At 50.5% G+C, this 57,671-nt stretch carries 55 protein-coding genes and 2 other annotated features (2 of these 57 running past the window's edge); of the genes, 53 read left to right on the top strand and 2 right to left on the bottom strand.

Annotation, left to right across the window (positions count from 1 at the left end; genetic code table 11):
- The 9 genes from JOD01_RS08170 to JOD01_RS08130 all read left to right on the top strand — a co-directional run.
- On the top strand, window positions 1–103 hold the 3' portion of the coding sequence (locus JOD01_RS08170; protein ID WP_204517766.1) for an XTP/dITP diphosphatase. 497 nt of this gene lie to the left of the window's left edge; the window shows 103 of its 600 coding nt (coding positions 498–600); its start codon lies off the left edge, out of view; it ends in the stop codon at window positions 101–103.
- Window positions 104–109: 6 nt separating this feature from the next.
- Complete coding sequence (locus JOD01_RS08165) at window positions 110–640, top strand: YfcE family phosphodiesterase (RefSeq protein ID WP_204517765.1); 531 nt, start codon at window positions 110–112, stop codon at window positions 638–640.
- A gap of 122 nt (window positions 641–762) precedes the next feature.
- A complete protein-coding gene (gene tig, locus JOD01_RS08160) occupies window positions 763–2,055 on the top strand; it encodes a trigger factor (RefSeq protein ID WP_204517764.1) in 1,293 nt (430 codons plus the stop codon).
- 145 nt (window positions 2,056–2,200) lie between these two features.
- Complete coding sequence (clpP, locus tag JOD01_RS08155) at window positions 2,201–2,782, top strand: ATP-dependent Clp endopeptidase proteolytic subunit ClpP (RefSeq protein ID WP_204517763.1); 582 nt, start codon at window positions 2,201–2,203, stop codon at window positions 2,780–2,782.
- 20 nt (window positions 2,783–2,802) lie between these two features.
- Window positions 2,803–4,062: an ATP-dependent protease ATP-binding subunit ClpX gene (clpX, locus tag JOD01_RS08150; protein ID WP_204517762.1), complete on the top strand. Its 1,260-nt coding sequence runs from the start codon at window positions 2,803–2,805 to the stop codon at window positions 4,060–4,062.
- 181 nt (window positions 4,063–4,243) lie between these two features.
- The gene (gene lonB, locus JOD01_RS08145; RefSeq protein ID WP_204517761.1) at window positions 4,244–5,944 is read left to right on the top strand and encodes an ATP-dependent protease LonB; all 1,701 of its coding nucleotides are present in this window, start codon (window positions 4,244–4,246) and stop codon (window positions 5,942–5,944) included.
- Between the two features lie 158 nt (window positions 5,945–6,102).
- The gene (gene lon / locus JOD01_RS08140) at window positions 6,103–8,439 is read left to right on the top strand and encodes an endopeptidase La (RefSeq protein ID WP_204517760.1); all 2,337 of its coding nucleotides are present in this window, start codon (window positions 6,103–6,105) and stop codon (window positions 8,437–8,439) included.
- A complete protein-coding gene (yihA, locus tag JOD01_RS08135; protein ID WP_204517759.1) occupies window positions 8,436–9,062 on the top strand; it encodes a ribosome biogenesis GTP-binding protein YihA/YsxC in 627 nt (208 codons plus the stop codon). The genes lon and yihA overlap by 4 nt, the downstream gene beginning before the upstream one ends.
- A gap of 30 nt (window positions 9,063–9,092) precedes the next feature.
- The gene (locus JOD01_RS08130) at window positions 9,093–10,445 is read left to right on the top strand and encodes a protein O-GlcNAcase (RefSeq protein ID WP_204517758.1); all 1,353 of its coding nucleotides are present in this window, start codon (window positions 9,093–9,095) and stop codon (window positions 10,443–10,445) included.
- A 48-nt stretch (window positions 10,446–10,493) separates the two neighbouring features.
- On the opposite strand, the gene JOD01_RS08125 is transcribed toward JOD01_RS08130, so the two are convergent.
- The gene (locus tag JOD01_RS08125; protein WP_239565305.1) at window positions 10,494–11,417 is read right to left on the bottom strand and encodes a DMT family transporter; all 924 of its coding nucleotides are present in this window, start codon (window positions 11,415–11,417) and stop codon (window positions 10,494–10,496) included.
- A gap of 237 nt (window positions 11,418–11,654) precedes the next feature.
- Between JOD01_RS08125 and hemA the strand changes: the two genes are divergently transcribed.
- The 18 genes from hemA (at window position 11,655) to JOD01_RS08035 (ending at window position 31,107) form a co-directional block, all read left to right on the top strand.
- Window positions 11,655–13,013, top strand: a complete 1,359-nt coding sequence (gene hemA, locus JOD01_RS08120; protein WP_204517756.1) for a glutamyl-tRNA reductase — start codon at window positions 11,655–11,657, stop codon at window positions 13,011–13,013.
- Window positions 13,014–13,042: 29 nt separating this feature from the next.
- Window positions 13,043–13,861: a cytochrome C assembly family protein gene (locus JOD01_RS08115; RefSeq protein ID WP_204517755.1), complete on the top strand. Its 819-nt coding sequence runs from the start codon at window positions 13,043–13,045 to the stop codon at window positions 13,859–13,861.
- A gap of 15 nt (window positions 13,862–13,876) precedes the next feature.
- The gene (locus JOD01_RS08110) at window positions 13,877–14,596 is read left to right on the top strand and encodes a precorrin-2 dehydrogenase/sirohydrochlorin ferrochelatase family protein (RefSeq protein ID WP_204517754.1); all 720 of its coding nucleotides are present in this window, start codon (window positions 13,877–13,879) and stop codon (window positions 14,594–14,596) included.
- Complete coding sequence (hemC, locus tag JOD01_RS08105; RefSeq protein ID WP_204517753.1) at window positions 14,529–15,467, top strand: hydroxymethylbilane synthase; 939 nt, start codon at window positions 14,529–14,531, stop codon at window positions 15,465–15,467. The genes JOD01_RS08110 and hemC overlap by 68 nt, the downstream gene beginning before the upstream one ends.
- 2 nt (window positions 15,468–15,469) lie before the next feature.
- Entirely contained in the window at window positions 15,470–16,966 is a 1,497-nt protein-coding gene (gene cobA / locus JOD01_RS08100) for a uroporphyrinogen-III C-methyltransferase (RefSeq protein WP_204517752.1), read from the top strand.
- Between the two features lie 22 nt (window positions 16,967–16,988).
- Window positions 16,989–17,972 carry a porphobilinogen synthase gene (gene hemB, locus JOD01_RS08095; RefSeq protein WP_204517751.1) on the top strand — a complete coding sequence of 328 codons (984 nt, stop codon included), beginning with the start codon at window positions 16,989–16,991 and terminating at the stop codon, window positions 17,970–17,972.
- Window position 17,973: 1 nt separating this feature from the next.
- The gene (gene ahbA / locus JOD01_RS08090; protein WP_204517750.1) at window positions 17,974–19,026 is read left to right on the top strand and encodes a siroheme decarboxylase subunit alpha; all 1,053 of its coding nucleotides are present in this window, start codon (window positions 17,974–17,976) and stop codon (window positions 19,024–19,026) included.
- A gap of 93 nt (window positions 19,027–19,119) precedes the next feature.
- A complete protein-coding gene (hemL, locus tag JOD01_RS08085; RefSeq protein WP_204517749.1) occupies window positions 19,120–20,403 on the top strand; it encodes a glutamate-1-semialdehyde 2,1-aminomutase in 1,284 nt (427 codons plus the stop codon).
- Window positions 20,404–20,469: 66 nt separating this feature from the next.
- Window positions 20,470–21,285 carry a serine hydrolase gene (locus tag JOD01_RS08080; protein WP_239565304.1) on the top strand — a complete coding sequence of 272 codons (816 nt, stop codon included), beginning with the start codon at window positions 20,470–20,472 and terminating at the stop codon, window positions 21,283–21,285.
- Window positions 21,282–22,070 carry an alpha/beta fold hydrolase gene (locus JOD01_RS08075; RefSeq protein WP_204517748.1) on the top strand — a complete coding sequence of 263 codons (789 nt, stop codon included), beginning with the start codon at window positions 21,282–21,284 and terminating at the stop codon, window positions 22,068–22,070. The genes JOD01_RS08080 and JOD01_RS08075 overlap by 4 nt, the downstream gene beginning before the upstream one ends.
- 204 nt (window positions 22,071–22,274) lie before the next feature.
- Entirely contained in the window at window positions 22,275–22,871 is a 597-nt protein-coding gene (locus tag JOD01_RS08070; protein WP_204517747.1) for an ECF transporter S component, read from the top strand.
- Between the two features lie 25 nt (window positions 22,872–22,896).
- Window positions 22,897–23,667 (top strand): energy-coupling factor transporter transmembrane component T family protein, encoded by a 771-nt coding sequence (locus JOD01_RS08065; RefSeq protein WP_204517746.1) that lies wholly within the window; start codon window positions 22,897–22,899, stop codon window positions 23,665–23,667.
- Window positions 23,664–24,512, top strand: a complete 849-nt coding sequence (locus JOD01_RS08060) for an energy-coupling factor ABC transporter ATP-binding protein (protein ID WP_204517745.1) — start codon at window positions 23,664–23,666, stop codon at window positions 24,510–24,512. The genes JOD01_RS08065 and JOD01_RS08060 overlap by 4 nt, the downstream gene beginning before the upstream one ends.
- A complete protein-coding gene (locus tag JOD01_RS08055) occupies window positions 24,490–25,308 on the top strand; it encodes an energy-coupling factor ABC transporter ATP-binding protein (RefSeq protein ID WP_204517744.1) in 819 nt (272 codons plus the stop codon). Before JOD01_RS08060 ends, JOD01_RS08055 begins: the two co-directional genes overlap by 23 nt.
- A 115-nt stretch (window positions 25,309–25,423) precedes the next feature.
- Complete coding sequence (locus tag JOD01_RS08050; RefSeq protein ID WP_204517855.1) at window positions 25,424–27,286, top strand: bifunctional metallophosphatase/5'-nucleotidase; 1,863 nt, start codon at window positions 25,424–25,426, stop codon at window positions 27,284–27,286.
- A gap of 132 nt (window positions 27,287–27,418) precedes the next feature.
- Window positions 27,419–29,113: a LysM peptidoglycan-binding domain-containing protein gene (locus tag JOD01_RS19980; protein ID WP_204517743.1), complete on the top strand. Its 1,695-nt coding sequence runs from the start codon at window positions 27,419–27,421 to the stop codon at window positions 29,111–29,113.
- Window positions 29,114–29,132: 19 nt separating this feature from the next.
- On the top strand, window positions 29,133–30,137 hold the full coding sequence (locus JOD01_RS08040; RefSeq protein WP_204517742.1) for a protein kinase family protein: 1,005 nt from the start codon (window positions 29,133–29,135) through the stop codon (window positions 30,135–30,137).
- A complete protein-coding gene (locus tag JOD01_RS08035; protein WP_204517741.1) occupies window positions 30,124–31,107 on the top strand; it encodes a phosphotransferase in 984 nt (327 codons plus the stop codon). Before JOD01_RS08040 ends, JOD01_RS08035 begins: the two co-directional genes overlap by 14 nt.
- A 63-nt stretch (window positions 31,108–31,170) precedes the next feature.
- On the opposite strand, the gene JOD01_RS08030 is transcribed toward JOD01_RS08035, so the two are convergent.
- Entirely contained in the window at window positions 31,171–31,353 is a 183-nt protein-coding gene (locus tag JOD01_RS08030; protein WP_204517740.1) for a hypothetical protein, read from the bottom strand.
- 137 nt (window positions 31,354–31,490) lie between these two features.
- On the opposite strand from JOD01_RS08030, the gene JOD01_RS08025 reads away from it, so the two are divergent.
- From JOD01_RS08025 to obgE, 26 genes are all read left to right on the top strand, one after another.
- Window positions 31,491–32,678: a PP2C family protein-serine/threonine phosphatase gene (locus JOD01_RS08025; protein WP_204517739.1), complete on the top strand. Its 1,188-nt coding sequence runs from the start codon at window positions 31,491–31,493 to the stop codon at window positions 32,676–32,678.
- A gap of 94 nt (window positions 32,679–32,772) precedes the next feature.
- On the top strand, window positions 32,773–33,957 hold the full coding sequence (locus JOD01_RS08020; protein ID WP_204517738.1) for an ATP-binding protein: 1,185 nt from the start codon (window positions 32,773–32,775) through the stop codon (window positions 33,955–33,957).
- A gap of 78 nt (window positions 33,958–34,035) precedes the next feature.
- A complete protein-coding gene (locus JOD01_RS08015; protein WP_204517737.1) occupies window positions 34,036–34,350 on the top strand; it encodes an STAS domain-containing protein in 315 nt (104 codons plus the stop codon).
- A gap of 72 nt (window positions 34,351–34,422) precedes the next feature.
- Window positions 34,423–34,697: a binding site (T-box leader), on the top strand.
- Window positions 34,698–34,765: 68 nt separating this feature from the next.
- A complete protein-coding gene (locus JOD01_RS08010; protein WP_204517736.1) occupies window positions 34,766–37,438 on the top strand; it encodes a valine--tRNA ligase in 2,673 nt (890 codons plus the stop codon).
- 39 nt (window positions 37,439–37,477) lie between these two features.
- Window positions 37,478–38,845, top strand: coding sequence for a bifunctional folylpolyglutamate synthase/dihydrofolate synthase (locus JOD01_RS08005; protein ID WP_204517735.1), 1,368 nt, complete (start codon window positions 37,478–37,480; stop codon window positions 38,843–38,845).
- A gap of 1 nt (window position 38,846) precedes the next feature.
- Complete coding sequence (gene murC / locus JOD01_RS08000; protein ID WP_204517734.1) at window positions 38,847–40,229, top strand: UDP-N-acetylmuramate--L-alanine ligase; 1,383 nt, start codon at window positions 38,847–38,849, stop codon at window positions 40,227–40,229.
- 240 nt (window positions 40,230–40,469) lie between these two features.
- Entirely contained in the window at window positions 40,470–41,702 is a 1,233-nt protein-coding gene (locus JOD01_RS07995; protein WP_204517733.1) for a hypothetical protein, read from the top strand.
- Between the two features lie 170 nt (window positions 41,703–41,872).
- Window positions 41,873–42,127, top strand: a complete 255-nt coding sequence (locus tag JOD01_RS07990) for a DUF4321 domain-containing protein (protein ID WP_338028540.1) — start codon at window positions 41,873–41,875, stop codon at window positions 42,125–42,127.
- Window positions 42,128–42,139: 12 nt separating this feature from the next.
- Entirely contained in the window at window positions 42,140–42,724 is a 585-nt protein-coding gene (locus tag JOD01_RS07985; RefSeq protein WP_204517732.1) for a Maf family protein, read from the top strand.
- Window positions 42,725–42,802: 78 nt separating this feature from the next.
- Window positions 42,803–43,507 (top strand): RadC family protein, encoded by a 705-nt coding sequence (gene radC / locus JOD01_RS07980; RefSeq protein ID WP_275581936.1) that lies wholly within the window; start codon window positions 42,803–42,805, stop codon window positions 43,505–43,507.
- Window positions 43,508–43,563: 56 nt separating this feature from the next.
- Window positions 43,564–44,607, top strand: a complete 1,044-nt coding sequence (locus JOD01_RS07975) for a rod shape-determining protein (protein ID WP_204517731.1) — start codon at window positions 43,564–43,566, stop codon at window positions 44,605–44,607.
- Window positions 44,608–44,621: 14 nt separating this feature from the next.
- A complete protein-coding gene (gene mreC, locus JOD01_RS07970) occupies window positions 44,622–45,605 on the top strand; it encodes a rod shape-determining protein MreC (RefSeq protein WP_204517730.1) in 984 nt (327 codons plus the stop codon).
- The gene (mreD, locus tag JOD01_RS07965) at window positions 45,605–46,126 is read left to right on the top strand and encodes a rod shape-determining protein MreD (protein WP_204517729.1); all 522 of its coding nucleotides are present in this window, start codon (window positions 45,605–45,607) and stop codon (window positions 46,124–46,126) included. Before mreC ends, mreD begins: the two co-directional genes overlap by 1 nt.
- Window positions 46,127–46,157: 31 nt before the next feature.
- The gene (locus tag JOD01_RS07960) at window positions 46,158–48,596 is read left to right on the top strand and encodes a peptidoglycan D,D-transpeptidase FtsI family protein (protein WP_204517728.1); all 2,439 of its coding nucleotides are present in this window, start codon (window positions 46,158–46,160) and stop codon (window positions 48,594–48,596) included.
- Window positions 48,597–48,682: 86 nt separating this feature from the next.
- Window positions 48,683–49,354, top strand: coding sequence for a septum site-determining protein MinC (gene minC / locus JOD01_RS07955; protein ID WP_204517727.1), 672 nt, complete (start codon window positions 48,683–48,685; stop codon window positions 49,352–49,354).
- A gap of 26 nt (window positions 49,355–49,380) precedes the next feature.
- The gene (gene minD / locus JOD01_RS07950) at window positions 49,381–50,175 is read left to right on the top strand and encodes a septum site-determining protein MinD (RefSeq protein WP_204517726.1); all 795 of its coding nucleotides are present in this window, start codon (window positions 49,381–49,383) and stop codon (window positions 50,173–50,175) included.
- Window positions 50,176–50,275: 100 nt separating this feature from the next.
- Window positions 50,276–51,406, top strand: coding sequence for a rod shape-determining protein RodA (rodA, locus tag JOD01_RS07945; RefSeq protein WP_204517725.1), 1,131 nt, complete (start codon window positions 50,276–50,278; stop codon window positions 51,404–51,406).
- Window positions 51,407–51,676: 270 nt separating this feature from the next.
- On the top strand, window positions 51,677–51,877 hold the full coding sequence (locus JOD01_RS07940) for a cold-shock protein (RefSeq protein WP_204517724.1): 201 nt from the start codon (window positions 51,677–51,679) through the stop codon (window positions 51,875–51,877).
- A gap of 178 nt (window positions 51,878–52,055) precedes the next feature.
- Window positions 52,056–52,847 carry a M23 family metallopeptidase gene (locus tag JOD01_RS07935; protein ID WP_204517723.1) on the top strand — a complete coding sequence of 264 codons (792 nt, stop codon included), beginning with the start codon at window positions 52,056–52,058 and terminating at the stop codon, window positions 52,845–52,847.
- On the top strand, window positions 52,828–53,682 hold the full coding sequence (locus tag JOD01_RS07930) for a M50 family metallopeptidase (protein WP_204517722.1): 855 nt from the start codon (window positions 52,828–52,830) through the stop codon (window positions 53,680–53,682). The genes JOD01_RS07935 and JOD01_RS07930 overlap by 20 nt, the downstream gene beginning before the upstream one ends.
- Window positions 53,683–53,755: 73 nt before the next feature.
- Window positions 53,756–55,258 carry an Rne/Rng family ribonuclease gene (locus JOD01_RS07925; protein ID WP_204517721.1) on the top strand — a complete coding sequence of 501 codons (1,503 nt, stop codon included), beginning with the start codon at window positions 53,756–53,758 and terminating at the stop codon, window positions 55,256–55,258.
- A 122-nt stretch (window positions 55,259–55,380) separates the two neighbouring features.
- Window positions 55,381–55,461, top strand: a sequence feature (ribosomal protein L21 leader region).
- Between the two features lie 12 nt (window positions 55,462–55,473).
- Entirely contained in the window at window positions 55,474–55,785 is a 312-nt protein-coding gene (rplU, locus tag JOD01_RS07920; RefSeq protein WP_204517720.1) for a 50S ribosomal protein L21, read from the top strand.
- 12 nt (window positions 55,786–55,797) lie between these two features.
- Window positions 55,798–56,154: a ribosomal-processing cysteine protease Prp gene (locus JOD01_RS07915; RefSeq protein WP_204517719.1), complete on the top strand. Its 357-nt coding sequence runs from the start codon at window positions 55,798–55,800 to the stop codon at window positions 56,152–56,154.
- Window positions 56,151–56,450, top strand: a complete 300-nt coding sequence (gene rpmA / locus JOD01_RS07910) for a 50S ribosomal protein L27 (protein ID WP_275581935.1) — start codon at window positions 56,151–56,153, stop codon at window positions 56,448–56,450. The genes JOD01_RS07915 and rpmA overlap by 4 nt, the downstream gene beginning before the upstream one ends.
- Window positions 56,451–56,585: 135 nt before the next feature.
- A complete protein-coding gene (locus tag JOD01_RS07905) occupies window positions 56,586–57,179 on the top strand; it encodes a Spo0B domain-containing protein (RefSeq protein ID WP_204517718.1) in 594 nt (197 codons plus the stop codon).
- A gap of 4 nt (window positions 57,180–57,183) precedes the next feature.
- Window positions 57,184–57,671 carry the beginning of a GTPase ObgE gene (gene obgE / locus JOD01_RS07900; RefSeq protein WP_204517717.1) on the top strand. It continues 790 nt past the right edge of the window, so the window shows 488 of its 1,278 coding nt (coding positions 1–488); its start codon is at window positions 57,184–57,186; its stop codon lies beyond the right edge, outside the window.

Here is a 57,671-nt window from a genome sequence, read left to right as displayed (position 1 = left end):
GCGTCTCTGCACGATGGCGCAATTGCCGCCGGAAGAAAAAAATCGGATCAGTCACCGGGCGATGGCGCTGCATAACCTGTTAGAAAAAATCAGAGAGGTGTGATCGACCGTGAGCATTTTGATCATGAGCGATACGCACGGACTGGTGCGGGAAGTGCAGGAAACCGTCAATCGCCATTCGGTCGAACGGCTTTATCATTGCGGCGATTTTTGTGTGGACCATGCTCGCCAGCCTTTTTCCGAGATGCTGTTGGTTCATGGCAATTGCGACAGCGCGCCGGACGTTCCCAACGAGCGGATGACCAACTGGCGCGACTTGCAAATTTTGCAGACGCACGGCCATCTTTACGGAGTGAAAAACTCGCTGATGCGCCTGCACTATCGCGCTGAAGAGACGGGAGCGAATCTCGTCCTGTTCGGCCATTCCCACTATCCGCTTTGTGCGGTCGAACGGGGGATTTTGTTCCTGAATCCGGGCAGCCTGCAACTTCCGCGTGGTTTTGCCGTCCCTACATATGCTATATTGGAACAGACGGAGGCAACTTCCGAACAGGTTGTGGTCGAAGTCACATATTTTGATCACCATGGCAAACCAATCTCTGAACGCGGCGGACAATTTACTTTGCGGCGGCCAGGTTGAAATTCCAAATGAATATGCTATACTAGAATGGTTATATTTGCAGTTAATTGCTCTCGTTACGGCTATATTTTGTTAGGGTATGGGGCAATGTCTCTGGATTTAATCTAGGAGGGGAAGTTTAAGTGGCAACAAAATGGGAAAAGTTAGAGAATAACCAAGGTGTGCTCACCGTTGAAGTGAGTGCGGAGCAAGTGGATGACGCCTTGGATCAAGCATTTAAAAAAGTCGTAAAAAAAGTGAATGTTCCCGGCTTCCGTAAAGGTAAAATTCCGCGCAAGATGTTTGAAGCGCGCTTTGGTGTAGAGTCCTTGTATCAAGATGCTCTCGATATTTTGCTGCCGGTGGCATACGGACAAGCTGTTCGCGAAGCGGGCATCGAACCGGTGGACCGCCCTGAAGTGGATGTCGAAAAGATCGGCAAAGGCGAACCGCTGGTCTTTAAGGCAACCGTAACCGTCAAACCGGAAGTGAAGCTGGGCGACTACAAAAATCTTGTTGTCGAGCCGAAAGAATTCGCTGTCACCGATGAAGATGTGGACGCTGAATTGAAACGCATGCAAGAACGCCATGCTGAACTCGTGACGATCGAAGAAGGCGCAGCGCAAAACGGCGATATCGTCAACATTGATTTTGAAGGATTCCTCGAAGGCGTTCCGTTTGAAGGCGGGAAAGCTGAAGATTACAGCCTTGAGCTTGGTTCCGGCACTTTTATCGCCGGTTTCGAGGAGCAAGTGGTAGGTTTGGCTATCGGCGAAGAAAAAGAAGTAAAAGTAACCTTCCCGGAAGAGTACCATTCTCCTAACCTTGCCGGCAAGGAAGCGGTCTTCCAAGTGAAATTGAACGGCATCAAGCGCAAAAATCTTCCGGCACTGGATGATGAATTCGCGAAAGATGTAAGCGAATTTGATACACTGGAAGAGCTCAAAGCCGACACCAAAAAGAAACTGGAAGAAAGAGCAGCGAAAGACAAAGATACTTACATCCGTGAACAATTGGTGATCAAAGCCAGCGAAAACGCGGAAATCGACATTCCAAACGTGATGATCGAGCAAGAAATCGATCAAATGGTCAACGAGTTTGCCCAACGTTTGCAAATGCAAGGAATGAACATGGAGCTTTACTATCAGTTCTCCGGCATGGATGAGAGCGCATTGCGCGATCAGCTCCGCAGCGATGCAACCACTCGCGTTCGCACCGCATTGACGCTGGAAGCGATCTCCAAAGCGGAAAACATCGAAGCAACGGAAGAAGATGTAAACGAAGAACTGGATAAACTGGCTAGCATGTACGGCCGTCCTGCTGACGAACTTCGCAAGATTTTTGCTGCGCAAGATGGTTTGGCTGGCTTGTACCGCGATATTCAAACTCGCAAAACAGTCGATTTTTTGGTTGCAGAAAATAAAGCTACAGCATAACTTAGTACAAAAGGATAAGCGTACAAGGCACGAGCAAACGAGTCGTGCCTTGTTTTTCCAACATCATCTGTTTTTGCCGGACAGCCTGGAGCAAAGCAAGCGAATGGCGGAAATTCCATAAACATTGCAGAGGAGGGTGGATCACATGTTAATTCCTATGGTTATTGAACAAACCAATCGCGGAGAACGTGCCTATGACATATACTCACGCTTGTTAAAAGACCGCATTATTTTTCTGGGCAGCGAAATTGATGATGAAGTTGCAAATGCGGTGGTGGCCCAACTTTTGTTTTTGGCTGCTGAAGACCCAGAGAAAGACATAAGTTTATACATAAACTCTCCAGGTGGTTCAGTTACAGCGGGAATGGCCATCTACGACACGATGCAATTTATCAAACCGGATGTTTCGACAATTTGCATTGGCATGGCGGCCAGCATGGGAGCAGTTTTGCTGACGGCTGGTGCCAAAGGGAAACGTTACGCCTTGCCCAACAGCGAAGTGATGATTCATCAGCCATTAGGCGGAGTTCGCGGGCAAGCAGAAGACATTCGGATTCATACCGAGTGGATTCTGAAAACCAAAAAACAGTTGAATGAAATCTTGGCGGAACGCACTGGACAGCCGTATGATCGGATTGAACGGGATACGGACCGCGATAATTTCATGAGCGCAGAAGAAGCCAAAGCATACGGGTTGATTGACGCGATCTTTCACCCAAACAAATGACCTGATAAGAGGTGAAATGAATGTTTAAATTCAACGATGATAAAGGTCAGTTGAAATGCTCGTTTTGCGGCAAATCGCAGGAACAGGTTCGTAAATTGGTAGCAGGTCCAGGCGTCTACATCTGCGACGAATGTATCGAACTTTGCAATGAGATTGTCCAAGAAGAGCTCGGCTCTGACGAAGATATCGATATGAAAGAGATTCCGAAGCCGATGGAGATCCGCCAAATCCTCGATGAGTATGTCATCGGGCAGGACATGGCGAAAAAATCTTTGGCAGTGGCCGTATACAATCACTACAAGCGGATTAACTCCGGCGCCAAAATTGAAGATGTGGAGTTGCAAAAATCCAACATCGTGCTGATTGGACCGACCGGGAGCGGGAAAACTTTGCTGGCGCAGACGCTGGCGCGCATCTTGAACGTGCCGTTTGCGATTGCCGATGCGACCTCGCTGACAGAAGCCGGTTATGTCGGTGAAGATGTGGAAAACATCTTGCTGAAATTGATCCAGGCAGCTGACTATGATGTGGAAAAAGCCGAAAAAGGCATCATTTATATTGACGAGATCGATAAAGTGGCCCGCAAATCGGAAAACCCTTCCATCACTCGCGATGTATCCGGCGAAGGCGTGCAACAGGCATTGCTGAAAATCCTGGAAGGAACCGTCGCAAGTGTACCTCCACAAGGTGGCCGTAAACATCCGCACCAGGAATTTATCCAGATCGACACCTCCAACATTTTGTTTATTTGCGGCGGTGCGTTTGATGGAATCGAACAGATTATCAAACGGCGCATCGGCAAGAAAGTGATCGGCTTCAGCACGGATGCCGATGGGGTAAAAGGCGATCTGAAAGCAGGCGAATACTTGAAATACGTTCTGCCGGAAGACATGTTGAAATTCGGCTTGATTCCGGAATTCGTCGGCCGTCTGCCTGTGCTGGCGACATTGGAGCCGCTGGACGAGGATGCGCTGGTGCGCATTTTGACCGAACCGAAAAACGCTCTGGTGAAGCAGTATCAAAAACTGCTCAGTCTGGACGGAGTGGAACTCGATTTCACCCCGGAAGCACTGTCGCAAATCGCCAAGGAAGCGATCAAGCGCAACACCGGCGCCCGCGGACTGCGCGCCATTATCGAACAAATTATGCTGGATATGATGTATGAACTTCCTTCCCGCGAAGACATCGGCAAGTGCCTGATTACCGAAGAAACGGTTCGGGATAAGGTAAAGCCTCGTCTTGTCAACAAAGAAGGAAACGAAATCGGTGAAACGGCATAACGAGCAACAGCAAAGAGAGTGTACTGGCTCAGTACGCTCTCTTTTTTTATGGCAAAAAAAAGCGCCAATGGCGTCGCCGTCCGGAAAAGTAATTGAAAGATTTTCTTGTCGTTTACTGGTTGGCTGGAAAGGCAATACTACTCTATATAGTTCAAGAGAGCTCAGGTGGGAGGGAATAACGATGGACTATACGACGCTAGTCATTGCCTGTATTGAGGTAGTTGTCGGTATCATCATTGGTACCTATTTCTGGAATTTACTACGGACGCAACGGACAGCCAAGACCTCGAGCGATAAGGAATCCCGAAAAGATATGGATCAATTGCGGAAAATGCGGATGATTGCCTTGACCGAACCATTGTCGGAAAAAACCCGGCCAAGTTCATTGGAGGAAATTGTCGGGCAAGAAGACGGCTTGCGCGCATTGCGGGCCGCTTTATGCGGACCGAATCCGCAACACGTGCTGATTTACGGACCACCCGGCGTTGGCAAAACGGCGGCGGCCCGGGTCGTGTTGGAAGAAGCCAAACGGAATCCGCAATCTCCGTTCAAGCAAGATGCCAAATTTGTGGAAATCGACGCGACGATTGCCCGCTTTGACGAACGGGGCATTGCCGATCCGCTGATCGGTTCCGTTCACGACCCGATTTATCAGGGGGCCGGCGCGTTGGGACAGCAAGGAATTCCGCAGCCAAAGCCGGGAGCAGTGACAAAGGCTCATGGGGGCGTGCTGTTCCTGGATGAAATTGGCGAATTGCACCCGGTACAGATGAACAAATTGCTAAAAGTGCTGGAAGATCGGAAAGTTATGTTGGAAAGTGCTTATTATAGTGAAGAGAATAACCAGATTCCTTCCCACATCCACGATATTTTTCAGTATGGATTGCCAGCGGATTTTCGCCTGGTTGGCGCGACGACTCGTACCCCTGAGGAAATTCCTCCGGCGCTGCGGTCGCGTTGTCTGGAAATTTTTTTCCGTCCGTTAAAACCGGCGGAAATCGGCAGTATCGTCAAGACAGCGGTTGGCAAAATGGACATGGATTTGCTCCCGGAAGCCGCTGCTGTGATCGAGCGTTATGCGACGAATGGACGGGAAGCGATCAACACCTTGCAAATTGCCGCAGGGATCGCTTTGACCGAAGGCCGCAAGCAAATCGAGGCCGCTGATGTGGAATGGGTCGTGCACAGCAGCCAGAAATCGCCGCGGTTGGAAAAACAGGTGCATGATACGCCGCAAGTGGGTCTGGTCAATGGGCTGGCCATCTATGGCCCCAACATGGGGAGCGTCATGGAACTGGAAGTGACCGCATCCTTGGCAGCAGTTGCTGGAAGCGGACGGGTAACGATGACGGGGATGGTCGAGGAAGAAGAGCTGGGAACGCAAAGCCGGACGATTCGCCGAAAATCAATGGCCAAAGGGTCCATCGAGAATGTGTTGACCGTATTGCAACGGCTTGGCGTAAAGCCGTACGATTACGATCTGCATATCAATTTTCCGGGCGGTGTACCCGTCGATGGTCCGTCGGCTGGTGTAGCGATCGCGATCGCCATTTATTCCGCGATTAAAGGAAAGCCGGTCGATAATTTGCTCGCTGTTACCGGGGAGGTCAGCATTCATGGCAAGGTGAAGCCGATTGGCGGTGTCGTGGCCAAAGTGGAAGCGGCGCGTCAAGCAGGGGCCAAACGCGTGCTGATTCCGAAAGAGAACTGGCAGTCAATATTTGCCGAGATGAGCGACATCGAGGTTATTCCGCTGTCTACCGTCCAGGAAGCATTAGACTTGGCGTTCATCGAACCGGTTCAAGCCGAGGAGGTTGTTTTGTCTCCGATCAGCTTGACAGTGCAAACCGACGAACTGGCACCCTCCAGCCTTACGCTATAATAGAGAATCGCTCGTGAAGTGTATCGGAAATTAGACATCGGCCTTCGTTTACGCTAAAATGATCTGATAATGGGCCTAATCGCCAATTATGGATTTGTTTTGTGCGTGCTTTTATTCAAACATGCAATTGACAGTAAGATATCGGGAGGTGCCGGGCCATGGGTGAATTGAGCGGGAAAAGAGAGATTCCGCTTTTGCCCTTGCGTGGATTGCTCGTCTATCCAAGCATGGTGCTACACTTGGACGTAGGTCGTGAAAAATCTATTAAAGCCTTGGAAAAAGCCATGGTTGACGATAACAAAATTTTGTTGGCCACACAGGAAGAGGTTCAAATAGAAGAGCCGGTTGCGGGTCAAATCTATGAGGTAGGGACTGTTGCCCGTGTAAAACAAATGCTGAAGCTGCCAAACGGAACGATTCGCGTATTGGTGGAAGGGCTGAAACGGGCCAAAATTGAAGAGTACCTGAAAGAAGACGAATACTTTGAGGTCTCCATTACATATTTGGAAGAAACCAAAGCGGAGGACAACGAGGTTGAGGCACTGATGCGTGCCGTATTGAATCATTTTGAACAATACATCAAGTTATCCAAAAAAGTATCGCCGGAGACGCTTACTTCCGTTAGCGATATCGAAGAACCGGGCCGCCTGGCCGACATCGTCGCTTCGCATTTGCCGCTGAAAATGAAGGACAAACAGGAGATTTTGGAGACAGTCGACATTCAGCAGCGTCTCGAAATCTTGCTGACGATCTTGAACAATGAGCGGGAAGTTCTCGAGCTGGAGCGGAAGATCAATACGCGTGTCAAGAAACAGATGGAAAAAACGCAGAAAGAGTACTATCTGCGTGAACAGATGAAAGCGATCCAAAAGGAACTCGGCGACAAAGAAGGACGTGCCGGCGAAATTGAGGAATTGCGCAGTCAACTGGATAAATCGGACGTTCCGGAACGGATTCGGACCAAAATAGAAAAAGAGCTGGATCGGTTGGAAAAAATGCCGACTACTTCAGCGGAAGGCGCCGTTATCCGCACGTATATCGATACGTTGCTCGCTTTGCCGTGGACGCGTAAAACGGTTGACAATCTGGACATCAAGCATGCCGAAGATGTGCTGAATGAAGATCATTACGGATTGGAGAAACCGAAAGAACGCGTGCTTGAGTATTTGGCGGTGCAAAAACTGGTCAACCAGATGCGCGGCCCGATTCTCTGCCTGGTTGGGCCGCCGGGGGTAGGAAAAACCTCGCTGGCCAAATCGATTGCCCGTTCACTGGAGCGGGAATTTGTGCGCATTTCCCTTGGCGGTGTCAGGGATGAAGCGGAAATCCGCGGCCATCGCCGTACCTATGTAGGCGCTTTGCCGGGCCGGATTATTCAAGGGATGAAAACGGCTGGTACAATCAATCCGGTCTTCCTGCTGGATGAAATCGACAAATTGGCCTCCGATTTTCGCGGCGATCCGTCGGCAGCTTTGTTGGAAGTGTTGGACCCGAACCAAAACGACAAGTTTAGCGATCATTACGTGGAAGAAACGTATGATTTGAGCAACGTAATGTTTATCACCACCGCCAACACGCTGGATACGATCCCGCGTCCGCTGTTGGACCGGATGGAAGTGATCCATATTGCCGGTTACACGGAACTGGAAAAGCTGCACATCTTCCAGGACTATTTGCTGCCGAAGCAAATCGAGGAACACGGGTTGTCCAAGGATAAGCTGAAAGTAAATGAAGACGCGATGATGAAGATCATCCGCCAGTACACAAGGGAAGCCGGTGTCCGCAATTTAAACCGCGAGGCAGCCAACCTCTGCCGGAAAGCGGCAAAGTTGATCGTCAGCGGTGAAAAAAAGCGCGTCGTAGTTACCGCCAAAACGTTGGAGAGCTTGCTGGGAAAACCGCGCTTCCGCTTTGGATTGGCCGAGAAGGAAGATCAAGTGGGCAGCGTAACCGGTCTGGCTTGGACACAAGCCGGCGGCGATACGCTGAATGTGGAGGTCAGCATGTTCCCGGGAAAAGGAAAACTGACTTTGACGGGGCAACTTGGCGATGTTATGAAGGAATCGGCGCAAGCGGCTTTCAGCTATATACGTTCACGTGCAACAGAGTGGGACATCGATCCCGAGTTCCACGAGAAGTATGATATCCACATTCATGTGCCTGAAGGAGCCATTCCGAAAGATGGGCCTTCCGCGGGAATTACGATGGCGACCGCGTTGGTTTCTTCCTTGACCGGCATACCTGTCAGGAAAGAGGTAGGGATGACAGGCGAGATTACATTGCGCGGCAGGGTTTTGCCGATCGGCGGATTGAAAGAAAAAGTTTTGTCCGCACACCGCGCAGGATTGACAACCGTCTTGTTCCCGAAAGAAAACGAAAAAGATCTTGATGACATCCCGGAAAGTGTACGCAAAGAAATGAAAATGGTTCCAGTCGAACATCTCGATGAAGTACTGGAATACGCCTTAACGAAAAAATTGGTGAAGAAATCATGAAAGTAACATCGGCCGAATTTGTTATTAGCGCAGTTGGACCTAAACAATATCCGACCGACGGCCTACCGGAAATCGCTCTGGTAGGTCGTTCCAATGTCGGAAAATCATCGTTGATCAACAAGATGTTGAATCGGAAAGCGTTGGCGCGGACGAGTTCCCGTCCGGGGAAAACGCAAACGCTCAACTATTTTCGCATTAATCATCGCTTGTATTTTGTCGATTTTCCCGGCTACGGTTATGCCAAGGTGGCCAAATCGGTCAAACAACAGTGGGGAAAAATGATCGAAAGCTATTTGACTGACCGAAAAGAGTTGCGCTTGGTCGTTCAGCTGGTGGATATTCGCCACGCTCCCAGCAAAGATGATATTGCCATGTACGACTGGTGCAAGCAAATCGGATTAACGACAGTGGTCGTAGCCACAAAAGGAGACAAAATCGCAAGGGGAAGATGGCAGCAACACTTGAAAGTAATCCGCGAACAGTTGCAGCTCCGTGAAACGGATTCCATGCTGGTCTTTTCTTCGGAAACGGGACAAGGTCGCGACGAATTGTGGGGAACCATTCTCAAGTATATAAATACCGGGACCGAGACCGAGGCAGAAACGGAAGAAGCAGAGAGTTAAAGCAGGAAGAATTGCTGGAGGGGAACATCTTTGAGTCGGACCGAGTATTTTTCCATAAGAGGCGTCATTGAAGGCTTTTATGGCACACCGTGGTCGCATGCGGATCGGCTCAGCATGCTGGCGTTTATGGGCGAGCAGGGATTCAACAGCTACTTTTATTCGCCGAAGGACGATCCTTATCTGCGCGAACGCTGGTACGAGCCCCATCCAGACGATCAGGTGACCCATGTGGCGGAATTGATTGCGCAAGCCAAGCGGAAGCAAATGGCTTTTTACTACTGTCTCAGCCCTGGTTTAAGCATGGAATATTCCAGCGATTCCCATCTGGAAAAAGTGATGGAAAAATATCAGCAAATGTTTCGTCTCGGTGTTCGTCATTTTGGGCTGTTATTTGACGACATCCCGATGAAACTGCTGCACGGAATGGATCAAGAGTCGTTCCCCAGCCTGGCTGACGCCCATGCCTATGTAATCGGTCGGGTCTGGGAAAAGATGCGCAGTTGGCCGGAGCAGTGCTGGTTGGTCGTTTGCCCGACGCGTTATCACGGGTTGGGCAATGAAGCCTACATCGTTAGTCTGGGCCGAAAGTTGCCCGCGGAGATTCACCTGTTTTGGACCGGTCGCTTTATCTGCTCGCCATCGATCACCGAAGGAGACGCCCAACGGTTTTGGGAGCATACCGGCCATCCGCCTCTTTATTGGGACAATTATCCGGTCAATGATTTGGCGATGGCCAATGAGTTGCATATTGGTCCGCTGCTGCATCGCGATCCGCAGCTGTATCGGTATGCTGCCGGCTATGTGGCCAATGCGATGGAATATGTGGAGAGCTCCAAAATACCGTTGATCACCATTGCCGATTACCTTCGCCAACCGGAACAGTATGAACCATTCCGCTCCTGGCAGGAGGCGATCCGGCAAGTTGTGGGAGATGACGATTCAGCGGAGTTTCTGGATTTTGCCGACAATGTCCAAGGGTCGTTTCTGAATGATCAGGAAGCGGTTCAGCTTACAGCCGCCCTGCACCAGTTTCGCTTTGAACTGTTGCACGGCGATCCGATGGTTGCCGTTGCCGGGCTGAAAGATTTGTTTTTCAAGATGGAACGGACAGCCGCTTATCTGCAACATGAGTTGAAGAACCGCCGGCTGGCGCAAGAAATCGGACAGTGGGTGAACAAATACTGGCACTGGTCCAAGGTCGGACAGGCTGCAGCTGCTCTCATCGAGGAAGGATTGCGCGGTCGGACCCCGCAGGCGCTGTTAGGATTGCTTCGGCTTAAGCAATCTCTGCGGCGGGCGGAACGTTTGCCGCAAAAAGTATGCGGCAATGTGATGAAGATTTTTACGGATATTGTTTTGCAAGAAATCAAACGAAGAGTGTAGACCCGTCGTCAGCGGGCCGCACTCTTTGTTTTCGTCGGCAAGATGTGTTCAGGAATGCTTCTTGCTCTCGACCGGCTGTTTTTTCAGCCAATTTGGCACAGGCAGTTCAGCCAGCAGCATTCCGCCGAGAATCAAGGCGCATCCCCATAATTGCGGTACGGCGAGCCGTTCATTGATCCACACATATGCGGTCAAGGCCGCAAAGACCGGCTCCATCGTAAAGATTAAGGCAACTCTGGTGGAGGTGGTGAATTTTTGCAGCGCGGTTTGCCCGAGAAAGGCCAGCGCCGTTCCCGGGATCGCCGTGATCAAGAGCCCCCATGCCACCTGTGGTTGCAACATCGTCTTGGCGGCAAAAGCTGACTGCCACTGTTCAAAACAGCAGGCATACAGCCAGCTGAGCAGCGCAACCGTACCCAATTGGACGATCGCCAACGGCAAGGCCGGCAGCTGTTTGGCAAATTTCCCGGTAAAGACAATCTGCAGACCAAAGCAAATCGCGCAGCCGAACACCAGCAGGTCTCCGCTGTTGAGCACAAGCGACTGCTGAGCGGTGAGCAAGTAGAGCCCGCCAGCAGCAGCCAATGCTCCGAGCAGGGCGACGCTTTTTAATTTCTCCCGCAAGAACAGGTAGCTGAACAGAGGAACGAGCACAACAGAGAGGCCGGTGATAAAGCCAGCTTTGGAAGAACTGGTATACAGCAAGCCGACGGTCTGCAGGCCGTATGACAGGCACAACAGGAACCCGAGGATAAATCCGGCACTCCAGACGGAGCGGGAAAACCGGCGGAGTTGCTCCCGCGAGAAAATCAGGACAACGGCCAGCAAAACCAAGGTAGCCAGTGAAAACCGGACGGCGTTAAAAGTGTTGGGGGGAAGGTGTGCGATCGCATTTTGCACGACCAAAAAGGTAGCGCCCCAGACGAAGGCGATCAGTAGCAGAGTGGTATCAGCCAAAAACCGTTTGCTCAACGCATATTCCTCGCTTTTCATTCAAATGGTAAACCGCAATTTGTTTTTTGCTATTTTACCATGAACCGGCGTAAAATAGAGGAGCGCAACCTGTCGAACCGATTCTATTATTGTCGCCTTCCCTCGCAAGGAAGCTTAAAAAACTTTTCACATTTAAAACTGGTTCTCGAGGGGTATAATGTTATAATAATAACGATTCTTTTTTTAGACTAAGCATCGTAACACTGGGAGGAAGCTATGGAAATCCTATTGGTGGGACTTAATTATAAAACGGCTCCTGTCGAAATCCGCGAGAAATTTTCGTTTACTGACGACAGCACGCCGCGCGCTCTTAATCTCCTCTCCCAGACGAAGAGTATCATCGAGAGCGTCATTCTCGGTACATGTAACCGGACAGAGATCTATGTCGTCTGCGATCAGTTACATACCGGACGTTTTTACACGCGTAATTTCCTCGCCGACTGGTTCGGGGTTGACAAGGAAGTTTTTCAGGATCACCTGTATGTCAAAGAGAATGCAGAGGCAATCGATCACCTCTTTCATGTTGCGTGCGGCCTCGATTCAATGGTCGTGGGAGAAACGCAAATCCTTGGACAAGTTCGCGATGCCTTTTTGCTTGCGCAACAGCAAAAAACAACGGGAACGGTATTCAATACTTTGTTTAAACAGGCGATCACGTTTGCCAAACGGGCACATACCGAAACTGCGATCGGGCAAAATGCGGTTTCCGTCAGCTATGCCGCTGTTGAATTGGGCAAAAAAATCTTCGGTTCTTTTTCCGGCAAAGAAGTATTGGTCATCGGCGCCGGGGAAATGAGCGAGCTGACGGCCAAACACTTGCATGCCAATGGCGCGACCGAAGTGCGGGTGGCGAACCGGACGCTGGAGCGTGCCCAGCAGCTTGCGGAAAAGTTTAACGGGCAAGCTTGCACGATGGAGCAGCTTTCGACCGCCCTGTTGACCGCCGACATCGTGATCAGCTCGACCGGGGCAACCGATTTCGTGGTGACGAAAGAACAATTGAAACCGATTGTCAAACAGCGGAAAAACCGCCCGCTGTTCATGATCGACATTGCCGTTCCGCGCGATTTGGACCCGAGCATTCACGAACTTGATAATGTATATTTATATGATATTGACGATCTGGAGGGAATTGTCGCCAGCAACCTCGCTGAACGCAGCAAGGAAGCAGTCCGCTTGGAGGAAATGATCGCAGAGGAGATCGTTGCGTTCACCAACTGGTACGATACGCTTGGCGTCGTTCCGTTGATTGCCGCATTGCGTGAAAAAGCGTTTGCCATTCATGGCGAAGCGATGCGGAAGATTGAAAACAAACTGCCTGATCTGTCGGAAAAAGAATTGCATATTATTCGCAAGCATACCAAAGGAATCATTAATCAATTATTGCATGACCCGGTCGTCCGCTTGAAAGAATTGGCGGCGGAAAAACGCGGCGATGAAGTGTTGGATATTTTTGCGGCGATCTTCGCTCTCGAAGAGCAGATGGAACGAGACAGACAGGAAGCTGTTTGGGCGAAAGAGAAAAAGCAACCGGCCGCTCGTGAGCAACGTCTGGCTGCTCAATGGCAAGAGTAGGATGTTATAGGAAAGAGAGGAGAGAGAACATGGCTGATGTGAGGTGGATCTACGATTTGGCGATCTTTCTCTATGCTGCAAGTGTTCTCTTTTATTTCAATGATTTTGTGCAAAGCAACCGAAAAGTCAATCGCTTGGCTTTTGGGTTGCTTGCTGTCGTTTGGGCGTTGCAAACCGTTTTTTTTGTTTCACAAATGTCCGAAAAATCCTATTTTCCCGTATTGACCTTGTTTGAGACACTCTTTTTCTATTCCTGGATTTTGGTAACCCTTTCCTTGCTGGTGAATTACTTCTTTCGCATTGATTTGCTCATCTTTTTTACCAATGTGATCGGGTTTGTTGTGCTGACGTTGTCCATGTTTTTGCCGGAAACCCCGCAGCAAACCATTCCGCAAAGGCTCACGTCCGAGTTGCTGTTCATCCATATTGTCCTTGCGCTGTTCAGTTATGGCGCCTTGTCGCTGTCGATGATTTTCTCGGCGATGTATATGCTGCAGCACAAAATGTTGAAGCAAAAGCGCTGGACCCCGTTGCTTCAGCGTCTGCCGAGTCTGGAGCGGCTGGAAGTGTACGCGTACCGGATGAATATGATCGGCGTTCCCGTCTTGTTGTTGGCGATCATTCTGGGAACGATCTGGGGACAGCTGGTCTTGCCTGGGAAGATGTGGAACGACGCAAAAGTTTGGACTTCGTTATTGGTGCTGGTAGCCTATTCGTATTTGCTTTACAAACGGTTTCGCACCGGATGGCTGGCCCGCAAGCTGGCTGTTGGCAATTTGATCGCCTTTGCCGTGCTTTTGTTTAATTTCCTGCTTACCGATGCCTCCCGTTTTCATCGGTGGTTATGAGGGAGAAATGACTTGATGAGACAACAGTATCCTTTAATGATCGATTTAAGCGGGCGAAGCTGTCTGGTTGTCGGCGGCGGGGAGGTGGCGGAGCGCAAAGTACTGTCGCTCATGCAGGCCGGTGCGGATGTAACCGTTCTGTCGCCAGAGCTTTCGCCCGGTCTGCACGCTTTGTGGCAGGAGCAACGGAAGTTCCGTTGGATCGCTGAAGAGTTTCGGCAACAGCAGGTGGCCGGCTATACACTGGTGATCGCGGCGACGAACCGGGCGGAAGTGAATTTGGCAGTCTATCGTGCTGTCAAATTGACTGATGGTTGGATCAATATCGTCGATCGACCGGATCTCTGCAATTTTATCGTGCCGTCTGTCATACAGCGCGGCAAATTAATGGTCGCGGTATCGACGTCAGGCGCTTCGCCCAGTTTGGCCAAAAAACTGAAAACTGAACTGGAGCGATTGATCGGACCGGAGTACGAGGAATATCTTGATTTTTTGGCGGAGACCAGGCAACAAGTACTGGCGCAAGTAGACGATGCAAAAGTCCGCAAACGGATTTTTCAACAACTGCTTGATGATGCTTATCTCTTCGCCAGTGGAGAAGAACGAAAAAACATGGCCGCGTCCCTGATTGGCGAGTGGAGTCGAGAGGGAGGTCAAGGAGGCAAACATGAAAACGTGGAAAGTAGGAACCCGCCGCAGCATGCTGGCGTTAACACAGACCGGATGGGTCATTGAACAACTGCAGCAATTGGCGCCGGAAGCCCGATTCGAAACGAGCGAGATCGTGACCAAAGGGGATAAGATCCTCGATGTGACGCTCGCCAAAGTAGGTGGCAAAGGCTTGTTTGTCAAAGAGATTGAGCAATCGCTGCTTGATCAGCAAACCGATTTTGCCGTCCACAGCATGAAGGATATGCCTGCTGAGCTTCCGGAGGGATTGATGATCGGCGCGGTTCCCCGTCGTGTTGATCCGCGCGATGTGCTGCTTTCCAAAGAGGGAAAAGGGCTGGATGAGTTGCCGGAAAACGCGGTGGTAGGCACCAGCAGTTTGCGGCGGGCAGCGCAATTGCTGAACTATCGTCCTGATTTGAAAATAGAATCGATTCGCGGAAATATCGACACACGCATCCGCAAAATGAACGAAGGAAATTACGATGCGATTATACTTGCTGCGGCCGGATTGGAAAGGGTAAAGTGGAATGGGACGATCACGCAATTTCTTCCGGTCGAGATCAGTGTCCCGGCCGTCGGGCAAGGCGCACTGGCGATCGAATGCCGTACGGATGATGCCGAGACGCGGGCATTGCTGGCGAAACTCGATCATCTGCCAACCCGTTTGGCGGTAACGGCGGAACGCGCCTTTTTAAACCGGTTGCAAGGCGGCTGCCAGGTGCCGATCGGCGGATATGCCACCATCGATGAAGCATCTGGTGAACAAGCGCCGCGGATTACACTGACCGGATTGATTGCCGATCCAGATGGAACGCAAATCTTTACACATACAGAAACCGGTGTCGATCCTGAGGCATTGGGACGAAAAGTAGCGGAACACCTGTTGGCTGGAGGTGCCGGAGAGGTACTGGCCAAAGTATTGGAGGAGAACTAAGCATGGGCAAAGGGAAAGTCTATCTTGTCGGAGCAGGACCTGGTGATCCAAAACTGATCACGGTTCGTGGTCTGGAAACAATCAAACGGGCGGACTGCATCGTATATGACCGGCTGGCCAGTCCCCGACTGCTCTCCCACGCAAAACCGGACGTCGAATTGATCTATTGCGGGAAATTGCCGGACCGGCATACGTTGACCCAGGAAGAGATTAATCAAGTATTGGTGGAAAAAGCTCTCGAAGGCAAAGTGGTCACTCGCTTGAAAGGGGGCGATCCTTCCATCTTTGGACGTGTCGGCGAAGAAGCGGAAGAACTGGTCAAGCATGGCATTCCGTTTGAAATTGTTCCCGGCATTACTTCCGGCATCGCTGCCCCAGCCTATGCGGGGATTCCGGTCACTCACCGCGATTTTAATTCCTCGCTGGCGATCGTGACAGGGCATGAACGACCGGAAAAAACAGAATCAAGCATCAATTGGCCACACCTTGCCACCGGAGTGGAAACGATCATTTTCTACATGGGCGTTGGCAATCTGCCGTTCATTTGCCAGCAGTTGATTCGTTACGGCCGATCCCCGCAAACACCGGTTGCGCTGATTCGCTGGGGGACGACGATCGAACAGCAGACCGTGGTCGGTACGCTTGAAAATATCGTGCAGAAGCGGGAAGAGGCAGGATTGAGCAATCCGGCGATCATCATTGTCGGGGAAGTCGTAAAACTGCGCGAAAAACTGCAATGGTTCGAACAGAAACCGCTGTTTGGCAAGCGTGTCCTGGTCACCCGTGCCCGCAGTCAGGCCAGCGAACTTTCCGAGCAAATCGCCGAACTCGGCGGAGAACCGATCGAATTTCCGCTAATCAAGATGGTTCCGCCCAAACGGCAGGAGGAGTTGGATCAAGCGCTGCGCAATTTGTCGCAGTTTGACTGGGTGATGTTTACCAGCACGAATGGCGTAGCTTTTTTCTTCAAGCGGTTGCGTGAATTAAAACTGGATATTCGCCAGCTGCGGGCCAAAATTGCTGCGGTTGGTCCGAAGACAGCCGCTGCCTTGGAGGAAAAGGGGCTGGTCGTGGAAGTGCTGCCTGGTCAATTCCGGGCAGAAGGTTTGCTGGACAGCCTGCGGGACCAGTTGCATGCCGGAGAAAAAGTGTTGCTGCCGCGGGCTGATATCGCACGCGAGACGCTGCCGCGCGAATTGACCCGACTCGGTCTGGAAGTGACGGAAGTGGATACGTATGATACGGAGATTGATGCGGAGAACGCCGAGGAAACGCTGGAATTGCTTCGTCAAGGGGCGATTCAGATCATTACCTTTACCAGTTCGTCCACGGTAAAAAATTTCGTGCAGGCGCTTGGCGAGCAAAACCTGGAATTGCTGAAGGGCGTTAAAATCGCCTGCATCGGGCCGATTACGGCGGAAACCGCCAACGCACTAGGTTTAACTGTCGATGCAGTGGCCAAGGATTATACCATACAAGGTTTGATCGATATTTTGTAAAAGGGAAGCTGGAGGAGAAAACATGACACTCAAATTTGCCAGACACCGTCGTCTTCGCACAACTGCCGCTTTGCGCAGTATGGTTCGGGAAAATCACGTACATGTGAATGATCTGATTTATCCGCTGTTTTTTGTAGAGGGAACCAATAAAAAAAATGAGATTCCGTCCATGCCGGGCGTTTATCAATTCTCGCTCGACCGATTGGGAGAAGAACTGGATGAAATCGTCAGCCTGGGCATCAAATCCGTGCTTGTCTTCGGGATTCCGGAGCACAAGGACGATTGCGGCTCGGAAGCTTACGCAGATACCGGGATTGTGCAAAAAGGGATTCGCGTAATCAAGGAGCGCTATCCGGAACTGGTCGTGATCGCTGATACATGTCTGTGCGAGTATACCGATCACGGGCATTGCGGAGTCGTCCATGACGGTTATGTCGACAACGACGAATCGTTGGAACTGCTGATCAAAACAGCCGTCTCCCAGGCGAAGGCAGGAGCGGATATTATCGCTCCGTCCAATATGATGGACGGTTTTGTCGCTGCTATCCGCGCTGGTCTCGATGAAGCAGGGTTCCAAAATATTCCGGTGATGTCTTACGCGGTGAAATATTCGTCTGCCTATTATGGCCCGTTCCGCGATGCGGCCAACTCTGCGCCGCAATTTGGCGACCGGAAAACGTATCAAATGGACCCGGCCAATGCCCGCGAAGGATTGCGGGAAGCAGCGTCCGACGTGGAGGAGGGCGCCGATTTTCTTATCGTCAAACCGGGCATCGCTTTTATGGATATGCTGTACCGTCTGCGGGAAACGTTCCATTTGCCGATGGTTGCCTATAACGTCAGTGCGGAATATTCGATGGTCAAAGCGGCTTCTGCTAACGGCTGGATTAACGAGCGGGAAATCGTCATGGAAACGATGCTTGGATTCAAACGGGCCGGCGCTGATTTGATTATTACCTATCACGCCAAGGATATCGCAAAATGGTTGCGAGAAGGAGGGTATTAAGATGTCAGTTGACTTGATGGATGCGCTCGACAAAGAGATATTGGACGCCGTACAGAAAGATATTCCGTTGGTGGCCGAACCTTACAAGGCGTTGGCTGAAAAAATCGGCACGACCGAAGAGACATTGCTGGAGCGCCTGCGCGGGATGAAAGGCGATGTCATCCGCCAGATGTCGGCGATTTTCGATACCAAGGCGCTCGGATACAAATCAAGCCTGGTCGCTGCCCGGATCGCTCCGGAGAAACTCGATGAGATGGCGCGAATCTTTAATCAACATCCCGGGATTACACATAATTACAAACGCAACCATGACTTCAACCTCTGGTTTACCATTGCGGTTCCGCCGAACAGCCGCTTTGGGCTGGAAAAAACCGTGGAAATTCTCGGCGAGATGGCGCAAGTCGAGTCCATTCGGATTTTGCCGACCTTGAAGTTGTTCAAAATCGGCGTACAGCTCGACGTGAAAAAAGAAAGTGAAGCAAACGACAAAGCAGCGCCCAATTACACCGAAGAGATGCGTCAGGCGGCAATGCAAATCCCGTTGACTGAGACGGACATCAAGGTGATTCTGCAGTTGCAGAAAGATTTGCCGTTTGTCTCCCGTCCGTTTGACGATTGGGCGAAAGAAATCGGCATCAGTACGGAAGAATTGCTGGAACATGCGAACACACTGGTCAGCAGAGGTCAGATGCGCCGCTTCTCCGCGGTGCTGAACCATCGCAAGGCCGGTTTCCGCGCCAATGGCATGGGGGTTTGGAATGTACCGGCTGATCAGGCTGACGAGATCGGCCTGAAAATGGGCAGCTTCCGCGCCGTCAGCCATTGCTACTTGCGTCCGACCTATCCCGATTGGAAATACAACATTTTTACGATGGTGCATGGCCGGGATATGGAAGAATGCGAAGCGATCCTGCAAGCGATTGAGGACGAAACAGGCATTACCGATCGCATTGTGCTATACTCAACCAAGGAATACAAGAAAACGCGTGTGTCCTACTTCACGCCCGAAATCTATGAATGGGAAGAGAAAGTGGCTGAGCAGTTAGGGCTCTAAGCCGTTGTTTACAAATGAAAAGCGCTTGTTTGCGGGAAGACAAACAGGCGCTTTTTTTAAAAAATGTTTCGATATGTGATGAGGTGATTGTGAATGCAACACGATAGATCAAACAAGCTGTTCGCAGAAGCGCAACACTATATTCCCGGCGGTGTGAACAGTCCGGTTCGGGCATTCAAAAGCGTAGGCGGCGACCCGGTTTATATTGAAAAAGGAGCAGGTTCGCGCATCTATGATGTCGATGGCAATACATATATCGATTATATTGGTTCCTGGGGCCCGTTAATTTTGGGTCATGCCCATCCGCAGGTGATTGAAGCGGTTCGCGAGGTCGCCTTGTTGGGAACCAGTTTCGGAGCGCCAACGGAGAGGGAAACCGAGATGGCCAAACTGGTGGCAGAAATCGTTCCTTCGGTGGAAGTGGTTCGTATGGTCAACTCCGGTACAGAAGCGACGATGAGCGCGCTGCGGTTGGCTCGCGGCTATACGAAACGCGACAAGATTCTCAAATTTGAAGGGTGTTATCATGGGCATGCCGACAGTTTGCTGATCAAGGCCGGTTCCGGCGTCGCCACGCTCGGCTTGCCGGATAGCCCGGGTGTGCCGGAAACGATCGCCGTGAATACCATCACGATCCCGTATAACGATCTGGACAGTTTGCGGTTGGTCTTTGAAAAATTCGGCAGGGAACTGGCTGCAGTCATCGTTGAACCGGTCGCCGGCAACATGGGCGTCGTGCCGCCGCAACCGGGATTTTTGCAAGCGTTGCGCGAAATTACCGAGCAGCATGGCACGCTGTTGATTTTTGATGAAGTGATGACCGGTTTCCGCGTCGCTCGCGGCGGTGCCCAGGATTTATACGGCATCACGCCGGATCTGACAACAATGGGCAAAGTGATCGGCGGCGGACTGCCGGTGGGGGCCTACGGCGGCAAACGGGAGATCATGCAGCAAATTGCCCCGGCCGGACCGATCTATCAAGCGGGAACGCTTTCCGGAAACCCGCTGGCAATGGCTGCCGGCCTGGTTACCTTGCAGCTGTTGGGCGAGCCTGGCGTCTATGAACAGCTGGAGCAGCGTTCCCGCCGATTGGCGGAAGGATTGGCCGAAAATGCCCGCAAATTCGGCTTGCCGCACACGATTAACCGAGTAGGTTCGATGGTATGCATGTTCTTTACCGAAACGCCGGTAATCAACTATGATACAGCGAAAACCGCCGATGTAGAGCTTTTCTCGCGCTATTTCCGCAACTTGCTGGAAGAAGGCGTCATGATTCCGCCGTCCCAGTTTGAAGGAATGTTCGTTTCGTTGGCGCACAGCGAGGATGATATTGAGCAGACGATCGAAGCCAGCTATCGGGCGATGAAAGCATTATAAACGCAGCGATGTCAAGCACCCTGGAATGATTCCCGGGGTGCTTTTTTCGCAAAAGGAGGGAGAACCTTGCAGACTCTGGTCAACGAAGTGATCGAATTGACCAGCCAAGCTGGCGGCACCTGGGGCATCGTCCTGGAAAATGCAGACACGGGCTGCCGGTGGGGCACGAATGAACAGCTGCCGTTCATCGCGGAAAGCGTCATGAAATTGCCGATCATGGTCGCTGTTTATGCTCTTGCTGAACAGGGCCGGCTTGCTCTGGATGAACAACTCGCGATCAGGCGGGAGGATCGGGTAGGCGGTTCCGGCGTTTTGCAGCATTTGTCGGCTGGGTTGGCCTTACCTGTTCGCGATTTGCTGACATTGATGATCATTCAAAGCGACAATACAGCAACCAATCTGCTGATCGAACGGATCGGTCCAACCGCCATTCAGGAGACGATGAAGCAGTTGGGAATGACGCGGAGTCGTTTTTACCGGAAAATGATGATCTATCCGCAGGATGTGCCGCAAGTCAATTTGTTGACGGCCAGCGACGTCGCCGGTTTGCTGTCCCGGTTGGCCAACAGGACGATATTAGCAGAGAAAAGCTGTACGGAAATGGTTGAGCTGTTAAAAAAGCAACAAGTTTGCAATGGCTTGCCGTCTCTTTTGCCGCAAGACGAAGACTGGCAGCTGGCGCATAAAAGCGGCTGGGACACCGGCAGAATGCATGAAGCCGGTATCCTGTATGTTCGCGGACGGACAATCATCATCTCTGTTTTCTCCGAGGGAGTGGAACACCCGCAAGCGCTAAACACGCTGGGGAGGATTGGAGCGGCCGTCTATCGCTGGGCAAAACATATCGCCAATAAGCAAAACGGAAAGGATGATGGAAATTGAAAAAACAAATGATCGCAAATGGCATCAAGCTGGCCTACCAGGAAGCTGGAAGCGGAGCCCCTGTGTTGTTGCTGCATGGGTTTTGCGGCAGTTCAGCCTATTGGGAGGAAGTGATTCCTTTGCTGGGCCAACATTATCGAGTGATCGCGCCGGATTTGCGCGGTCATGGCGACAGCGATGCCCCTGACGGGGAGTTTTACGGCATGGAACAATTTGCGGAAGATCTGCTGGCGTTGCTCGATCAGCTGAAACTCGATCAGGTGAGCTTGTTTGGCCACTCATTAGGCGGCTACATTACGCTGGCCTTCGCGGAAAAATACCCCAAACGGCTCCGTGCTTTCGGCCTGATTCATTCCACAGCCTATCCCGATGATGAACAGGGAAAGGCGGGCCGCGACAAGGCGGTGCAAACGATTGAACAGCAGGGCATGGAACCGTTCATTGACGGACTCATTCCGCGGCTGTTTGCCCCTGAGCATGTTCAAACGATGCCGGACGCGGTTGAACAGGCAAAACAAATTGGCTTCGCCACTCCCGCTGAAGGGGCGATTCGCACCGCAAAAGGCATGAAACACCGCATTGACCGCAATCATGTATTGCGCTCAGCGCATACACCGGTGTTGTTGCTGGCTGGAGAACAAGACCAAATTATCAGCCGGCAAAAAAGCTTTTCCGTCGCCAGTCCTCATATTCGGCAAGTGTTGCTGACGGCTGTTGGCCATATGAGCATGTATGAAGCGCCGGAAAAACTGACGGAGGAACTTGCAACGTTTTTGGCTGAATAGTCCGTAGGCTCATTCGCCGTTCTCCCAGTCTCGAGGCCGCTTTTTGCCCGCGAAAAAACGAGCTGTCCGTCCATATTTTTTAGTTCTGTTTTTTCCTCTGTTGGAAAAATCTTGTTTACGCTACGCGGTCTCTCTCGCTATAATGGGCGTAATCAGGAAGGAAATGGGGAGAATTTACTACGGGCAAAAGGGGGAAATGGGGAAATGGCAAAAGGAGCGTTTCGTTTGACGACATTGGGGATTGTCATGATTCCGGTTGCGGTAGGAATCAATTTTATCGGAAAGCAGCTCGCGAATACCTTGAACTTGCCGATTTGGCTTGACTCGATTGGAACGATTCTCAGCGCGGTGATTGCCGGTCCATGGATTGGCGCGATCAGCGGCTTTGTCAACAATCTCTTTTTCGGCTTGACAATGGATGGCGGACTCTCGATCTGGTATGGCATCAGCAGCATCGCGATTGCCATGGCCGCCGGCGTGCTCGCTGCGCTTGGATGGTTTCGCTCCTTGCCCAAGGCGATTGTTGCCGGGATCATTGTCGCCATCGTTTCTGCCATTGTCAGTACGCCGATCAACGTGTTGCTTTGGGGCGGGCAAACCGGAAAGGCCTGGGGCGATCTCTTGTTTGGAATGCTGATCGGAAACGGGGTCAATATTTGGCTCGCCTCATTTATTGACGAACTGCTGCTCGATCTGTTCGATAAGGTGGTGGTGGCCGCGCTCGTTTATTTTATAGCGCTAGGCTTGCCGAAACGCCTGACGCAAGGGATTCGCTCCGCCGAGACCGCGGTTCGCAAATAAGCTGACAGGGAAGCAGAGGAAAAGCATGAATACGCCAAGCCTGTATCGCGAACAAAACACGTTTTTTCACAAGCGAATGGACCCGCTCAGCAAACTGTTGCTCGTTTGCTGTCTGTTCATCGATGCTTTTGTCGTCCCGACATTGCCGGGAGCCTGTTTGCTTGCCTTGCTGACGGTCGGCCTGCTCTATTTGGCTCGCGAATTGGGCAGGGCTGTGAAAATTTTGGCCGGTTGCGCCCTGTTGCTGATCAGCATTTTCCTCATTCAGGGGTTGTTTTATCAGAATAATCAAACCGTTCTGCTGCAAGTGGGGCCGCTTTCGTTTTATCGGGAGGGAATCAGCTACGCGTTAAAAATTTCGCTGCGGGTCATCACGATGATCGCCGCTGGAAGCTTGCTGGTGTTGACCACTTCGCCAACCGACTTGCTGGAAGCCTGTGTCCGTCGCGGTGTATCCCCGCGGCTTGCCTATATGCTTGCCGCGATCTTGCAGATCATTCCGCTGATGATGCGGAATGCAGCGAAGATTCAGGAAGCCCAGGAAGCGCGCGGGATGGCCGTTCGCGGCAGTTTGTCGACGCGGTTTCGCGCTTTTTTGCCGTTGCTGACTCCGCTCATTTTATCTTCCTTTGTCAATATCCAGGAGCGGTCGATGGCCTTGGAAGTGAGAGGATTCTCGCTTGGCGGTCCGCGCACGTTTTACCGGTCGGAACCGGTCTACAAGGGAATGCTGCCTGTGCGTTTCGTGCTGATTGGCAGCACCTTGGGAATACTTTGCTGGAGGTTATTCGGATGATACGGATGCAACAGTTTACGTACCGCTATTCCGAGATGGCCCGACCGGCGCTCGAAGGGATCAATCTCGTCATCGAGCCGGGGGAATGTATCGGCTTGCTCGGCAGCAATGGCGCCGGGAAAACAACCTTGTGTTACGCGATCATGGGACTGATCCCGCACTTTTTTCAAGGCGACCTGACTGGTGAAGTGCGCGTAAACAACCAACCGGTAGCGAAAATGGACTTGGCGGCAATGTCCCGCCAGGTTGGCATGGTTTTGCAAAATGCCGCCAATCAGCTGTCAGGGACAAAAATGACCGTGGAAGAAGAAATCGCCTTTGGGTTGGAAAATTTCGCGATTGCACAGGAAGAGATGCGGGAGCGTGTCGACTGGGCATTGGAGATTCTCGGAATTGCCGGGATTCGCAAACGGAACCCGTATCAGCTGTCCGGCGGGCAATTGCAACGGGTGGCGATCGCCAGCGTCCTCGTGTTGAAACCGCAAATCCTGCTGCTGGACGAGCCGACCAGCCAGTTGGACCCGAAAGGAACGGAAGAGGTTTACCAGGTGTTGAGGCAACTGCGCAAGGAAGGGATAACCATCCTGTTGGCAGAACATAAGGTGGAAATGCTGGCTCAATGCTGTACGCGATTGATTGTGCTGAATGAGGGAAAAATAATGGCAGATGCTTCTCCGCATGCCGTGCTCGGTCATCCTTCGCTGCCGGACTGGGGAGTGGAAGCGCCGGTATTCACGCAAGCCTACCAGGCAGTTGTTCAGCCGCATCATGGCGAAAAAGTGCCGATTACATTGCGAGAAACGATAGAAAGGCTGAACCAGTATGAACAAGCTTATCGAGGTTGAGCAAGTCTCGTTTGCATATGAACCGGGAATGAACGTATTGAATCAACTGTCCATCGCCTTCGCTCCCGGTGTGACGGCCGTTCTGGGAGAGAATGGTGCGGGCAAAACAACGCTGATGAAATTGCTCAAAGGGCTGTTGAAGCCGACGGCCGGACGGATCAAAATCGGCGGCCGCGATACACGCCAGTACAGCGCTGCCGAGATCGCCCGTCATGTAGGGATGATTTTTCAAAATCCGGATGAGCAGATTTTTAAAAGCAGCGTATTGGATGAAGTGATGTTTGGCCCGTTGCAGATCGGTCAATCCCCCGCGGAAGCGAAGGAACGCGCCCTGGCAGCTTTGGCAGCGCTCGATTTAAGCGATGTGGAGAAGGAGAATCCTTATGATCTGAGCTATGCAGCCCGTAAACGCATCGGCATTGCCTCGATTCTGGCGATGAATCCGGAAGCGATCATCTTTGACGAGCCGACGATTGCGCAGGACCAGCAAGGGTTGCGCCGGATCGGGCAAATCATGTCCGAATTGAAAGCGGAAGGCAAAACAGTGATCGCTATCTTGCACGATATGGAATTCGCCGCCCGCTATTGTGAGCGAATCGTATTGTTGGCCAGAGGTGGCGTGATTGCCGACGGGCCGCCCGCGCTTGTTTTTGCCAATGATGATTGGCTGCGGCAAGCTGGAGTCAAGGCACCCGGTTTGGTCCGGCTTGGCCAGGCATTGCAGTTAAGCCAGACGACGGTTACGGTGGAACAATTCAGCCAGGCATTTCGGACGGAAAAGCTGCGGGCGGACTAATAGTTGTAAGAATTCTATTAATTTATGGTAATCTTTCAGAAAAAATATGAAATTTTTGCTATACTAACGGTGAACTTATTAAAAAATGATTAAGGGGGAACATGCATTGAAAAAAATGAATCGGACAATCATGGCCCTGTTGACGGGGATTTTGGCTTCTTCCGTTTGGGCAAGTTCTGTTTTGGCCGCACCGCTGCAGCCGGTGAAACATGTCGATTGGATGGTGAAGAAGGCGATCGTCAATGCCAGCGCAGACGGCCAGCTCTATCTTGACCGCAATATTACTTTGGCGGAAGTCGTGACCACCTTGGCCAAAGCGAAAGGATTCAAACCGGAACCGGCCGCAACCGGCAGCAACTGGGCTGCGCCTTATCTGCAATGGGCAAAACAGCAAGGGGCTGTTAGCGATGCGGATATGCAAAACCCAAGCCAACTGCTCTCCGCTGCGAAAGTAACCGAGTTGGCCAAAAAAGTCGGCTATATGCTGCAACTGGACGAGAAAGCGCAAGTCACCCGCGGCGAATTCTTTCAGGCTCTTGGCGATGCCTTGACGACACACATTACAATCGGCCATACCAATGATACGCATGGCCATATCGAGGAAAGCTCGTCCAACAAAGAGTTTGGCTATGCGAAAATTGCGACATTGATCAAACAATGGCGAGCAGAGAACAAAAATTTCCTGTTGCTTGATGCCGGGGACACTTTCCAGGGAACCGTCTTCGTGAACCAATTCAAAGGCGAATCCATTTTGCCAATCCTCAATGCGTTGGACTATGATGTGATGACAGCCGGCAATCACGAGTTTGATTTTGGCTACGAGCAGTTGCTGAAGCTGCGCGATCAATTGCAGTATCCGATTATCAACGCCAATGTGTATAAGCTGGACGGAACCAATTTGCTTGTTCCTACTTATTCCGCTGAAATCGGTGGACAAAAATTTGCGTTCCTCGGTTTTGTTACGGAAGAGACGGCTGTTTTGACCCACCCGGACAACGTCAAAGGGCTTACCTTCAAAAGTCCGGTCGAGGTGGCCAAAGCTTTGGTTCCCGAACTGAAAAAACAGGCTGACCATGTGGTCGTCGTTTCCCATGTGGGCATTGACGTAGACCGGGAAATTGCCAAAAATGTTAATGGCATCGATTTGATCGTTGGCGGTCACTCGCATACCCCGCTGCGAACGCCTGAGCTGGTCAATGGTACTTACATCGTACAGGACTGGGAATACGGCAAATCATTGGGCCGGGCAGACTTGTACTACTATGGCAAGGAACTGGTCGGATTTAGCGGCGGACTGCTGGAATACGATGAGGCGGTCAAAGCTGATCCGGAAATCGAGCAAATGGTGAAAGAGATCGTTGCTAAAGTCGACGAAGCGATGAATGTTGTGATCGCCAAAACGGAAACTGATCTTGATGGCGACCGTGAGCTCGTGCGCAAACAGGAAACCAACATTGGCGATTTTATCGCTGATGTGCTGCTGAAACGGACACAATCGATCGCCGGTCATGAAGCCGATCTGGCCATTACCAACTCTGGCGGCATCCGCACCCAAATCAAGGCGGGCGATATCACCAAAAAAGATTTGTACTCACTCGTTCCTTTCCCGAATACGTTGGTCGTGATCGAAGCGACAGGCGAGGAAATCAAACAAGCGCTGGAAAACGGCGTCAGCCAAATTGAGCAAGGGGCTGGACGCTTCCCGCAAGTAAGCGGCCTTTCTTTTACCTTTGATCCGAAAAAACCGGTCGGCCAACGGGTAGTCGAAGTAAAAGTAGGCGGTCAGCCGCTTGATTTGAAAAAGACGTATAAAGTGGCCACCAACGACTTTATGGCAGTAGGCGGAGATGGCTATGAAACGCTGAACAAACCGGCGTTCAATACCGGCTTTACCATTTACAATCTGCTGGAAGAAGAAATTATGAATCTGAAAAGCTTGAATTTGAAAACAGACGGACGCATTACCGAACTGAAATAAGCGGCCCGAAACGAAAGAGCACTGCAGAGTGCTCTTTTTTTGTTGCGTTCTGGCCGGAAAGAGCAGTTCTTTTTTTGCGCTTCTGTCCATAAAGTATAGAGAAATGTTCTGTACTCGAAAGGAGGAGCAAACGTGGCTTTTCAGGATGACTTACTTTCGTTTCATATTAAAGAGACGGTTTTCCTTTCATCGGATAAAGCTGGTATTGCGCAATTGAAAGAGTTGGAATTGTTGCCAGTAGTGGAAATCATCCAAGGAAGCGAAGAAATTTCCATTACCGGTTGGTTGCATTTGAATGGCAAATATGAGCCGACGAGGAGCGCCAATAAAGGGGAAGCGGGCGGATCGGATACCTTGGTTTCGGCTCTTCATTTCAGCCCCTTTTCAATAGAACAAAATCAGACAAGCGATTTCCTGTTTCAGTCTGAATTGGCAATCTCCCATCGGATACCGGTCAATATTTCCATACCGGTGAAGCGAATCGAGTTGCTGGAAAATGTTTATGCCATCATTGACGGTTTTGACTACCAAGTGGAAAGTGCCAATCAGCTGAAAATCATGGCGGAGTTGAAGATTGCCGGCATCCGTTTGCGCGAGGAAACTCCAAAAGCAACGGAAACGGCACCAGCGGAAGAATGGGAATTCGTCCATGTTGCCGATGAACAACAAGCGGAGCGGCAAATAACTTCGCTGGAGGATATTGAACGGAAATTGACAGCGATTGAACAGGAATTGGATCAGCAACAGTCCCGCTATCAGGAACAATCCGACGAGTCCGGCATTCATATCCCTGCTCCTTATTACAGCGGGGGCAATCAGTTGAACTTTCCCGTTATGAACGGGTTTGCTGCCCAATCGAACTCAGAAGCGCAGCAGGAGGAGCGGAACGATCGACAAGAGCGTTTTGGCGACATCAGCTTTGCTTCCGACTCGCTACCCAGCAATCGAGAAAGTTCACAGCCGGGTCAACAAGCGAACGTTGAACCGGCAAACTTTTCAGATCCTGCTGATCGGGCTATCCATGCAAACTATTCGGCAGAGGACGCGAATGAAGCGGAACAGGCGTGGAACTCGGCAGACAACGTGGGATCGGCTGAACAGACAGAGCGGAGAGAATACGCAGATCCGGTACAAAACGCAGAGCCGGCACGAAGCATAGAGCCGGCACGAAACATAGAGCCGGTGCGAGCGAAAGACGATGATGTCCAGGCGGAGGAGACAGTTGAGCCCGCGCAAATGACTGCTGACAGCGTCCCGGTGACGGCGGAGGCAACCGCCAACAGCGACCAGACTGCCGAAGCAGCCGCTGAAGCGGAGGAAGCCGAACAGATTATGGCCGCCCTGGAAGCGGAAGAAATGCGCGAAGCGGCAGAACAAGCGGAGGCTGCGGAAACACTCGCTGCCGTGGACGATCAGACGGCCGCACTCGAGGAAACAATTGCGGAAAAAAAGGAATTAAAAGTGGCGATCAGTTCCAAGGCTTCTGCAGAAGCGAAAGAGTCGCTCAATCTAACCTCGATTTTCTCCGGCAGCAGACGTGCGCAAGCGACAACCGAACCGCAACAACAAGCGCAAGCCGAGGGGGAATCCGATCCGTCCGCCCAGTCCGCCAGTCCGTCAACCGCGGAAGCTGTCAGCAATTTAAGCTCATTTGTCAAATCAAATGAGGAACGCTTTAGCAAAATGCGCTTATGTATTGTTCAACGCAATGAAACATTGGAAACGATCGCTTCGCGTTACGCTTTGCCGGTCTCCAAAATTTTGGAAGTCAACCGTTTGGCATCGGACAGACTTGAAGAGGGCCAAATCCTCTACATCCCTCAATAAGGCGAAGGGGTGGGCCATATTGAACAGCGTAAGAGTCGATCTCCGCTCTGTTTTAAAAAACTATAAGGCCCGGGTCATTCAGATCAAACAAGTCGATGATTATTATTTGCTGGAAACAAACCGTGGCCGGAAACAATTGCAAATCTGGCCGCGCGTTGATTTGTTAAAATGGTCCTTTGAATGGCGCGAACGGCTCGCCCGGGCTGGCATTCGGGAAGTCGAACGGTTTATCCGTACCCGCGATGCCAAACCATTTGTCGTGGCAGAAAAACTGGGATTCGTCCTCGTTGACCATCTGGAAGGGGCTCAGCCTTTTCAACTTTCCACTGCGCTTGTTCAAGATACGGGTCAACGAATCGCTCATCTGCATCTCATTCTCAAGGAAACCCAACAGTTTTTTCCGGTTGATCTGCTGGCGAAAGAACAGCTGATGGCGATCGCTGAGGCAAAACGGGCGGCCGATTTGCAAGATGAGCTCATAGCGGTCCAATCCAATCGGGGGGCTGCCTGGTTGTTGGAACAATTCAGGCCGCTGCGGGAACGTATGGAGAAATGTGTGGAATTGCTGCAACAACTGGAGCTGGATCCAGAAGGGCTGATCGTCAGCCATCGACAGCTGGGGATTCACAATTGGTGCTTGGTGGAAGGAAAGCCTTACTTGCGAGGGTTCAATCGGACACCAATCTCTATTCAGCACCGGGATGTCGCCAGCTTTTTGCGGGAGCTTTATGTGCAAAGCGGCTCAATGGAACTCGTCTCCGCTTTTTTGGATGGTTATGAAACGATCAGACCGCTGCGTTATGATGAATACAAACTGATCATCGCGTTATTGGTCTATCCGCGGGAGGTTTGGGAGCAACTTCAAAAATCTGCCGCTGTCGTCATCAGCGGAGCCGTCGCCGACACTTGGGCTGACGATTTGCAGGCGGTGCTAGAGCGACAGTGCGCATGGGATCAGATGATTGTGCAACTTGCCTATCGGGCAGAACGGACAAGGGGCGTGAAGACAGGTGAGCAAATTTGATGATATTTATCCCTTGTTTCAAGAATATGATATGTTTGCGCAAACCATCGAGGTGATCAAGCAGCCGAATGTATACAAAGCGATGACACCATACGGTTCATTCGTTTGCAAGCGGTCAACGGCTCCCGCCAATCGTCTTGCTTTTGTCGGCAATGCACTGCATCATTTGCACCAACGCGGTTGGGATGGTGCAGTGCTTCCGGCTTTGACCAAGTATAATGAACCGTTTGTCCAACGCGGGGAATCGACATACTACCTGACGGCGTGGCTGCCGCAACAAGTGCCTCTTGCCCAATGGCCGGAACTGATGGCCAGACGGCTGGCGGAACTGCATCAGCTCTCGCAAAACTATCGCTTTGATGATCCGCGTCAGGTGGAACCGCTGATTGAATCAATGCTGGCCAAATGGACCCAGTGGCTGGAACAAATGAAAAACTGTCTGGAGATTGCCCGTGGACGCACCTATCCATCACCGGTCGATGTTGTCTTTCTGGCCAATGAACCTTTCCTTGCCGAAGCGGCGGCTACATCCATTCAATTGTTGCGGGAATGGAAAGAACGGCACAGGACGCACGCGCATTTCCGGCTGTCGATCAATCACGGTTCGCCTTACCCGCCTCACTTGCTGCTCGATCGTACGGGAAGCGCCCGTCTGATCAATTTCGACCGGGCACGCTATGATACGCCTACCCGAGATCTTACCTTGTATTACCGAACCTATTTTCAGCAAATTGGCGATGAAGAGGAAGCTTCGCGCTTGTTCGAACAATATACCAACATTTTTCCGCTGCGCCCGGAGGAAACAGACTTGCTGGCGATTTTTCTCCATTATCCGGAGCGGATCATGCGGGATATCGAGGGCTACTACCTGCAGAAGCAGGGATGGAGCGAATTATACGCCGTCAACCGCTTTGAAAAAGATATCGACCGTTTTATGCGGATGAGTCGCTGGATACGGCATACATTTTAACGGGGAAGACGTCTCAATGATCGTTGAGGCGTTTTTTTGTTTGATTTGCGACGGAATGTTTCGTTACACCCATTCCATATAAATGGCAACATAAGCGACCGCCAACAAACCGAGCAACACAACGTCAAATGTCGTGGGGAGCAGCATGGTGCGGATAAATTGAAATACAATCAAAGGAAGCAAAATTTGCCTGCAAAAAAATTTGATACGCAAATAAGTGGGATGGTACTTCCAGCGGAAATTCATGCCCATTCACCTCGTTTCAGCATATGCGACCCGAGCTTGGGATGTTCGCGAAAGTTTCAGCCAACGCTTTTTGGGGAAAAGAGAGGGAAAGTAAAATTCTTCTGGCAAGCGAGATCATTCGACTGAGGTATAATGACATGGATGAGTATAGAGTAAAGTTGGAAAAGTGGAAAAACGATTATGGCAGGCTTTTTGCGGGCAGCAGTGCAACGACGCCGCATCTGATGTCCAAGGGGCTGCTGTCGCATATTATCGAGGAGATGGTGAACGGCTGGTATGAAAGAATGCATGGACTGGCCTCGCTGACTGTCACGATCAGCGATTGGGACGGCGCAGTGATTTTGCAAAAACAACGTAAAGCTGCGGAGGTCACTGTTCCTGTCTGCCGTTTGCGCGAGCGATTTTTTGGCCAATCTTCCCAGGAGGCAAACCATGGCTCGTTTCTTGTGGAAGTGGCGGCAGAGACGAAGAGCCAGGACGAGCAAACGCAACAATTGGAGCAAGCGCTCGTACAGGCAATTGCTCTGCATATCCGCGGACTGTTGCTGCAAAGCATCGAAAAACGGACTTCGCTGGAACTCAAAACAATCCAGCAGGCGCTGCAAATGGCTGGGCAAATTCAGGCTTCCTTCATTCCGCACGAGCGATTGACCCTTCCCTCCTTGCAGGCAAAGGTCGTTTACTTGCCCGTTACCTATGTGGGTGGAGATTATATCGATTTTGTAAAAATGAATGAGCAATACAGCTGCTTTCTTGTTGCCGACGTCTCCGGGCATGGTCTGCCGGCGGGCATGCTGATCACGGGAATCCGCAGTTGTTTTCGGTCGGTTGCCCAAAGCTGCCACTCTCCTGAGCAAATCTTGCAAAAGCTCAATGAATTGCTCTATGAAGATTTGGCGAAGGCGCATGCGTTTGTGACCATGTTTGTGCTTGTCTTTGATCATGTCAATCGTCTGTTGAAAATGAGCAGGGCCGGACATCCGGAACCGTTATATTTTTCCCGTTCGCAGCAAAAAGTGTTGTCATGCTCGGCCGGGATAGGCATGGGCTTGAAAAAGGAAGCCGTATATGTTCTTGATGTACAACAGTTGGAAGAAGATTGCACGGTGCTCGTCTATACCGATGGCTTGTTGGATTTGGAGCGGGACGATGCCGCCGGCAATCCCGCCAACTGGTTGTCACATTTCGCACAGGTGATTTATCCGCAGGAAAAGAGCGAGAACGACCGGGTGGAAGCAATTGAGCAAAATATCCGTCAGAGGATTCGGCAAAAGAAACAGAATGACGACATCGCCGTCCTCATCCTCGATATTTCTTTCAGTTAGCGGAAGAAAGGAACGAAATTACATGCTGTTGTGTGATCAGTGTCCGGAAAATCCAGGCTGTACAAACTGTCTTGATGGGCTGAAGGCAAACGGTATGGGAAAAAAAGTAATCCCGCCGAGGCCGATAACGGCGACTCATCTCGCTTCAGGAGCAAAACTGAAAGCAGAGTTACGAGCGGTGAGCCGGCTGACCATTGGTTTGCGCACCTACGAAAAATGGCCGCCGGGCCGCTATGAAGTGGAACTTTCCGCCGATTACCGCATTATCGGCAGCGCGGGTCCGAGTCTGGACAAGCAGTGTTATATCGTGCTGGATATTGAAAAGGTGTTGCGCAAAGAGGATATTTTGGAACGGCTGTTGCTCGAAGAGTTCCATTCCTGGCATTTGAGCCATGAACTGGAGCCAAGCGCCATTTTGTCAAAGCTCGGTCCGGAAGAAGAAAAACAGCGGGAATTAATCAAGCAAGAACTGCAAAAATTATCGATCCTTCGGCAGTTGCAAAAATTGTATATGTTCGTATGGGAGGATGGCCAGCTCAAATCCCTTGAGGGGGGGCATTCACCCGCGCTCAACGAGATTGGGGAAGCGGCGATTGCAGAAGCGGTCGAAAAGGCGCTCGGCAGCGGCCAGGCAAGACGTGAACAAGTGATGTCCACCAGGCTTCATCAAATATACGATGTGCATGTGTTGCCGCTGAATGAACGAACCTGTGGAGTGGTGATCCTCGATGTTACGGAAGCGGTTGCCGCCGAGCGGGAACGGCAGATGCAAGAGTGGGAGCTGTATCGCCATGTGTTGGCCTTGGTCACCCAAGGCAAGCTCGTCTTGCTGCGGGATCAGCAAATGTACCAGATGATAAAAAAGGCAACGCACTGCTTCACGCAGCGAATTGACCAGCCAACCGATCTGGCCGGATTGCGGCAAAAACTGCGCGAGTCGTTGGAACGGTTTGCCTTCGCTTCCCAACGCGTGCTTCCGTTTATCGTAGCGGTGAACGAGGCCGCTTCCAATATGCTCAAGTATGGCAATGGCGGCGTAATTGACTTGTATTGGTCGGAACAGGAACAAAAATGCTGCGTCGTTGTACTGGATCAGGGACTTGGCATGGTTTTGGAAGAATTGCCGAAGCTGACCTTGCAAAAAGGATACTCGACTCGTCAATCAATGGGAGCGGGCTTTCAGGTGATGCTGCAGTACTGCGACAAGGTCGGATTAAACAGCTCGGTCTTTGGAACCAGAATGGTGTTGGAGATTGTTAGGAAAAAACGACCAGTTTGAGACACTTCTTCCGGTGGTATTAAGACAAGGGGATCGAAAGTGCGTGCTTGATTCAAGTCGGGGAAAGGAGGTCGAACCATGGACTTTCAGCTAGAGGAAAAGGGTCAATTGGTGACGATTTTGTTAGCGGGTGAACTGGACATGTCAGTCAGTGAACAGTTGGGTCAATTAGTTCGCACACAGGGCCGGCAGCATGAGCGGATTGACATCGACTTCGCAGCCGTCTCCTTTGTCGATTCTGCAGGGATCGGCAGTATTTTCTTTGCGGCAAAAGAGTTATTGGCCAATGGGAAACAGGTGGAGATCATCAATATCCAGGAAGAAATTTACGATATTTTGCAAGTGCTCGGGTTTGGCGAAGCACTTGGTCTCACTTTGAGAAAAGCGAATTAAACCATAATCGGTTTGACTGGGAAAGAGCGATTCGTATATAATATAGCGTAGATTTTCAACTGAATGAGCAGACCAAAAACGTCGAATGGGAAGAGTAAACAAAGCTGCCTTGGCAGAGAGGGAGAATCGAAACGCTGCGAGATTCTCTAAGGCACAGGTTTTGTTGAAGGTCGCCCAGGAGTTGTTTCGGCGAGCACGAAGGATTGGCGGCTGATTGTCGCATCCGGAGTGGGTAGTCGGGACCGGCCGCAGCCGTTATCTGAATGATGAGTGGGCATGCAGGGGAAGACCCGCAAACTGCATGCTAACAAAGGTGGTACCGCGAAAATAACCCTTTCGTCCTTTGGGATGGAGGGTTTTTTTATTTTCCTTAATCGTTTTCAAGAGAGGGTAAGCCAAAAAGGAGGTTTTTCAATTGTCAACGGAACAACAGCAGGAACTGGAAAATGTACTGCCAAAAAATTTCGATCCGAAAACGGCGGAAGCCAAATGGTATCGCTATTGGATCGAACAGCAGTTTTTCAAGGCGGAGCGCGATCCGCAGAAAAAACCGTACACGATTGTCATTCCCCCGCCAAACGTGACGGGGAAATTGCACTTGGGCCATGCGTTGGATACGACTTTGCAGGATATTCTGACCCGCACCAAACGGATGCAAGGGTACAGTACACTGTTCCTGCCGGGGATGGACCATGCCGGAATTGCGACCCAGGCCAAAGTAGAAGCCAATCTGCGTGAGGAAGGCATTTCCCGCTATGATCTGGGGCGTGAGAAATTCCTGGAAAAGGTTTGGGAATGGAAGCATGTATACGCCAATCATATTCGTGAGCAATGGGAAAAACTGGGCCTTGCGCTCGACTACACCCGCGAACGTTTTACGATGGATGAAGGATTGTCCCGTGCCGTGCGGGAAGTGTTTGTCCGTCTTTATGAAAAAGGATTGATTTATCGCGGAAACCGGATTATTAACTGGGACCCGGTTGCTCGAACCGCGCTGTCTGACATTGAGGTCATTTACAAGGAAGTAAAAGGAGCGCTGCACCACCTGCGCTATCCGTTGGTCGATGGCAGCGGCTATATCGAAGTGGCCACCACCCGGCCGGAAACGATGCTGGGGGATACTGCAGTGGCGGTGCATCCCGATGATGAACGCTACAAACATCTGGTGGGCAAGTATGTCGTGCTGCCGATTGTCGGACGGCACATACCGATTGTCGCCGACGAGTACGTTGACCCAGAATTTGGTTCTGGCGCCGTCAAAATTACTCCGGCTCACGATCCCAACGATTTTGAAGTCGGTTTGCGTCATAACTTGGAACAAATCGTGGTCATGGATGAAACCGGGACGATGAACGAGCAAGCTGGGCCGTACCAAGGTCTGGACCGGTTCGCCTGCCGCAAGCAAATCATTAAAGACCTCACGGAACAAGGCGTGATGTTCAAGATTGAGGAACATATCCATCAGGTCGGACACAGCGAGCGGACCGATGCGGTTGTAGAGCCGTATTTGTCAACCCAATGGTTTGTCAAAATGCAGCCTTTGGCTGATCAAGCTTTGGCGAGCGCGGCCAGCGAGCAGAGCGTCAAGTTTGTGCCGGAGCGTTTTAAAAATAACTATTTGCGCTGGATCGAAAATATTCGTGACTGGTGTATTTCCCGGCAATTGTGGTGGGGCCATCGAATTCCGGCCTGGTATTGCCAGGATTGCGGCGAGATGGTTGTCTCGCGGGATGATGTCAGCGAATGTCCGCATTGTCACAGTCACCGGCTCGAGCAAGACAACGACGTGCTCGATACGTGGTTCAGTTCGGGATTGTGGCCGTTTTCCACATTGGGCTGGCCGGATGAGACGGAAGACTTCAAGTATTTTTATCCGACCAATGTGCTGGTTACCGGCTACGACATCATTTTCTTCTGGGTGGCGCGCATGATCTTTACCGGTTTGGAGTTTACCGGGCAAAATCCGTTTGAGACCGTGCTGATTCACGGCATCATCCGCGATTCAGAAGGACGGAAAATGTCCAAGTCGCTCGGGAATGGCGTTGATCCGATGGAAGTCATTGAAAAGTATGGCGCCGATGCGCTTCGGTTTACGCTGGCAACCGGAAACTCGCCAGGCAATGACCAACGCTTCTATTGGGAAAAAGTTGAGTCAAACCGCAATTTTGCAAACAAGATCTGGAATGCCTCCCGCTTTGCTTTAATGAACCTCTCAGGCTTCCGCTACGAGGACATTGATTTGACAGGCGAACTGAACATTGCCGACAAATGGATCCTCTCCCGCTTGCAAGCAACAATTGCGGATGTGACCAGATTGATCGATGCCTATGAATTCGGTGAAGCCGGACGCGTCTTGTACAACTTTATCTGGGATGATTTGTGCGACTGGTACATTGAGATGGCCAAACTTCCGCTATACGGCGAAGATCCGGCTGCCAAGAAAACAACCCAATCCGTACTTGTTACAGTGCTCGATCAAACGTTGCGGTTGCTGCACCCGTTCATGCCATTTATTACAGAAGAAATCTGGCAAGCTCTGCCGCATCAGGGAACGAGCCTGACGATTGCGCAGTGGCCGCAAGTTGACCAGCAATGGCTGAATCCGGACGCGGAAGCGGAAATGGGCTTGTTGATGGAAGTCATCCGCAGCGTGCGGAATATTCGCGCCGAAGTAAACGTACCGATGTCGAAAAAAATTGAGCTGTTGATCAAGGCGAGTGATCAAGTGACACTGGCACGATTGACGCAATCGAGAGAGTATCTCATCCGTTTCTGCAATCCCGAGCGGCTGGAGATTACCGATCAGCTGACGCCGCCGGAGAAGGCGATGTCTGCCGTGGTAAGCGGTGCGGAATTGTTCCTGCCGTTGGCCGGTTTGGTTGATCTGGAACAGGAAGTGAAACGGTTGGAGAAAGAACTGGCCACACTGCATGCCGAAGTGGAGCGGATCGAGAAAAAATTGAACAATCCTGGCTTTATTGCCAAGGCTCCGGAAAAAGTAATTGCGGAAGAAAAGGCGAAAATGGCCGATTACATGGAGAAACGGGAGAAAGTGCTCGCTCGGTTGGCTGAATTAAAAGAGGCATGAAAACAAAAAACAGGCATACTTTTAAGAATGGAGTCATAGATGATGGAAGAAGGTTTTTCCACTTATAATGAAGCACTCGACTGGCTGCATGGTTTGCTTCGCTTTGGACAAAAGCCTGGGCTGGAGCGGATGCGCTGGATGCTGGGGCAATTGGGTCATCCTGAGCGGCGTTTGGCTTTTGTTCATGTGGCGGGAACGAATGGCAAAGGCTCGACCTGTGCTTATTTAACCCAGATGTTGCAGGAAGCGGGGTACAGCGTCGGAACTTTTACCTCTCCTTATATCACCGATTTTCGGGAGAGAATTCGCTACAATGGAGCGTTGATTCCGCAGCAAGATCTGTTGTCGCTGGTGAATGAAGTGAAACCGCTCGTCGAGCTTTGCGAGCATGCGACAGAGCACGGTTCGCCAACCGAATTTGAAGTCATCACCACCATTGCAATTTTGTATTATGCCAAAGTGGTTCAGCCTGCTGTCGTGATTTGGGAAACAGGATTGGGAGGAAGACTTGACTCCACCAATGTAGTTGCCCCGCTGTTGTCGGTCATTACGAATGTCGGGCTTGATCATACAGACGTGCTTGGGGACAGCATTGAGTCCATTGCCCGGGAAAAGGCCGGTATCATCAAACCGGGAATCCCGGTTGTTTTGGGAAATATGTTGCCGGAAGCGCTGGCGGTCATGGAGGAAGCGGCGAAAAAGGGCAAGAGCTCCCTCTACAAGTATGGAACACATTACTCGGCAGAACCGCTCGACGCCCAGCTGGGGGAACAACGTTTCCGGTACGAGGGACTCTTCAGACGCACAGCCTCAGAATATCGAATCAGCCTGAACGGCACCCATCAAGTTTATAACGCCGCTTTGGCCGTCATGGTGATCGACTTGTTGCGCGAGTTTTATTCTTATCTTTTGGATGAAGAAGAAATTGCAAAAGGTCTGCAACAAACGAGATGGCCGGGACGTCTGGAAGTCGTCGGGCAGAAACCGTTGATTTTGCTGGATGGTGCCCATAATGTGGAAGGCATGCAAGCTCTGGTCAACAGCTTGCAAGCATTGATCCCGGCACATTCGCGAATCAATCTCTTGATCGCTGGTCTGGCGGATAAACCGTTGGCGGGTATGGCTGCTGCCTGGCGCCCGCTGCAGCAACAGGTGGAACGCGTTTATGTGACTACGTTCGATTTTCCCCGGGCTGCGTCGGCCGAAACCTTGCTGGATTCGTTTGGCGTGGCGGAATGGAACGACTCAAAGCTTCAGCTTGTAGCGGATTGGCATCATTTTTTGCGTACGTGGATGAGCAAACAGGAAGAGCATCAAAATGACGTATTGATCGTCTGCGGCTCACTCTATTTTATCTCTCAAGTGCGCGCAATCTTTCCCATAACGGTAGAAGAGGCAGGTGAATAGGGTGGATCAGGCACAACACGTCCACTTTGTGGGCATAGGCGGTTATGGTATGAGTGCCATCGCCCGCGTCTTGATCGACCTTGGATACAAGGTTTCCGGCTCAGACGTAGCAATGAATGAATTGGCAAAAAAGCTGGCTGCACGTGGTGCCATTGTTTACGAGGGGCATGATGCAAAAAATGTAGACGGTGCAGATATCGTTGTTTACTCCACGAGCATCCCGAAAGAAAATGTGGAAGTGGCTGCAGCGGCGGCGAAAGGTATTCCGGTCATGCACCGTTCACAAATGCTGGCGCAAATCTTGAATGAACGGACGGGAATTGCAGTGGCAGGCGCCCACGGTAAAACAACCACCTCCTCAATGATTGCGCATGTGCTTGAAGAGTGTGGACTTGAACCGACTTTTATTATTGGCGGAGAAATGATGAACGCAGGAACGAATGCCAAAGCCGGAAAAAGTCAGATTGTCGTAGCGGAAGCGGATGAGAGTGATGGCTCTTTCTTGGAATATCGCCCCGTCTATGAAGTGATTACCAATATCGAAGCCGATCATTTGGAGCATTTCGGCGGCGACTTCGCCAATTTGAAACAGGCTTATGGAAAATTCCTTAGCCATCTGCAACAGGAAGGCAAAGCGATCGTTTGTCTCGATGATTGTCATGTAAGACAACTGCTCTCGACCGTTGACAAAACGATCCTTACGTATGCGATTGAACCGGAATTCGCTGATCAGGCCGATTACACTGCCAAGAAGATTGTCTGTGGCGATCGAATGACCAAGTGCGAAATTTGGAAAGGCGAACTGCGGTTGGGAGAACTGATGCTGAATATTCCCGGCAAGCACAATATCGCCAATGCCTTGGCAGCGATTATCATCTGCATGGACCTGGGCGTGGAATTTGCGCAAATTACGGCTGCGCTGGCCAGCTTCAGAGGAGCCAAACGCCGTTTCCAAATTATCGGTGAAATTCGCGATATTCTTGTCGTGGACGATTATGCCCACCACCCGACGGAAATTATGGCCACGTTAAACGGGGCGAGAGCGTCGGGCCGCCGGGTGATTGCGGTATTTCAGCCGCAGCGCTATACGAGAACGCATTTCTTGATGGAAGAATTCAGCCGCGCGTTCCGGGAAGCGGATGAAGTGATCATTACCGATATTTATTCACCGGCGGGTGAGCAAAAGATCGAAGGGGTCTCTTCACAAGTACTGGTCGAAAAAATTCGCAACAACAGCCATCCGGGCGCGCAATATATCCCGACTAAGGAAGAAGTGCAGGAACATCTGATCAATAAAATACGACCGGGCGATCTTGTGCTGACGATGGGGGCCGGGGATATTTGGAAATCGGCCCATTGGCTCGCGGATAAACTGGTCAATTAACCAGACAACATTCTTTGTCGGTCGGGTTATCGGCGCAAATTTTTGGAAGGTCGCCCGCTACCGATTGCATAACGAGAAGACGCGAAGCAAAATCCACTGATCACTCGCTGGATTTTGCTTCTTTTTTATTGATAACCGAGTCATTTGCTTAAAAAAGTTCCGGACTTTTCTGTCATAAGCCTCTTTTTTCGATCGTAAGCTAGTACTACTAGAGTTGGAAGAGCAAGGGAGGTAAACAATGTGGCAGATAAACGGAATAGCCAGATCAGCGTAAAACTGAACGGACAGCAGATGGAATTGAAAAATACACCCCCTGTTGCGGTGCCGGCGCCGGTCGTAACGACGCCGATCGTAAGGAAAGAGGAAACAGAAACGCCGTCGCCAGGCGAGATCGGCAAATCGGAGAAAGATGCTTGGGAACGGCTGCTGGAAGTCCGTACCGACGGTAATCGTATGACAGTCTCGCCTGTCAACGCAAAAACTGAAACAGATCCGAACGATTTCCATGAAGAAATAGATGATGTTGCGGACAAATGGCATTACCGCAAATGGTATCTTTCCAAAAATCCTCTGCTGCAAACGACGCTCACTCTGTTCAGCGCGATTGCAATCGGGCTGATCTTTGGTTTTTTCGTGTTGACCGCTTTCTTGCAAGAACAGTTTTCTTCTACTTATCGCAATGTATTGGACGGAACCTTTCAGTCATTAACCACCTTTACCACTGGCCTGGAACTGCCGGGGGAGAACGCCTCTGTCCCCGATGAGCCGCAACAGACGGAAACCGAGCCAATGAGTCCGCCTGCGCAAACGCAACTGCGGATCAAAGTGGCAGAGCAGACGTTGATGATGGCGCAATTTGGCGTGTTTGCTACAGCGGAAGCGGCGCAAACGGCGATTACCCAACTGGAGCAACAAGGACTGCCGCATATGCTTGTCGAGCAGGAGGGAAAACAATATCTTTATGTTGCGGTCGCTCCGAAACGCGATGATTTGCTAGGATTAGCCAGTTACTTGAAAAACAAAGGAATGGAAGTCTATATAAAAGAGCTAACCATTCCGGAAGTCGAGCGGCCTAATGTCACGGTAACCGCGTCCGCTTCCCAAGAAAGTGCCGGTGGTTTGCAAAATATGTTTGCCACAGGGCTTTCGTTGGTTGGCGATCTCAGTTACTGGTCAGGCAAAATTGGCAATGATCCGAATGCGCAAAAAATCACGGCTGAAGAAATGAATCATCTCAAAGAGCAGCACCGTCAATTCCTTGAGCAGAGCCGGAGCGGTCAGTTTCCGCAAGAGTGGGAACCGTATGTCAATGGAATGATTACCGGTCTTAATCAGGCGATGGCGGCCCAGGAAAAAATGTCGGCAGCGTTGGCCGACAATAAACCGTCACAAGCGGAATCCTATGCTTGGCAAGTGCAAGGGGGCGTTCTGGCCTATTTGCAAAATTATTTAAGCTGGAGCAAACTGTCGTGATCTGACAATGATAAATATTCAAGTGAAACGGTCTCTAAACTTTCCTTGCAGAGACCGTTGTTTTTTTATAAATTTTAACAAACGGCATCAGGGATTGTCTCAACTCTCGGCATTTGCTACACTAATGGTTGGTAAAGAGAATTCCCTTCAATCAATAGAAGGGAAAAGGGATGAGGGTATATATGCGGGGGAAGGAAACCCTGACATTGGTTGTGTTATTGATTGCGGGATTGCTGTTTGGCAGTATCTTGGGGGAAATACTGGGACCATGGTTGCCATTTTTGCAAACAGCAAAAGTAATCACTTGGACTCCCGCTGCAGATTTAGACATCTTGAAGTATGATTTGACGTTTCAGGTAAAACTAAATCTGACAAGTATCGGAGGGCTTGCCCTCGCTTTCTGGATATATCGCAAAATAAAGTAGGTGTAAGTAGAGATGGAAAAGGCAGCAGAGATTATACTGGCTTCCTCTTCACCGAGAAGGCGCGAGTTGTTGGAAACACTGAAGCTTCCCTTCACGATTATGAGCAGTGATGTGGAGGAGACGTTTTCATCCTCGCTGACGCCAGCTGAAGTGGTTGAACAGCTCTCTTTGCGCAAGGCGCGGGAAATTGCCGGGAAAATATCCTCAGGCATTGTGATCGGGGCTGATACGATCGTTGTGCTCGATGGAAACATCCTGGGAAAACCTATGGATGAAGACGATGCCTTTCGAATGCTGACAGCCTTGCAAGGGAGGACGCATACCGTCTATACCGGCGTTGCGCTGATTGAGGCAGCCACGCAAGCGGTTCAGGTCGCGCACAGTGCGACTCAGGTGAAGATGCGCAAAATGACCGACCAAGAGATTCGTGGGTACATCTCTACCAGAGAACCGATGGACAAAGCAGGCTCTTATGCTATTCAAGGGTTTGGGGCAACCCTTGTCGAGGAAATACAAGGCGACTATTTTACTGTCGTCGGTCTGCCCTTGCAGTTAACAGCGAAAATGCTCTCACAGTTTGGCATCCGATTGTTTTAAACGGCAAAGGCCAAGCTTCTTGTTCCGTCTTCCTGTTGTCAGCCTTGCTGTTTCAATAAACATGCGGGAGGCGGAATTTTGCAGGTGAAGTCGTGTAACGAAAAGAAAAAGCGAAACGTCCCTTCTTATGAAATGCCTCGTGAACGTTTACTGCGCTACGGAGCGGCAAGTTTAGCAGATGCCGAACTGCTCGCGATTCTGTTGCGGACAGGTACCGAACACAAAAGCTCGTTTGAATTGGCGCAAACCTTGCTCGCCACGTTTGGCGATTTGCGAGGGCTGGCGCAAGCTTCGACTGAGGAATTAATGCAAATCAAAGGCATTGGGCAGGTTAAATCATTGGAACTGCTTGCCGCAATGGAACTCGGACGGCGAATTACAGCGAAAAGCGTTCTTTCCGCACGCCGGACTTCCATTCGTCTGCCTCGCGATGTAGCTGAGCTGATGATTCCCGAGATGAGTCATCTCAATCAGGAACATTTTGTTTGTTTGTTTCTTAATACGAAAAATCATGTAATTGGCAAGCAGACCATATTTGTCGGCAGCCTGGACGCCTCGATTGTTCATCCGCGTGAAGTGTTCAGGGAAGCAATTAAACGAAGCAGTGCTTCCTTGATATGTTTACATAATCATCCGAGCGGTGATCCATCGCCCAGCCGGGAAGATATCGCAGTTACCCGCACATTGCGGGAAGCGGGGGACTTGGTTGGAATTTCTTTGCTCGATCACATTATTATTGGCGATGGCAGGTATGTCAGTTTAAAGGAACAAGGCTATCTCTAAATGATTGCCGGCGCAGCTATTTGTCTGTCTTGACAAAACGGAAGGAGATTTACTTTATGTTTGGTGGATTTTCTCGTGACTTAGGTATAGACCTGGGCACTGCTAATACACTTGTTTATGTAAAAGGAAAGGGGATTGTTGTTCGTGAGCCTTCTGTCGTGGCGATTCGCACCGACACGAACACGATCGAAGCGGTAGGGAATGCAGCAAAAAGCATGATTGGCCGTACGCCAGGCAATATCGTTGCCGTCCGACCGATGAAAGACGGAGTAATTGCCGATTTCGATACTACGGCAACGATGATGCGATATTTCATCCGCCAGGCGCAAAAAAATCAGGGAATGTTTTCCCGCCGGCCCAGCGTAATGGTCTGTGTGCCATCGGGAATTACCGCTGTGGAAAAACGGGCAGTGGAAGACGCGACCAAGCAAGCGGGAGCCAAAGAGGCGTATACGATTGAAGAGCCGTTTGCCGCGGCTATTGGCGCCGATTTGCCCGTATGGGAGCCGACAGGCAGTATGGTTGTCGACATCGGTGGGGGAACTACCGAGGTAGCGATTATTTCGCTGGGCGGCATTGTAACAAGCCGCTCTATTCGCGTCGCCGGAGATGAAATGGACGAAGCGATCATGCAGTATATCAAAAGACGTTACAATTTAATGATCGGCGAAAGAACGGCGGAGACGCTAAAATTGGAAATCGGGTCGGCAATCGCGCCTGAACATGAGGAATCTGTGGAAATTCGCGGTCGCGACCTCGTTACCGGTCTGCCTAAGACCATTACCGTAACCAGCGAGGAAATTGCTGACGCTCTGTCCGAAACGGTTGCTTCGATCGTAGAAGCGGTGAAGATTACGCTGGAGAAAAGTCCGCCGGAATTGGCGGCTGATATTATGGACAGAGGCATCGTTTTGACCGGGGGAGGAGCCCTGCTGCGCAATCTCGATCGCCTGCTGAGCAAAGAGACCGGAATGCCGGTTCATGTTGCGGAAAACGCGCTGGATTGTGTGGCAATCGGAACGGGACGTGCACTGGAAAACCTCCACTTGTTCAAATCGAAGCACGGCATCACCTCTTCCCGTTCCAAACGGAGCAAGTAATTGGAGGTTAAAAGATGTCGTTCTTCGGAAACAAACGTCTGATTGTGGTATTGATAGGACTTGTCCTGCTAATCTCGCTGGTCGGTTATACATCGCGAGAAAGGGCAAATCTGACTTGGCCGGAAATGTTTCTCAAGGATACAGTAAGTGTCTTGCAGAGCATTTTTTACCGTCCTGCGCAAGTGGTCTCCGGATTGTTTAAAGATATTGGCGACGCGTACAATGTATATCAGGAAAATCGAGTGCTCAAGGCGAATCTGGACCAACTTGCGCAGGTAACGGATGAACTGGAAGCTACCAAGGCGGAAAACCAACGGCTGCGGGCGGCGCTTGATGTGAAGAATACTCAAAGCAGCTACCAGTTTCGGGTTGCAGAGGTGATCGCCCGCAACTCCGACAATTGGAACAATGTCCTCACAATCGACAAAGGCCAGAAGGACGGGATCAAGAAGGACATGGCCGTCATTACGCCAAAAGGTTTGATTGGACGAGTGCAAAGCGTTGCCAACTTTTCTGCGACGGTTGAGTTATTGACCAATGTGGAAAACAGCAACCATGTTTCCGCAAGAATCTTGGCCAAACAAATCGCGAACGGAAAAATCGTATACAGTTACATCAATGGGGTAATTGAAGAATATGATCCGCGAAATCGTCTGTTGATTATGCGGAAGATTCCGTGGGGACAAAAAGTCGAGCAGAATCAATCCGTGGTCACATCCGGAATGGGAGGAGTCATTCCGGAAAATCTCTCGATCGGCAAAGTCGTGAGCGTGCAGGCGGATGATTACGGTTTGACACAGACCGCTTACATTCAACCAAACGCTGACTTCAACGAGATTGACGAAGTGATGGTGGTCGAGAGGGCGTATACGTTGTCACCGAACGGCGATCTTGTTCCGACGACACAAACAAATAATTCGGGTACACCTGTTACACCGCAAACAAAATCAGTGACGCCAGCCAATTCGGTTCCAGCAACAGGTGGGGGAGGTCAGTGATGCCGCGATTGTATCTAACCGCCACAGTGCTGCTTCTCTTTTTGTTGGAAGGTACGGTTTTGCAGGTATTGTCACCAAATGCTTGGGGTCTGTCATGGCTGGCAGTACCCCGCTTTGCACTTGTTACAGTCATCATCCTGTCGATGTTTCTCGGCAGGCGAGAGGGATTGTATTACGGATTGGGCATCGGTTTGCTGCAAGATGTGCTGTATGGCCAAGCGATTGGCGTCTATATGTTGTCAATGATGGTTGCCGGTTATTTCGCCGGATTGGTCAGTTTACTCTTTCACCGCAGCGCGCCACTTGTCTTTGTGACCATCGCTTTGACGCTATTTGGGCATGAATGGTTATTGTACATTTTATTTCGCTTGTTTTCTACCGCTCCCAATGATGTACAATGGATCTTGATCAATCAAATCTTGCCGACGGTTGGACTTAATCTTTTGTTTGCGATCTTGATTTATGCTCCAATGCGTTATTTGTGCGAAACAGTGGAAAAAGGCAGCCGATCGATCGAATAGTCTAATGACAGGCGAAGGGAGGTAGGATCAATTGGGTGAGACAAAAGAGGAAAAATCTCACATTCCGTTCAGGCTTAATGTCTTGTTTTTCATTGTGTTCCTGTTTTTTGCCGCAATTATCTTACGACTTGCCTTTGTCCAACTGGTCGAGGGGGAAGAGTATAAACTCGCTCTGGAAAAATACAGTACGCGCGACTTGCCGATTTCCGCGCCGCGTGGGAGAATTCTCGATGCCAACGGGCAAGTTCTCGTTTCCAATAAACCGGTGTATACCGTTTACTATGTTAAAGAACAAAATCAGGACATTGACGCCAAAACAGAAGAGCAAACGGCTGAAAAGCTGGCAAAAATTCTGACGATCGATGACACCGATACATTCACCGACAAGGAATTGTTGCAGTTGGCGGTTCAGCTCCAGGCAACGCTGCCGGTTGCTCTGAACAAGGCCGAAACGGAACAGCTCATTGGACAATTGACGCCCAAACTAAGCAAGTTGCCGGAAATCGAAGCGATCGACAGCATGTCCGACCTTGATTTGGCGAAGACTGCCTTGTTGCTGAAAGTACGGGTCAAAAGTCCTTTTGACAGCGCCGAGCAAGCTCGTTTGAAAGCGAGTTTGCAAAAGGCGTTGAATAAAAAACCGGAAGAACTGCAAAACTTGTCCGATACCGAACTGCTGCGTTCCGCTTTGCAGGCGAACATCGCGGTGAACATCAAACTAAGCAAAGAGGACCGCGATGACTTGATCAAGGAAAACAAGGCCGTATTGCGCCAATTCCCGCCTGTGGGAGAACTGGCACAAAAATCGGATATGGATCTGCTGCAGTATGCCGACTTTTTTAATCTCGATGTCAAACTTCCGCTAACGGAACAGGAGAAGAAATTCCAATGGCATAAATTAGGGATTTTGAAAGAAATGCGTTCATACGATATCCCCAGCTATATGCCGCGGCGCGTCAAAGAAAACATTAGTGAAAATGAAATGTTTAAAATTGAAGAAAGACGCACGGAGCTGCCGGGGATCAGCGTGAAGCTGGAACCGATGCGAAAAATATACAATGATCCGGATGGCAGTCCATTTGGCACGCATATTTTGGGCTATACAAATGCGATCAGACCGGATGAGTTGAAAGAGTATGAAGCGCAGGGATACAATGCCTACGATCGCGTAGGGGAAACCGGGCTGGAACGATACTACGAGCGGTATTTGCGCGGTAAAGACGGCGTGATGGAAGTTCGTGTCAACAAAAACTCGGAAACGGTGGAGAAAGAGCAGAAAGTCGCGCCGGAACCGGGGGATGATCTAGTGTTGGCGCTGGATCGCCGGTTCCAAAGCAAAGTGGAAGATATCGTCAAAAAACACTTTGAGGAACTGAAAAAGCGACCCGACGTGCCAAAAGAGATGAAGGACATCCATGCGTTGGTCATGAACCCCAATACGGGAGAAATTTTGGCGATGGCCAGCTATCCGGATTATGATTTGAATATTTATTACGATCGGAAAGCGCTGGGTTTCAATGAAAAGTACAGTTCATTGATTCTGCCGAACGAGTCGAATCGCTTCATTAACTCCGCATATGCGCCCGGTTCCACGGTCAAACCGCTGTCTGTCATGATGGCTTTGCAAGAAGGACTGGTTACGCCGGAAGAAACGATCATCGACCGCGGCGGTTGGCAAGTTGGTAACGTGTTTAAAAAGAACTGGAAAACGGGCGGACACGGAGCTGTCAACGCACGGCGCGCCTTGCAGGTGTCCAACAACACTTATATGTACGCCATGGCGATGCGGCTGGCCGATCGCGCCGATGATTACAAGAAGCAGTTTTCGGTCATCGATTTTTACAACCATCAGTTCGGACTTGGAGTAAAAACGGGTGTCGATCTGCCTTATGAAAAAGCGGGGGTAGAAAACCCTAACTCCTACTATGGGAACCTGGCCGACGCCTTTATCGGACAGTATGATATTTTTACGCCGATGCAGTTGGGGCAGTACGTTTCCACTATTGCAAATGGTGGCTACCGGATTCGCCCTCACCTGGTAAAAGAGATTCGCAAAGGCTCGACAGATCCGAAAATGTTGGGGCCGGTGTTGACCAAGATCGAGCCGGAAGTATTGAACAAAGTCGATATTGATCCGAAATGGATACAAGTGGTAAAAGAGGGGATGTATCTGGTTACGCAGCCGGGCGGAACGGCATCCAGTACATTCCGCGGCTTGCCCTTTACAGTAGCGGCGAAAACAGGGACTGCGCAAACCGGAACCGGTCGTCCGGATAACGCCGTGATGGTTGGCTTTGCTCCTTATGAAAATCCGCAGGTAGTGTTTGTTGTCGTTGTGCCGAACGGATTGCGTGACAGCGTGCACAGCGCGGACGCTTCCGGGCCAATTGCCCGCCAGCTCCTGGAGGCGTACAATGAGCTGTACCCTGGCGTTTTGACCGGCTCTGGAACCAAACAAGAGAAGAAATAGCCGCAAGCGTACTTGCATTTTTTTCCGCTTGGGCAGGAATCTCTTTTAAACATGGCGAAAGGTTACGTTTGAGGTGAAACAGGTCCATGAAGACTGTCAAAAATAAAATTACAATTAAAGGAACAAAAGACGGCCTTGTCTTTTTCATGGACGATACATGTTCCTTTGATGAACTGGTAGCGGATCTGCGGGAAAAGATCGAGCACAGTCATCAGCAAATCTTGTCTGGTCCGTTAATTCGCGTTTCCCTCAAACTGGGCAAACGTTATTGTACACCGGAGCAGCAACAACAATTGACCGAGATTATTCGTCAGCGCGGCAATTTGGTCATTCATATGATCGATGCGGATGTGATCAGCAAGGAGGAGGCTTTTGCCGAGCGGCTAAAGTCCAGTTTTTTGCTGAAAACGCAAACGGTCCGCTCTGGACAGGTGCTGGAATTTGATGGGGATATTTTGTTGCTGGGGGATGTAAATCCAGGCGGTACGGTAAAAAGTACAGGGAGTATCTTTGTGCTCGGCAATTTGCGCGGTATCGCGCATGCCGGCACAAATGGAGATAATCAAGTGATTATCGCCGCAGCTTCGATGTTGCCGACACAACTCCGCATTGCGGATATTATTAGCAGACCTGGTGAAGAATGGGCGGAAAATTCAGGAGCAACCGAATTTGCCTATGTGGAAGATGGAAATATGAAAGTTGCCAAGATGAACTTTCTCCATCGTGTAAGACCTGAATTGGGCGAGTCGAAAGCGTAAGGCGTGTGGAAAGAGGAGGAACCGGTGTGGGGATTGGAATTGTTGTCACTTCAGGAAAAGGCGGTGTTGGCAAAACGACCACTTCTGCCAATATTGGGACGGCTTTGGCCTTGCACGGGCAAAAAGTTTGTCTTGTGGATACAGATATCGGGCTCCGTAATCTCGATGTCGTGATGGGGCTGGAAAACCGGATCATTTATGATCTGGTCGATGTTACTGAAGGAGTGTGCCGTTTGCAACAGGCATTAATCAAGGACAAGCGCTTTGAGACGCTGTCCCTTTTGCCTGCTGCGCAAACCAAGGACAAGACAGCTGTATCTCCGGAGCAGATCGAGGAGATTGTGACTCAATTAAAACGCGAATTTGATTATGTGATCATCGATTGTCCGGCCGGAATTGAACAAGGATTTCGCAATGCCGTGGCGGGTGCAGATCAGGCAATCGTCGTGACTACACCGGAAAAAGCGGCTGTGCGCGATGCAGACCGGATCATCGGTTTGCTGGAACGCGAAAAGGTGGGCATGCCCAAACTGGTGATTAATCGCGTACGGCCACATATGGTAAAAAACGGGGATATGCTGGATGTTGAAGATATTTTGGATTTGCTTGCCATTGACTTGGTCGGTGTCGTTCCGGATGATGAATATGTAATCAAGTCAGCCAATCTGGGGGAACCGGCAGTGATGAGCCATGATTCACGCGCATCGCTCGCTTATCGCAACATCGCCCGCCGTTTGCTGGGAGAAGCGGTTCCGCTGCAACCTCTCGAAGAGAAAGCGGGAATGTTCAGCAAGGTTCGCAAGTTTTTCGGGTTTAAATAATGAACGACAAGAGAACAGGAGCGCTCCTGTTCTTTTTTCAGGCACGCAATGCGTAAGAACGCCGCTTGTTATGGCAGAGGAAAGGGGGAGGCGAGCGGAGATGGACTTTGAAAAAAGACACTTAAAAACAATCGACTGGCCGATCTTATTTATCATTCTTTGCTTGGGAGCATTCAGCCTTTTGGGTATTTCCGGTTCAGCGGCCGGGGTGGACACAGCTTACAAACAAATGCTGTGGTATCTGCTCGGCTATGTAATCCTGCTCGTTGTCTTGCTGTTTGATTATCATATCTATAACACGGTGGCGTATGTCCTGTACGGAATTGGCATCGTGCTGCTGCTTGGCGTATTTGCGACAAAAGAAATCAACGGCGCAACCAGCTGGTATGATTTGGGCGTCGTCCTGTTTCAGCCATCCGAACCGATGAAATTGTTCACCATCTTGGCAGTAGCCAAATTTATGGCGAAAAAAACAGATGAACAGGAAAAACTGCACACATTCTATCAATTGGTTCCAGTTGGGTTGCTGGTCGGCGTGCCTTTGCTGTTGATCTTGGTGCAGCCGGATTTGGGCACCTCGCTGGTGTATACCGGAATTTTGGCAACGATGTTGATTGTCGGCGGCATCCGCGTGCGCCATGTTTTGTACTTGGGGGGATTGGTCGGCGCCTTTTTCGCCACGATGACGTTCCTTTACTTTCAGCAACAAGATCTTTTTTTCAAGATCATCAAACCTTATCAATGGGATCGCATCACATTCTGGCTAAATCCCGATCTCGACCCGCTCTACAAAGGGTTCCAGTTGAAGCAGTCCCTCATCGCCATCGGTTCCGGGCAACTGATGGGCAAAGGGATCAATACAGCAACACAGGCAAGCTTTGGCTGGGTTCCTGTCGGTGAGAGCGACTTTATTTTTACGGTGATAGCCGAGAAAACAGGCTTTATCGGCGCCGGCCTGTTGATGATTTTATTTTTTGCCTTGATTTATCGGATGATCCGGATTGCAATGGAAGCAAAAGATCCGTTCGGGTCTTATGTCGTAGCTGGCGTAGTCGGGATGCTGACATTCCAAATATTTGAAAATATTGGAATGACGATTCAATTAATGCCGATTACCGGGATTCCTTTGCCGTTTATCAGTTACGGAGGAAGTTCTTTGCTTACGAACTTTTTCATCCTTGCGATTGTTGTCAATATCGGGATGCGCAAGGACAAATTGCGTTTTGATTAAGCAGCTAGCTGTTGAAACGTTCAGCCAAAATAGCGTGACAAACGCAAAAAGATATGTTAAACTATTTCCAAGTTAACCGTTTTTACTCACTATAAAGTGATTTGATGGATTGGATGATCAGTCGTACTTGTTATGAGATGCGTCACCATGTGATCAAATCTCTTTGCAAGTACGACTTTTTTCGTACATGAAAAAATCGTTTGGTAAAAAAGGGTTAACGCATCACTTTATCGCCATCGTCTGGCGGATATTTTTAGGAGGTTTTACTTCATGCAACAAGGTACTGTTAAATGGTTCAACGCTGAAAAAGGATTCGGTTTCATTCAAGTTGAAGGCGGAGACGATGTATTCGTACACTACAGCGCAATCCAATCCGAAGGTTTCAAAACTCTTGAAGAAGGTCAAAAAGTAGAATTCGAAATCGTACAAGGTAGCCGCGGTCCTCAAGCTGCTAACGTTGTGAAACTGTAATCGCTTTAACCGATTATTAGAAAGCAGTCTCTCCTCGCCGAGAGACTGCTTTTTTGCTGTTTAGCCGAAAGATGTTGTCACTCGCGGGAGGCGCTCGTAAGGTTGGCCGGCCGTGCGGTCTAAACCGCATAGACAAGTCATATGTTGAGAGTAAAGCCGGATAACTGGGAGGTTCGACATGTTTGACGAAATTGAACGTGTGAAAGAGCGGCGCCGAGAACGGCTGGAACGGATCCGTCATCAATCCCGCGAGAGCATGGCTTCTTTTGAAGAGGAATGGAACCATTCGATCGGAGACCCGTATATTGCCGGCGCTTATTTGGACACGACAGCAAACAAGGACGAGCAGCTGAACAGGTTGCCTCCGCAGCGCCGGTTCGGACTGCAGTTGTTTTTTTCCGCGCTTCTGATCGGGATTGCCTACCTCTTGTTCCAAACGAGTCTGTCCTTTCCTGATGCTTGGAAGGAAACGGCCTATCAAGTCATGACCCGCGATTTCAATTTTTCCGGAGTGTCGAAATGGTATCAAGCCCGGTTTGGTCAGCTGCCTACCATCCTGCCGGCCTTTTCTCCCGAGAAAAATGCCCTGCCGGTGAGTACCGCGCCCAATTTGCAGGATTGGCAGTTGCCAAACAGCTGGAAACTGGTCAAACCGTTTGAGCCAAATAACCCCAAAGTCGTCATGGACGTTGGAGCGACTGGTGAAGTGGTGAACAGCGGAACAAGTTGGGTAGCGTTTGTAGGCGAAAAGCCGGGTTATGGCAAAACCGTTGTGCTTCGTTTGAGCAAGGGGAGGGAAGTCTGGTTGGGCAACATGGAGACCGTCAAGGTAGCGGAAAACGATTTTTTAAAGGCCGGTGACGTCATCGGAATCGCGCAGACATTTGATCAGGCATCCCGCTATGTTTTTGTGACGATGAAGCAACAGGAGCATTATGTGGATCCGCTGGATGTGGGTCCGCTTGATTAATGAATGGCTGCCACGAATTCGCATCAGAATCCATCTATTATTTTGGGTCGTCATTGGCCTGTCTTTTGTTACCGGAAATTTTACCGAGATTATGACGTTGTTTGTGATTGTCATTATCCATGAAATGGGACATGTCGCCGCAGCAACCGAATTGGGTTGGACCGTATCCGAGATTAAGCTGCTTCCGTTTGGCGGCGTGGCTACGGTTGAAGAAGCGGTTGCTTCCCAACCGCTGGACGAAATCATCATGGCTGTTGCCGGGCCGTTTATGAATGTGACCATGATTTTGCTGGCGCAATTTTTGTGGTGGGCAGGCATCTGGTCCGCCGATTGGGCGGAGTTTTTCATCACGAGCAATTGGATCATTGCCGGATTCAATTTGTTGCCGATTTGGCCGTTGGATGGCGGGCGGATCGTTCAGGCTTTGCTCTGCTATTTGTGGCCATACGGCACTGCTGCCCGTTTCTCGTTAGGAACCAGTGTCGTTTTTGCGGCGGTTATGCTGGGATTGGGCTGTTTTTTTCTCAATCCGAATCTGGTGATGCTGGCCGTTTACTTGCTGTTCATCAACATGCAGGCATTTATTCGCTTTCCTTACCAATTCATTCGCTTTTTAATGGAAAAGTATATCGCCGGTCAGGAGCATTTGCCGCTTCGTTCCGTCAGTCTGTCGCCCGATGTTACGGTGAAGGAAGCGGCGGAACAACTGCGAAGAGGGAGTTATCATCTGTTCTTGATTCGCGGACCGGAAGGCGGGTTGTTGGCCGAAGAGCAACTGCTGGAAGCTGTTCTCTTTCAACATCAGCGTGATATTGCGGTCAGCCGGCTGCTGTAATCCGGGCAGGATTCGGCGATACGTTTCTTTTCGTGTACAATAAAGGGCGAGTACATGGAAGGAGGGGCAGCTTGTGAAAAAGATATTGATTAACATTTGCCGGCATCAGACACGGGCGGCCGTTCTGGAAGAAGAGCGGTTGGCCGAATTTTATATGGAAACCGGGGAATCCCAGGAGAAGATGGGGAATATTTACCTGGGGCGTGTCGTTGATGTTTTGCCCAGCATGCAGGCGGCTTTTATTGATATCGGACAGGAGAAGAATGCGTTTTTATACATAGATGATGCCTTGCCTCACAACTGGCAAGAGGGAAAACGAGACAAGCCCAAACCAAACATCCGCGAACTGGTTCACTCCGGCCAACAGCTATTGGTGCAAGTAAACAAAGAAGCAACGGGAACCAAGGCGCCGCGGGTTACGACGCAATTGGGCATACCAGGACGGACGATCGTCTATATGCCCAACTCCGATCAGCAAGTATCCGTTTCGCGGAAAATCAAAAGCGAGCGGGAACGCCAGCGCCTGCAGCAAACGACGGCGGCGCTTTTGCAAGCGTCGGAAGGAGCGATCGTTCGCACATTGGCCGAAGGTTTGGATGCGGAACAGATTGCCCATGAATGGATGTATTTGCGCGCCGCATGGCAAGAGGCTCTGGAAAAGAGCAGAAACAACAAGATCCCGGCACTCGTCTATCAGGATACGGATTTGTTGAACCGGATCATTCGCGATTTATTTGCCGATGATGTCAGTGAATTGTGGATCGATCAACACGAGGCGTACAAGCAAGCGAAGAAAATGGTTGCCGCCCTTTATCCCCACCTGCAAAATCGCGTCAGATTTTATCAGGGAAGGCAATCTTTGTTTGATCACTATCAAGTGGAAGCAGAGATCGACAAGGCGCTGCGGCGGCAAGTCTGGTTGAAGAGCGGTGGCTATTTAATTATCGATTTTACCGAGGCGATGACTGTCATTGATGTCAACACGGGCAAATATACCGGAAAAAGCGCCCAGCAATTGGAAGAAACTGTGACCAAAACCAATCTGGAGGCGGCCAAGGAAATTGCCCGTCAGCTTCGCCTCCGCGATATTGGCGGGATTATCATCATCGATTTTATCGACATGAAACAGCCGAGCAACCGGGAGCGCGTGCTGCAAACGTTGCAGGCGGAAATGGAAAAAGACCGGACGACCTCCTACGTTGTGGGAATGACCCAACTGGGACTGGTGGAGATGACCCGCAAAAAAAGCCGGCAAAGCATCGGGGAAGCGTTGACCCGTCTCTGCCCGACCTGTGAAGGCAAAGGCAGGGTCTTGCAGCAAGCAGAGGTCATACAACGCCTGTGGCGGGAACTGAGCGGTTATGCGAAACAAGCGGAAGCAGAGGCGGTGGTTGCTTACCTGCCGATCGAGGTCTATCGAGAACTGGAGCCTGCGGACAAAGCAGCGTGGGAACGCCAGCTTGGTTTTGAATTGTTCATTGGCAGCAAAGAAAATTTGCACCCAAGCCAATACGAGATTGCCTACCTGGGAGCAAAAGCCGAAGCGGTACGATTGTTTGAAAACCAGCTTGTCTAAAATCCTTGACGAATAACCTAACTTTATGTTATTCTAGTATTTGTTCATGCAGATATGCTTGTTAGAGATATGCACACGGAAATAGTAGCGATTGCTGCTGTTACAGTTGCCAGCTCACCTCAAGCATGCTGTAACCGCTCGAGACAGGTTTGTCCAAGCTGGTCACGCTGACCACACCTGCATAGGCGAGTCTGAGTATAAGAGGAGGTGCAACAATGTACGCAATTATTGAAACGGGTGGCAAACAATACAAAGTTGAAGAAGGAGCTGTTCTCTTCATCGAGAAATTGGCTGCGAACGAAGGTGACGTTGTTACTTTCGATAAAGTTCTCTTTGTAAGCAAAGACGGCAAAGTTACTGCTGGTGCTCCAACTGTAGCAGGTGCAACCGTTACGGGGAAAGTAGAAAAACACGGTAAAGGCGAAAAAGTTATCGTGTACAAATACAAAGCAAAGAAAAACTACCGTCGCAAACAAGGTCACCGTCAACCATTCAGCAAAGTTGTGATTGAAAAAATCAACGCGTAATCTGGTGGCTGTATGATTCAGGTAACCATCGAAAGAGATGACGCAGGCATAGCGGAGATTACGATTTCAGGACATGCCAACGCGGCTCAATATGGTTCGGATATTGTCTGTTCGGCGGTATCGGCCATCAGCTTTGGCATCCTGAATTCGATTCACCCATTGCTCGGATTGGTTCCCCAAGTTGAACAGGCGGCCAAAAGCGGCGGGTTTCTCCGCTGGAGCGTGACGCATCCCGCTGATCCGTCCCTCCATGAGAAGCTGCAGTTGCTTGCCGAAAGCATGGCAATTGCTTTGATCGCTGTTGCGCAACAATATGGGAAATATATTACGGTGAAAGATCAAAAATGGCAAGGAGGTGCTTCCACATGAAAACATTGTTTACCATGGACCTTCAGTTTTTCGCCTCCAAAAAAGGGGTAGGTTCCACTAAAAACGGTCGTGACTCTATCGCGAAACGTTTGGGCACAAAACGCGGCGATGGCCAATTCGTGAAAGCTGGTAACATTCTCGTTCGTCAACGCGGTACGAAAATTTATCCAGGTGCGAATGTTGGTATCGGTGGCGATGACACTTTGTTTGCAAAAGCGGACGGCGTTGTTCGTTTCAAACGTCTCGGACGTGACCGCAAACAAGTTGTAATTGAGCCTGTAGCATCTGAAGCGTAATGACCACTTACACGCAAAAAAGCCCAGCCTAAGTGCTGGGCTTTCTTTTTCTTCTTCGTTTTCTGCAACAAGGGAGAGAGCTTGTGTTACAATAGGAAACGAACGTTTAAAATACATAGATATCGGGTGAGGAAGATGAAGGGAGAGCAAAATATTTTTACCCATCAGACAGATCTACTGCTCACACTGTTGAATCGTCAGCGGCATGATTGGATGAACCATTTGCAAGTGCTGCTTGGATACTTGAAGTTAGGGCGGCCTGAACAGGGGGAGGAATATTTAAAAAGAGTGACAGAACTGTTGAACCATGAGAGTTCCCTCTCACGGATTAACTGCTCGGCTCTTTCCGTCTTCTTCCAAACCTTTAATGCTCTCCATGATGATCTGGTGTTAACGGTGGAATTGGCCAACCAAGTCGATCTGTCCTTGGTGGAAAAAGATAAGCAAGAGCTCTTTGCGGTGATTACCCAGATTGTCTTGCTCGCCAAGCAGCATTTGGTCAAAGATGCGTTTGAGACCAAGCATATGACGGTGACATTGTTGGAATGGGAGCAACGAATTGTATTCCGATTTAAACTGGATGGAATGATAAGTGAATCCGGCAATTTGGAAGTGGAAAAGCTAATGGAGCGAAGCAAGCAATCGGCGACCGAAGTCATCGACTGGATGCGTACATCCAATGAATGGCGATTGGAGATCGGGTTTCCACTTGTTGCAAAAATGAGGTGACCATATGTTTGTCGATCAAGTTAAGATTTATGTAAAAGGTGGAGACGGAGGAAATGGCGCCGTGTCTTTCCGGCGGGAAAAATACGTCCCCCTTGGCGGCCCCGCAGGCGGGGATGGCGGACGAGGTGGCGATGTCGTCTTTGTCGTGGATGAAGGGTTGCGGACACTTGTTGATTTTCGCTACCAGCGTCATTTCAAGGCTCCCCGCGGAGAGAATGGTCGCAACAAGTCTCAGCATGGAGCTGGTGCGGAAGATCTCGTTGTTCGCGTGCCTCCGGGAACGACTGTTGTCGATATTGATACAGGCGAAGTGGTAGCGGATTTGCTCGAACACGGCCAGCGAGCGGTGATTGCCAAAGGCGGCCGCGGGGGCAGAGGAAACATTCGCTTTGCTACGGCGGCCAACCCGGCGCCGGAAATTGCCGAAAATGGCGAGCCTGGACAGGAACGGAATGTTCAGCTTGAATTAAAACTGATTGCCGATGTCGGATT

The organism is Brevibacillus fulvus, from assembly GCF_016908525.1.
Classification (GTDB): domain Bacteria; phylum Bacillota; class Bacilli; order Brevibacillales; family Brevibacillaceae; genus Brevibacillus_G; species Brevibacillus_G fulvus.
The sequence above is the reverse complement of the archived record's forward strand: the minus strand, read 5'-3'. Positions and strand labels throughout refer to the sequence as shown.

Coding starts and splice junctions, on each gene's coding strand:
- JOD01_RS08005 (WP_204517735.1), top strand. CDS start 37,478: ATGATGGAAGAAGGTTTTTCCACTTATAATGAAGCACTCGACTGGCTG.
- minC (WP_204517727.1), top strand. CDS start 48,683: ATGAAGACTGTCAAAAATAAAATTACAATTAAAGGAACAAAAGACGGC.
- JOD01_RS08055 (WP_204517744.1), top strand. CDS start 24,490: ATGAACAAGCTTATCGAGGTTGAGCAAGTCTCGTTTGCATATGAACCG.
- JOD01_RS08025 (WP_204517739.1), top strand. CDS start 31,491: ATGGATGAGTATAGAGTAAAGTTGGAAAAGTGGAAAAACGATTATGGC.
- clpX (WP_204517762.1), top strand. CDS start 2,803: ATGTTTAAATTCAACGATGATAAAGGTCAGTTGAAATGCTCGTTTTGC.
- JOD01_RS07935 (WP_204517723.1), top strand. CDS start 52,056: ATGTTTGACGAAATTGAACGTGTGAAAGAGCGGCGCCGAGAACGGCTG.
- JOD01_RS07975 (WP_204517731.1), top strand. CDS start 43,564: ATGTTTGGTGGATTTTCTCGTGACTTAGGTATAGACCTGGGCACTGCT.
- JOD01_RS08020 (WP_204517738.1), top strand. CDS start 32,773: ATGGGAAAAAAAGTAATCCCGCCGAGGCCGATAACGGCGACTCATCTC.
- JOD01_RS07940 (WP_204517724.1), top strand. CDS start 51,677: ATGCAACAAGGTACTGTTAAATGGTTCAACGCTGAAAAAGGATTCGGT.
- hemB (WP_204517751.1), top strand. CDS start 16,989: ATGACACTCAAATTTGCCAGACACCGTCGTCTTCGCACAACTGCCGCT.
- rpmA (WP_275581935.1), top strand. CDS start 56,151: ATGAAAACATTGTTTACCATGGACCTTCAGTTTTTCGCCTCCAAAAAA.
- lonB (WP_204517761.1), top strand. CDS start 4,244: ATGGACTATACGACGCTAGTCATTGCCTGTATTGAGGTAGTTGTCGGT.
- yihA (WP_204517759.1), top strand. CDS start 8,436: ATGAAAGTAACATCGGCCGAATTTGTTATTAGCGCAGTTGGACCTAAA.
- ahbA (WP_204517750.1), top strand. CDS start 17,974: ATGTCAGTTGACTTGATGGATGCGCTCGACAAAGAGATATTGGACGCC.
- JOD01_RS08015 (WP_204517737.1), top strand. CDS start 34,036: ATGGACTTTCAGCTAGAGGAAAAGGGTCAATTGGTGACGATTTTGTTA.
- JOD01_RS08065 (WP_204517746.1), top strand. CDS start 22,897: ATGAATACGCCAAGCCTGTATCGCGAACAAAACACGTTTTTTCACAAG.
- mreD (WP_204517729.1), top strand. CDS start 45,605: ATGCCGCGATTGTATCTAACCGCCACAGTGCTGCTTCTCTTTTTGTTG.
- JOD01_RS07990 (WP_338028540.1), top strand. CDS start 41,873: ATGAGGGTATATATGCGGGGGAAGGAAACCCTGACATTGGTTGTGTTA.
- rodA (WP_204517725.1), top strand. CDS start 50,276: ATGGACTTTGAAAAAAGACACTTAAAAACAATCGACTGGCCGATCTTA.
- cobA (WP_204517752.1), top strand. CDS start 15,470: ATGGGCAAAGGGAAAGTCTATCTTGTCGGAGCAGGACCTGGTGATCCA.
- JOD01_RS08050 (WP_204517855.1), top strand. CDS start 25,424: ATGAATCGGACAATCATGGCCCTGTTGACGGGGATTTTGGCTTCTTCC.
- JOD01_RS07985 (WP_204517732.1), top strand. CDS start 42,140: ATGGAAAAGGCAGCAGAGATTATACTGGCTTCCTCTTCACCGAGAAGG.
- rplU (WP_204517720.1), top strand. CDS start 55,474: ATGTACGCAATTATTGAAACGGGTGGCAAACAATACAAAGTTGAAGAA.
- JOD01_RS07915 (WP_204517719.1), top strand. CDS start 55,798: ATGATTCAGGTAACCATCGAAAGAGATGACGCAGGCATAGCGGAGATT.
- hemC (WP_204517753.1), top strand. CDS start 14,529: ATGAAAACGTGGAAAGTAGGAACCCGCCGCAGCATGCTGGCGTTAACA.
- JOD01_RS08070 (WP_204517747.1), top strand. CDS start 22,275: ATGGCAAAAGGAGCGTTTCGTTTGACGACATTGGGGATTGTCATGATT.
- hemL (WP_204517749.1), top strand. CDS start 19,120: ATGCAACACGATAGATCAAACAAGCTGTTCGCAGAAGCGCAACACTAT.
- hemA (WP_204517756.1), top strand. CDS start 11,655: ATGGAAATCCTATTGGTGGGACTTAATTATAAAACGGCTCCTGTCGAA.
- mreC (WP_204517730.1), top strand. CDS start 44,622: ATGTCGTTCTTCGGAAACAAACGTCTGATTGTGGTATTGATAGGACTT.
- lon (WP_204517760.1), top strand. CDS start 6,103: ATGGGTGAATTGAGCGGGAAAAGAGAGATTCCGCTTTTGCCCTTGCGT.
- JOD01_RS07905 (WP_204517718.1), top strand. CDS start 56,586: ATGAAGGGAGAGCAAAATATTTTTACCCATCAGACAGATCTACTGCTC.
- JOD01_RS08110 (WP_204517754.1), top strand. CDS start 13,877: ATGAGACAACAGTATCCTTTAATGATCGATTTAAGCGGGCGAAGCTGT.
- clpP (WP_204517763.1), top strand. CDS start 2,201: ATGTTAATTCCTATGGTTATTGAACAAACCAATCGCGGAGAACGTGCC.
- JOD01_RS08060 (WP_204517745.1), top strand. CDS start 23,664: ATGATACGGATGCAACAGTTTACGTACCGCTATTCCGAGATGGCCCGA.
- JOD01_RS07930 (WP_204517722.1), top strand. CDS start 52,828: ATGTGGGTCCGCTTGATTAATGAATGGCTGCCACGAATTCGCATCAGA.
- JOD01_RS08115 (WP_204517755.1), top strand. CDS start 13,043: ATGGCTGATGTGAGGTGGATCTACGATTTGGCGATCTTTCTCTATGCT.
- JOD01_RS08030 (WP_204517740.1), bottom strand. CDS start 31,353: ATGAATTTCCGCTGGAAGTACCATCCCACTTATTTGCGTATCAAATTT.